This is a genomic window from Sphingorhabdus sp. EL138 (genome assembly GCF_945862485.1).
Classification (GTDB): Bacteria; Pseudomonadota; Alphaproteobacteria; order Sphingomonadales; family Sphingomonadaceae; genus Sphingorhabdus_B.
In genome coordinates this window covers 1-57,671 of sequence record NZ_CAMAYF010000012.1, presented here as the reverse complement: position 1 = coordinate 57,671, position 57,671 = coordinate 1, and the positions used below count along the sequence as shown (strand labels likewise).

Below are 57,671 nucleotides of genomic sequence, written 5' to 3'. Positions count from 1 at the left end.
TGCATCGGGGGAAAATCCGCCAAATACGATGGAATGGATGGCACCAATGCGGGTGCACGCAAGCATGGCCATCGCGGCTTCCGGGATCATCGGCATATAGATGGTAATACGGTCGCCCTTGCGTGCGCCCAATTCTTTTAAGGCGTTCGCCATCAGGCAAACTTCGGCATGCAATTCGCCAAAACTGATCCGCCGTTGCTGCGAAGGATCATCACCTTCCCAGATGATCGCGATATCGTCTTTGCGGTCTGGCAGATGGCGATCAATGCAGTTTACAGAGACATTCAACGCACCATCTTCAAACCATTTGATACCGAAATCGGTTTCGTTGAAGCTTGTGTTCTTCACTTTGGTGAAAGGCGTCATCCAGTCGAGGCGCTTGGCCTCCTCTCGCCAGAATGTATCCGGGTCACTGACCGATTGGGCATAAGCAGCGTCATAACGTTCGGACGTAATAAACGCCTTTTTCTTCCATTCAGCCGAAACAGGATAGATTTCCGCCATTTTGCCCTCCAAATCTTTCATGTTCTATTGCGATTATAAGGAGCTGAGGCAAATTATTTTGGTCAGCTATTGTGACCGAAATTAAGTCATCTTGCGCAGTCTTAACTTCCATAGAACCGAGATATTAGACATTCGCATTGCAGTGCTCTAGCGCGCCCGATGCACGCGCAATTTAACGAGTGCATTTACAAACGAGCCCTGCCATAGCTCTCAAATGCATTTATCAGATTGCCATAACGTGAATGACTTCAGGTTGTTAGCAAAGCGGCGGCTTCCGGCGCCGATATTCAATTATATCGACGGGGCAGCAGATGACGAGCGGACGAAGGACCGCAACACAAATGCTTTTGACAGTTGCGACCTCGTCCCGAACGTTCTTGCTGGCGTGTCTGAAATCGACATGGGTGCAACAGTCATGGGAAAACGCATTTCGATGCCGCTCATGTTGTCACCCACGGCATTGCAGCGCCTTTTTCATTGGCAGGGTGAGCGTGCCGTTGCTGCGACAGCGCAGGAATTGAATACATGGTTTGGGATATCTTCACTTGCGACCGTAAGCATTGAAGAAGTCGGCGAGACCATCACTTCACCGAAGTTATTCCAGCTCTACATCCACAAAGACAAAGGGCTGAACGCATCGATGATCGAACGCTGCAAGGCGGCGAAGTTCGATGCGATTGCGCTGACCGTTGATACCATCGTTTCGGGCAACCGCGAACGTTGCCTGCGTAGCGGGTTTACCTCTCCACCGCGTTTTACGCCCGCCTCGGTATTAAGCTATGCCATCCACCCGATGTGGGCGCTGAATTATATCTTTCGCGAGAAATTCGCGCTTCCCAATTTGCAGACTCATGTCGATGCCGGCACCAATGTCGCGGTGTCGGTCGCCGAATATTTCAACACAATGCTTGATACGTCAATGGACTGGAAAATGGCCGAAAAGGTCAGGTCGGATTGGGGCGGTCAGTTTTGCCTGAAAGGCATCATGTCCGTAGACGATGCGAAACGGGCCGTTGATATTGGCGCGACCGCGATCATGGTTTCCAACCATGGCGGTCGGCAATTGGATGGCTCGCGTTCGCCTTTTGACCAGATTGCCGAAATCGCCGACGCCGTTGGCGGCAAAATCGACATCATCTGCGATGGCGGTGTGCAACGCGGAAGCCATGTCCTGAAAGCGCTCGCCGCTGGCGCGACAGCTTGTTCCGGCGGGCGATTATATCTGTATGCGTTGGCCGCCGCAGGTGAACCTGGCGTGCGACGCATAGTGGGCAAACTGCGTGACGAAATCGAACGCGATATGAAGTTAATGGGCGTCCGGTCAGTTGCCTCGCTCAATCAATCAATGTTACGTTGGCGCTAAGTCAATACTGAGCAAGCCGGAAACTTCACTGGTCACGGCGATACCGTATCTCAGGTCTTCAGAATAACCGACCCGCCGTTCGCGCCCAAACCTAAAACTGCTGACATGCCTATCGTCGCATCGGGGACTTGATGCCCTTCTGCCTCTCCGCGAAGTTGCCACGTAAGTTCGCATATCTGAAGAACCGCCTGCGCAGTCGTTGCTTCGCCAAAAGACAAAAAGCCCCCACTAGGGTTCACCGATATCTGGCCACCGATTTCAAGCTTGCCATTGTCGAGCATCCAGTCGCCTTGGCCGGGTTCATAAAAACCAAAAAGCTCGGGCCAGGATAGCAAGTGCCAGACTGTATTGTCTGCCATTTCTAATACATCAACGTCCTCTGGCCCAATTCCTGCCATTTCACATGCGCTATTTACGGCATTTACAACCTCACTGGTGTGAGAGACATTAGGTAAAACGTTAGTCGATACCGTCGGAATACGACGCGCCGGGTCACCAAACTCGCCGGTAGCGATTGCACAGCCCGCAACCTCCACTGGCTTGCGCCCAGTTTTCCTAGTATATTCTTCTGTACCCAAAATGACTGCTGCGGCGCCGTCACTCACTGGACAAATTTCAAGAAGATGCAGCGGATCGGCAACCATTGGTGATGCCAGTACTTCTTCGATGCTAGTGGCTGCGCGAAAGCGCGCGAGACGGTTGCCACTTGCGTTCTTTCGCATCATGACCGCGGCCCGAGCTAAGGTCTCATCGCTGGTCCCAAAATCAAATTTACGTCTATTGGCTTCGATAGCCCAGTAGGCTGGGTTTGTTGCGCCCATAGCCACCCAACGCAGATAATCGCTGTCGCTAATGTCATCAGGACTACCGGGTGGCCGCGGGATAAAGCCCTTAGGCATTCGTTCAGCACCCAAAACCGCAACAACGTCATGCTGCCCGCTCGCAATCAACGCATATGCTGTTTGAAATGCCACTGCTCCGGCAGCACACGCACCGCCAACATTAATGCATGGAATACCTTGCTCAGCCACCGACTGAACAACTTCATTCGCGTGAAGCCCCCAGCCCATGCCTCCCTCAAACCGAGAACTCGCGGCAACAAGCCCTTGAATCTCGGGCCAAGCTAACGACGCATCTGCGAGCGCCAAATTCATGGCTTCATGTGCGAGTTGAAGCTGTGGCTTATCTGGCCATTTCCCCCACGGATGTGCCCCTGCGCCTAATACATAAACTGACCTTGTCATGCTGCCCCTGCCCTTTCCGCTGGCGCAAATTTATAGGTCAGTTTTTCACCAATTTCGGCATCAGAATACAGCGGCTCGACTACAAGTTTGAGTGTCATCCCGATGGCTATCTCGTCTAACTTTATGCCTGTCAGCATGCCCATTACTTGTAACCCATCACCCAGATCGACAAGGCCCAAAGCATACGGCGACCAGTGATCCATCCGAAACAAAGGTGGCGGCTGATATCTCTGCACGGTATAGCTATAAAGGGTGCCGCCATGGGGCAAGAATGTCTGCTCAACCGATTTGTCCCGGCATTTAGGGTTTCGACAACTTAGTGCTTGCGGGAAATAAATCGTGTTGCAGGCATGGCACTGCGAACCGATCAGTTTTGGAGTTCCCGCGACAATTTCGAACAAGCCTTCCACGATTGGAGTGCTCGCGTGTTGTTGCGCCATCATAGCGACAGAATATCCCGCGTTTCGCGAAAATAATGTGTTCCGTTTTCAACGTCAGTGACGTTCACTTCGTGCCGTACATACCGCCTTCCGCGCTTTTCATATTTATCCGTTGCCCGGGTCGCGATCCTCACGGTCGCGCCAACGGGAATGGGCGCTAGAATCTCGGAATCGTGAAATGTATGTATGGAACCTATCGCAAACGGTTTGTTATGGTCAAATTGCACAGACAAAACGAAATGCGAAACCAGAACCGGCGGTACAATAGCACCGCCGAACGGGGACTCACCTTTGATATGCCATGTGTTCATTTTCCATGCTTCATACCACGGATTGAAGTCCTCCACAGCGTCAGCATACAGGATGACCAACTCGGGCGTTATATGGAGTTCTCGGGATAGCTCATCACCAATCTCAACCATATCCCAATAGGTTTGAGACCCTTGCTCTAGGCTATCAATGAATTCGCGCGTCTGCTCTATTTGTATATCGCTCAACGGACGAAGGGCGTCAGTTCGGATTGTCTCGGCTTGCATCATTCGTTCCCTTGCTTAATTCAAACACCAACATCGACTTCCACCCAGCCGACTGTTTTCTTTTCGCCCGCTTCATTCTCGCTCCAAATATCGACCGTGAACCTGAACCCATTGCCTTTAGGCGTCTTTTCTCTGACTACGCCATGCGTAACGATGACTTCGTTAGCCAGCGTAGACGCCACATATTTGCAAACCATGCGGGCATTGCTGAACATCTGAGCACCGAAGTGATTCACACACATTTCGGCCAGATAGGCCGAGGACATTTCTCCCGTTTGGATCGGTGCAGAAAGACCCGTTGTGGCAGCGTAAACAGGATCCCAGTGGTTCGGATTAAATCGACCCCAAAGACGCGAACCCATCAACTGAATTACGGCCTTTTTCTTAATGCTCTGAAGCTTGTACCCGACTGGCGTGTCGCGCGTAACCAGTAAGGAATTCAGCACGTCGGTGCGACTCATCAGGTGCCTCCTATTCTGCATTTGTGCAGCAAGATTAGATTCGTTTCTGACTTAAAGATGTATCAAGCAATCACTTTCGTCAACACTATTGTTGAAAATGCTGCGATGTTAGTGCAAACACTGTAACCTGGTTGTCTGCGACAACTATATCGGCTGAATCGCTGATTGCGCAAGGCACCGGAATAATGGCAGTACGGTAAACGTCCTGACAAATTCGTGATGTTGGGGCCGCGCTTGCAGATGCGAGTATAAGATGGAAACTAGAGACGATTATGAAACCAGTGAGCAACATCGGGAAACGCCGCAAACTTGCAAAAGACGATTCCAGCGCTTCATATGAAGCGCGTCGAAAAGAAATAGCCGAAGCCTCTATACGCGTTTTCAACCGGTTAGGTTTTAAGGGCGCCAGCATCAGTGCGATAGCAGCGGAACTCGATATCGATAGAGCGTCACTCTATTACTATTTTTCATCAAAGGAGGAGCTGTTTGATGAGCTTGTGCGGACCGTGGTCGAACGCAACCTCGAACTCATCAAACAAATAGAATCAAGCGGCGTCAGCCCTCGCCGCAAATTGCGCGACTTGGTCAATACATTGATGACCTCCTACGGAGACAATTACCCCCTGTTTTACATATATATTCGCGAAAACCTCAGCCATGTGAGCGATGCACGCACTGAATGGTCAAAGTCTATGCGCAAAATCAATGCCGAGACCGTTGATGCGGTCATTTCAATCATAGAAGAGGGCTATGCCGATAACAGCCTACGTAAAGTGGGATCATCTCGTGTCGTTGCATATGGTATATTAGGCATCGTCGGGTGGACCCATCGCTGGTTCCGGCCCGATCGAAGCGATGTCAGTGCAGAAGAAATCGGCAAAACCTATGCCGAACTGTTGCTGGCTGGGCTCGAAAGTCCTTACGGACCTTAGCCAGTTAAGCGTTTGCCATTTTTGCAAAGTTCATAACCTTGGCCTGCGTAAATTCGAGCAAGCCATGCATCCCCATTTCGATACCGACGCCTGACATTTTCGCTCCGGCGAAGGGGGTATCAGGACCGATGTCTCCGTGTTTGTTGATCCACACGGTGCCGGAATCGAGCCGCGCAGCAACTGCGCCGGCTTTTTCGCTGTCCGACGACCAAACCGAATTGCCAAGGCCAAAACTACTATCGTTCGCGCGTGCGACAACGTCATCCACGTCTGAAAAGCGCATAACCGGCAAAACCGGGCCAAATTGTTCGTCGGTAACCAGGCGCGCATTGTCCGAAATATCACGCACGATTGTGGGATTAATGAAGTACCCCTGACCGTCGGGGCTGTCACCCCCTGCGATTATTGTTCCTTCGGCTCGTGTTTCCTCGATCAGGGCTTTCAGCTTGTCGAATTGAACACGGTTTTGCACAGGACCAAGCTGTGTGCCCTGTTGCGAGCCCGGTCCGACAATAGCTGCTTTTGCAATTTCAGCGAGTTTCGCGCAGATGGCGTCATACTTGCTGTCATGCACATACAAACGCTTTAGCGCGATACAAACTTGACCATTGTTCATGAAGGCCGAATCGAACAGTTGCTGTGAGACTGTATCTGGATCACAGTCGTCGAGAACGATGCCGGAATCATTCCCGCCAAGTTCCAATGTCATTCGCTTGAGCGTACCGGAGCCTGACGACATGACCTTCATGCCTGTACTGGTCGATCCCGTGAAGCTGACTTTACGTACCATCGGATGACTCGTGAGCACATCTCCAAGGTCATTCTTGTCGGTCACAATGTTCACTGTGCCTGCTGGAACGATATCCCTCCAAAGTGCTGCGATTTGCAATGTCGCCAGCGGCGTAGTAGCAGCTGGCTTTACTACCACGGTGTTCCCCGTAATTAACGCTGCGCCGACCTTATTTACTGCGGTAAGCACAGGAAAATTCCACGGCACGATCGCAGCAACCACACCAAGCGGGCGGCGGTGTAGTTCGATCCGCCGAGTTTCGCTGTCTTCAATCAACTCGACAGGAATTTCCAGCCCAGCATAATAGCGCAGAAAATAAGCGGCCCCGCCGACCTCGCCTTGCGCATCGGCCGTTGGTTTTCCTTGTTCACGAGTCAGCGTACGGGCAATGGATTCGATATTCGCCTCAATGGCTTCAGCCATTTTAATGAGCACAGCACGGCGCTCATCGATCGACGTCGCGGACCAGGCTGGGAACGCGGCCGCGGCAGCGGTTACGGCATCTTCAATTTCTTCACGCGATGCACAGGCACAGACCGCAAACACTTCTTCGGTCGCCGGATCAACAACATCAACCGTTCGGCTACCGCCCATCATTTTACCGTTCACCAGCATGTCGTAGCGCGCTTCCATCACAAACTCTCCTAATCCGGTATCTATCAGATGCCCTTGGTCGCCAGGACTTTCGCTCGACCAGCAACATAGGCGCGGGTAGCCTCCACATCTTCACGCGACAGCCATTTGCTGAAGCCAACCATACCATTGTCCTTCAGTATTCCATCATGGACCACTTCTTGCCACAATTTCTGGTCAGCCAGTACCGGCGAGCGACGCAGATCCGGCAAGACGCCGGAAGATCGTGCTGTGCCTCCATGGCATACAGAACAGGTGGTCTCGAAAATTTGTGCCCCCTTGGCGACGGTAGCAGTGGACCATTTGTCCTTCACGACAACCGCCGGACCGGGATCCATACGTTCTACCTTATATGGTGCCTTCCCGCCGATCGCGAATACCAGCAGTCGACCATTGGGCCGTGGTCCCATATTTTCTGTGAAGGGGCTAGCGACGCCATAGCCACCACCATAACCGACCATCACCGCAACATATTGCTTGCCGTTAACCGAGTAGCTAACCGGAGGTGCTACGATCCCAATCTTACTGTCAAATGACCACAGTTTCTTGCCGCTGGTTGCGTTAAATGCATTAAACTCGCCTTTGGCATTGCCTTGGAAAACTAAGCCGCCAGCAGTTGCCAGCACGCCACCGTTCCAAGGACCACCATGGTCGACCCGCCACATTTCCTTTTGCTTTATGGGATCCCAAGCAATCAAGACGCCTTTCAGAATCGCACGGATGGCTTTCAGTCCAGCCTCGTCGTCAGGTAGGGTATTAATTGCTAGGTTCACGCCAAGGTTCCAACCCCCTTCTCGACCGACAAATGGCGCATCAGATTGGTAAGCCATCGGCACTTCCTGTGCGGGAATATATACCAGATTGGTCTTCGGGCTGAACGCCATAGGCTGCCAGTTGTGGGCGCCGTGGCCTGAGGGATTAGCTACGAAAGGTCCATTTTCATAACGTGCACCTGGCATCTCTATAGGTCTGCCGGTTTTCATATCCACGCCCGAAGTCCAATTTTGCGGTACAAAATTCTTCGCCGAAACGAGTTTGCCGTTGCTTCGGTCTATAACGTAGAAAAAGCCATTTTTCGGTGCTTGCATCATGACCTTGCGATCAGCCCCACCAATTTTCAACGATGCGAGGATGATCGGCTGTGTCTGTGTGAAATCCCAAGTTTCGGCGGGTGTTCCTTGGTAATGCCATTTATATTTGCCCGTATCGGCATCAAGCGCAACCACAGACGACAGGAACAGATTGTCGCCCTTTCCATTCGAACGGACACGGTGATCCCATGGTGATCCATTGCCCACGCCGATAAGGACTTGATTGAAATCCTTGTCGTAAACAATTGCGTCCCATACGGTGCCGCCGCCACCAAATTTGGTGTAATCGCCATCCCAAGTGCCTTGCATTTTGGCGATAATATCATCGGACGCCGCTCCGTCAGGCTTGGCGCCTTTCGCCGGCGGAACCGTATAAAAGCGCCACGCCTGCTTACCCGTTTCTGCGTCGTATGCAGACACATAACCACGGACACCATATTCACCGCCGCCGTTGCCAATAAGCACGCGGCCTTTGACGATTCGAGGTGCGCCCGTGATCGTATAAGGCTTGCTCTGGTCAACGGTGACGACGGACCAAACAAGCTTGCCCGTCTTGGCATCAAGTGCAATCAGGCGCCCGTCCAACGTACCTGAATAAATTTTGCCATTATAAATTGCTGCGCCGCGATTGACGACATCACAGCAAGCCTTGAAACCTGTTTCCCCCGGTACTTTCGGATCATATTTCCACAGCAGCTTACCCGTGGTCGCATCAAGCGCATGAACCTTGGACCATGCAGTGGTTGTGTAGATTACCCCGTCTGCCACAAGCGGCGTGGCTTCTAACCCACGCGCCGTGTCAAACTCATGGGACCATTCAAGGCCGAGGCTGCTAGCCGTCTCAGCGTTTATTTCTTCCAGACCACTATAACGCTGTTCTTCGTAGGTACCGCCGTATGTCAGCCAGTTTTGGGTTTCGGAAGCCGCGCCGTCCAAGCGGGAAGTGTCTATCACGCCATCCTCATACCCGGACCCGCACGAAACCAAAAAAGCCATGGCTAAGACCACACAAAGCTTGCGCATAATTATCCGTCCTGTCTCAATTTACCTCGCCATAAGGAAAGACACCCGCGCAGAACTATCAGCGCGGGTGTCTCTTTAATCATCTAGAATTTTGCGGAGAGTTCCACTCCAAAGGTGCGCGGTGCTGCGCGAATTCGATAATCGCTACCATAGCTTCCTTCAACGTTGATCGCGTTTGGATAATAGAGTTTATCGGTCAGGTTTTTAACAAAGCCAGCAATAGTGAAGCTGTCGGTGGTATAGGAAATTCGCCCGTTAATCAGCCAATACGGGTCTTGCCCTTCACCTAGCGGCCCTCTACCGGAAAGCACAGAACTACCTTGAGGTCCCACATAGTCATAGGATCCAAAAACGTCGTAGTAGTAGCGTCCGGTGTAACTGGTGTCAGCATGAACCGTAAATGTTCCTGATTCCGTCTTGGCAACATCCCAGTCGATGCCAATATTTCCTGACGCTTTGCTGGCATAAGGAAACGGATTTCCGCCGACGTCAATTTTACCACCTGCTGTGGAAATGCAATTACCTACTTGAGGTGGCGTACCATTAATGGGCGCAGTCGGACACGAACCACTGTTGAAGCTGCTATCAAGATATCCAAAGCCAGCATTTAAGCGGATGTCATCTGTCACTGCAAAGATGAGTTCAGCGTCAAGACCCGTAAGTTTGCCGTCAAGGTTAATCAAGAATGTAACTGAGCTTGGATCGAGCAATTGCTGCTGTTGACCTGCATATTTATAATGAAACACTGAGGCGTTAAACTGGAGGCGGTTGTCAAAGAACCGGCTTTTCATGCCGACTTCAAAGGCGTCAACTTTTTCCGGTTCCACAAAGTAAACTTGCGCTGCGGACTGGAATGCAAGGCCATTATATGTTCCGCCACGATAGCCACGACTGTAGCTTGCGTAAAGAAGAACGTCGTCGTTGACCTTCCAGTCCAGGATTGCACGGCCTGTTAGCGCGTTTGAACCATCGCGGCGGTTAAGAGGCTTAATGCTTGCATCCAGCGCTGCGGAATCACCAATAAAGTATTTTTGGAAGACGCCGCCTGGAGCATAGTCTGATACAGTGTAAAGTCGTGGTGCACCGGTATCATCAAAAAATGTGGTGAGGGCGTCAAGATAAGCAAACTTATCTTTCGTGTAACGGAGCCCGGCGGTGAATTTTACACTCTCGGTAAGTTCGTAACTTGCTTCGCCATATATGGCTATCGATTTACGCTCTTGGGTATAGTCCTGCTTTGCCTTCAATGCAGTTGCTAAACCGGCTTCACGCCCAAGACCCGCTGGATTGAAGTAATTTTTGGGATTTCCAATAGCGGCGTTTACGTCGCTTAAGAAGCCGTAGAAGTCTGGCGTATTGTTTGTGACAATTTTATCCCAGCCGTAATAGACGCCGGCAATGGCTTTAAATCGATCCGCTGAAAAATCGAGGCGAAGATCTTGATTAAAGCTCTTGGACAATGAAGCGTACCCGATTGAGCACACATTATAAGGTGTGCCATCGCAATCAATACGTGGCAGCAATCCGTTTCGTGTCCTATCAAACCCAGTGATTGAAGTCAGGTTGACGCTGTCAGACAACTCAAATTTAGCATTCAGAACTGCGCCAAAGGTTTTTGTTTCGGCGGTACCAATTGAGTTACCCTCGATTTCCCTGGCAGAGAGACCCCGACCCTTCGCGCTATATGCAGGTGGCAGAAATCGGGTCAAATCGCGCCCATTGCCAAACAAAGTGCTGGCAAGTGGCGTGTAAAAAAAGCCAAAAGCAGAGTCTGCTAAGTTTATGGTGTCATCGGTCAGGGATGGCCCGTGATTTTGAGGCGAGTCTTGCCCGCCCACGGACTGAGCAACATAAGCTTTAAAATTGATGTCAATCGTTTCAGTGGGGACAAACCTGATTTGGCCACGAAGCCCCCAAGTTTCATGTCCGCCGGGCGAAATTCCAGCATTCTGGTCGCCGAATGCAACATTATCTGGGACATTAGGATTAGACTTGATCAAGCCTACCGGTTGGATATTTTTTACGTAAGGGTCGGAATTCACATAACTACCCGCAATGCGGATCCCCAGCTTATCCTCGACGGGCGTTACCTCAATCGCGCCAAGCGCGCTTATGCGATTGAATGAGCCGTATCCGATCGTCGCGTGCCCGTTGGAACCCGTTAAACGTGGCTTCCGTGTAATAAAGTTAATCGCACCACCGGTAGTGTTTCGGCCAAACAACGTTCCTTGCGGACCGCGAACAACTTCGACTTGCTCAAGGTCGTACAATTGTTGGCCATGACTTGCGCGAAATGACTGGTAAACTTCATCCACATACACCCCAACTGGCGAGGCCGCGTTAGAGTTGTATTCTGTGCCCACACCGATCCCGCGGACCGTGAAGTTGGGTTGCGTCTCGCCATAGGCAGAGCTGACCTGAAGGTTAGGAATAGAGTTGTTTAGGTCCGAGGTCGAAAAGACACCCTGCTTGGTTAGCTGCTCAGTCGTGATGGCAGTTATCGCGACCGGCACATCTTGAAGGTTTTCGTTGCGTTTGGTTGCCGTCACAATGATTTCGCCAAGGCCAGCTTGAGTGTCCGACGTGCTTTGTTCATTTTGTGCGTGTGCTGCGGTATTTATGGCCATCAGGCCAACCGCGGCAGCTGTGTACAATAACGTTCTGCTTTTCCTCATCTCGACTCCCTCTCCAACTAAGCTTGTTTTTCGGTGGCATATCGAGTCGCCACTCTTATCAACAGTAATGTAGCCAGATAAATTCTGGCTCGTCAACACCTCTGTTGCATAGGCTTAGAAAGCACGTGTCTTGGATAGGCACAACCGAATGCGTCAAGTCAAATTTCTATCAATTATAGCCTTTAAAGTATTGTTTATAAGTCATATTTTTAACATACTCGATTAGATCCAGACATTTCGATATTTCACTATGTCCAGTGACCAACTTATAAATATTATCAACGTATATGTTGACAATTTCATTTTTGCGGATAATTTTTTGCAATCGAAGCGCGCTTTGAGGCGGTGCAGGCAGAAAGCAGATGACAGCGCAATTATGGACGGACAGACAAAAAGTACGGGCGATCAGGAATGGCTCCTCGATGCGCTCACCGCGGCAAATTTGCCTACCTTGTGCTGTTTGCTCGTTCATCTGACGGGGGATCGCAGCTGGATCGAAGGCGAATTCGTTCCTTCGCGTACCCGTGGTCTGGATGATAATGACAGCGGCGGGTTCACCGAGAGCGTGAAGCAAAAAATTCGAGATGCTGCTTATGTCGCATTGAACGACTGGTTATCCGGGAAAAGGCCCGCCCTTCCAAATCCGACGGATGAATTACTTGTTGAGATGATGAGCGCGTCGCTGGGTGAAATCGTGCCGCAATCATATGCGCCAATGATCCGTAACGACTTGGCATTAAGCGATGAATCCGCTGTGTCCCCGATAAGCACGCCGGCGAATTCCGATTTCTGCGCCTTGATTATAGGGGCTGGAATTTCTGGCCTCTGCGCGGCGATAGAGTTTGAAGCGGCAGGCATCCCCTACACTATAGTTGAGCGTCACAACGACCTGGGCGGTGTTTGGTTTGAAAATCGTTATCCCGGCGCGGCATGTGATGTCCCGAGTTATCTATACTCATTTTCATTCGCCGCATACGACTGGTCGAGATTTTTTGCGGGCAGCAGCGAGATTCATAATTATCTAGAGGACGTAGCAGACAGGTACGACATTCGTCGCCACATTCGTTTTGGTCAAGAAGTTGTCGAAGCCCGATTTGACGAAGTATCCGGAAAATGGGAAGCCAGTCTAATCGATGCTGACGGCACACAGCAGCTTATGAACGCCAATCTTTTGATCAGCGGAGTTGGTGCATTTAACAAGCCTAGACTGCCCAACGTCCCGGGGTTGGCTGACTTCAAGGGACCAAGCTTCCACACTGCCTGTTACCCTCAGGAAGGCATAGATCTGGAGGGGCGGAACGTTATTTTAATCGGCAATGGCGCAAGCGCCATGCAAGTTGCGCCCGCAATCGTAGATAAAGTCGCTTCGCTCACCATTGTACAACGCACGCCACAATGGGCGGCGCCATTTCCAAAGTTCGGTCAGGACATACCTGACTCATTAAGACGCTTGCTAATGGAAGTACCGCTGTATCGGTTGTGGTACCGGCTGCGACTCAGCTGGGCCTTTAACGACAAGCTCTACGAAGCGTTGCAGCAGGATCCTTCGTGGGACGGCGGCGGTCGATCAATCAACGCCATTAACGACGCGCATCGTGTGGGTTTAGAGGCGTATATCAAGTCAGAACTTGGAAGTGCTATACACCTACTGCCCCAAGTATTGCCCGATTATCCGCCCTTTGGAAAACGCATGCTTTTAGACAATGGCTGGTTCCGCACTTTGGCGAAAAAAAACGTCAAACTGGTCACTGGCTCTGTCGTCGAAGCGCACGCCACTGGCGTCACGACAAATGACGGTCAGAAACACGACGCGGATGTTTTAATATGGGCGACCGGATTTGATGTCGTAAATCTTCTAGCTCCTATGAAGGTCGTAGGCCTTGGCGACCGCGAACTTCATGATGATTGGAACGGAGACGACGCGCGCGCCTATTTGGGGACAGTTGTGCCCGGTTATCCCAATTTCTTCTGCCTGTACGGGCCGAACACTCAGTTTGGGCATGGTGGCAGTCTTATAACAGTCCTGGAACGACAGATGCATTATGTCATGTCGCTGGTTCGACAAATGCTGGAAAAGGGCGCTACCCAGATCGAAGTCGATAAGCACGTTCATGATGCGTATAATGAGAAGGTGGACAGCACTCACGCGGGCATGGTCTGGACTTATCCCGGAGTTGAAACTTATTATAAGAATTCAAAAGGCCGCGTGGTGGTTAACAATCCTTTTCGGATCCTCGAATATTGGCAAATGACAGAGACGGCCGACCTCACCGAATTTAAAGTGGGGAGAGATGCGATCGACCCTACCGACAGTGTGGTAGCTTGAACGATGTCAGATGTTGTTGAAATCCAGCAGCTCGATGGAGTTTTGATTATTGCGATAAACCGGCCGCTTCAACGCAACGCCGTTAATAGAGCTGTATCGCTTGCCATCGCAACCGCTATCGACCGTCTAGAAACTGACCCCGAACTGCGTGTGGGTATTGTAACTGGTCATGGGGGGTATTTTTGCGCAGGCATGGACTTGAAAGCGTTTGCAGATGGGGAACGGCCGGAAATTGAAGGTAGAGGCTTTGCGGGCTTAACCGAGTCGCCGCCGGAAAAACCGCTAATTGCTGCAGTAGAAGGTTTCGCTCTAGCTGGTGGGTGTGAACTAGCACTTACATGTGATCTAATTGTGGCGGCAGAAACTGCTTGGTTCGGATTGCCAGAAGTTCAACGCGGACTGGTAGCAGGTTCTGGTGGCCTTGTCCGTTTACCGCGCCGGATTCCGGAAGCAATCGCACTTGAATATGCCCTGACCGGAGAGCGAATGGATGCCAATACTGCCCACAAATGGGGGTTAGTGAACCGGGTAACAAAGGAAGGCGCCGCACTAGACGGGGCAATAGCGATGGCCAAGGCAATCACGGCCAACGCGCCGCTAAGTGTTGCAATGACGAAGCGTATTGTTCGTAAAGCGCCAAATTGGCCAGACACCGATATTTGGACATTGCAGCGGCCGTTGGTAGATTTGGTTATCGGATCAGAAGATGCGCTTGAGGGCGCTCGGGCATTCTCGGAAAAGCGCGCTCCTCATTGGAAAGGCCGTTAATGAAACACGTCGCAGTAGTTGGAGGCGGCACAATGGGTGTCGGCATTGCGTATGTATCCGCCATGGCAGGGGCGACCGTGACGGTTGTGGAGCCCGATCAATCCCGCGCTTTGGCCTTCAACCGCACTGTCGATGAGACCGTTCTGTCCTCCATCGCGCGCGGCAAAATGGACGAGGCGGGCGGCGATGCGCTTCGTTCCCGAATCGAGCGAGTGACGACCGTTGAACAAATACCAATGGCCGTTGATGTGGCTATAGAAACGGTATCTGAAAAACTGGAACTCAAACTTGAAATATTGGCTGGCATCGCAGCACGTGCGCCAAAGTTAATCGGCAGCAATACGAGTGCCATGTCCATTGACCGGCTCGCACAGGCGTTGCCCGATCCAACGATATTTTTAGGAATGCACTTTTTCAATCCAGTCTGGTCGCTCCCTCTGGTCGAATTAGTGCGTGGCCAAAATACTTCTGAAGCGTCGCTCACCGATGCCCGGCAATTTGTCGAATGGCTTGGCAAGCAATCGCTTACGGTGCGCGACGTACCCGGGTTCGCAACCAGCCGGCTCGATCTCATATCCAGCCTTGAGGCGATGCGCATGGTCGAGTCAGGCGTTACAACTGCCGCTGATATCGACAAGGCAGCGGTCCTTGCATACCGGCATCCAGTAGGGCCGCTGCGCCTCAGTGATATCGTCGGATTAGATGTCCGGCTCGATATCGCCCGCACATTGGAGGCTGCGCATGGGTCCCGTTTTTCACCACCCCAAATCCTGATCGATATGGTCGCTGAGGGTAAGTTGGGTGTCAAATCCGGCGAGGGGTTTTTCTCTTGGCCTCAATAATTTCAACTTTGTTTTGGAGCAACCCACATGGCATCTGACTTATTTCAATCCTCTTTATGCGATACAGCGGAGCATCACCGCGATCTGCGCGATAGCGTAAGCAAACTCGTAAGCAAATTCGGGCGTAAATATTTTCAGGATGTCGTAAACAAAGGCGAGCAGCCTGACGCGCTGTGGAGAGAATTGGGGGATGCAGGGTTTCTGGGGGTCCACGTATCCGAAGAATATGGCGGCGGCGGCGGCGGCCTTGCTGAATTGAATATCTGCATCGAAGAAACGGCAGCACAAGGCTGTCCGATCCTTGCCATGGTCATTTCCTCGATCACCGCACCTATTATCGGGAGTGTGGGAACAGAGGCAATGAAGCGCGAGTGGCTGCCCGACATTGCGACTGGAAAACGCAAAATGTGCTTCGCGATTACCGAGCCAGATGCAGGATCAAACACGCATAAAGTTTCCACCCACGCGGTTAGGCGCGGCGACCGTTGGGTCATTAATGGCGCTAAATACTGGACGTCAGATATAGATCAATCTGCCGCCGTTATGGTCGTTGCACGCGATGGTGCCCCCGTCACTGACGGGTCGCGTCAAGGGCTGTCGTTGTTTGTTGTACCTACCAATACGCCGGGCATTTCCATGACCCGCATCGATGCAGCGTTGTGCACTTCCGAAAAGCAGTTCACCGTATTCTTTGACAACGTTGACGTTCCCGAAGATGCATTGATCGGAGAACCTGGAGCGGGTTTAAAGCAAGTATTCGCTGGGCTGAATCCGGAACGAATCGCTGCAGCGGCTATCAACAACGGCATTTCCAGATTTGCCATTGAACAGGGCGCGCAATACGCCAAAGACCGTTCCGTCTGGAATACGCCAATTGGCGCGCATCAGGGGGTGGCTCACCCACTTGCAGAGGCGTATATCAATGTGCAAGCAGCTCGCCTGCTTAACGCACGCGCGGCCCAATTATGTGACAATGGGGAAGACGCGGCCGAGACTGCGAATATGGCAAAATTTGCTGCGGCGGAAGCATCATTAAAAGCGCTCGATCAGGCAATTCAAGTCCACGGCGGCAATGGTCTTTCGAACGAATATGGTCTCTCCGATCTGTGGTTTATTGCGCGCCTACATCGAACTGCCCCGGTTAGTCGCGAAATGATCCTGAATTATGTGTCAACGCATAGCTTAGGGTTACCAAAGAGTTACTAACCGATGGAAACGAATTTAGTCACGTTGTTGCGAACCCACGCGACGCAAAAGCCCCAATCACCGTGCCTTACATTCGGCACGGAGACATTGAGCTTTGGCGATGTGGACGCGCGTGCAAGTCGGGTTGCACGTGCGCTGGCAGCTTCGGACATCCAATCAGGCGACCGGGTCGCCATCGTTGCCCGCAATACATCGGTTCATTTTGAGCTATTTTTCGGATGTGCGAAATCTGGTGTAATATTCGTGCCTATCAACTGGAGATTGTCGGCACGGGAAATTGCAGATATCGTCGCAGACGCGTCCCCGTCGCTCCTTTTCATAGAAGACGAATTTCAGACATTGCTGTCGCTTGACATGCCGCATCAGGCCCGAACTCTGCTGAGTCATTATCCGACGTGGCGAGACTCGGCGCCACCCGACGACGCCGACCATACACCATCGCCAAATTGTCCGCTGCTTTTGCTCTACACGTCTGGCACTACAGGGACCCCCAAGGGGGTTGTCCTCAGTCACGGCAACCTATCATATCTTGCCCGGATGGCCCACGAATTGTGGGACATGTCGAACCATAGTGTGAATCTTGTAGCCAGTCCGCTGTTTCATATTGGTGGCATTGGTTATGCCATGACCTGCATGAGCCAAGGTGGCCATACGGTGCTAATGCAGCAAGTTGTGCCGCGTGACATCGTAGCGGCCATTCGAGATCAAAAAGTTACGCACGGGTTTTTCGTACCAACAGTAATCCAAATGCTACTCGACTTGCCCGAAGTGGCTGAAATAGATCTGAGCAGCCTTAATCGCATTGCCTATGGCGCAGCTCCGATTGGCGAAGCAGTACTCAAAAGAGCAATCGAAATATTCGGTTGTGGATTTATGCATACGTACGGCATGACGGAAACAGCGGGGACCGTCGTGATGCTGGCGCCGGAAGAACATGAACCGGACGGCCCCTATGCTAATCGTTTGCGGTCATGCGGTCGGCCTATGCCCTGGAACGAGCTGATGCTGGTCAATCCAGCGACAGAAAATCCGGTAGCGGTTGGGGAAGTTGGCGAAATTCGTATCCGTTCCAAGGCCAACATGCTCGGGTATTGGAACAAGCCTGAAGAAACCGCAAGAGCGATCACAGCAGACGGTTGGCTGCGCACGGGTGATGCTGCTTACCGCGACGAAGACGGCTTTATCTACCTGCACGATCGCTACAAGGATATGATCGTTTCAGGTGCGGAGAATATCTACCCGACTGAGATCGAAAATGTGCTTTATCAACACCCCGACGTCACGCAGGTCGCCGTTATTGGTGTCCCCCACGAGCGCTGGGGCGAGACACCGAAAGCCTTTGTGGTCGTGCGTAACGGACGCCATCCGTCAGAATCCGAACTCATTGCTTTCACACGCGCGCAATTGGCTCATTATAAATGCCCGACTTCAGTGGCGTTCGTAACGCAATTGCCGATGAATGCATCTGGCAAAATTCTCAAAAAAGAAATGCGAAACCCTGAGTGGTTGAAGGAAAATGCATGTCCATAAGTCCATCCGCTCGGTTACTTCGCGGCTTCGCGGTCGATTTTCTCACCTGCCATAATCCGGCAGCGGTGGAGACGATTATGGAGCCCGATTACGCGCTCAGTATAAGCGGTGTTCTCCTTGCCGGACGCGATGACGCCTATCTGCCTGCAACCGCAGCACAGCTCGACCAATTTCCCGGCCTTTGTGTGACAGTACATGACACTGTCATTGGCCCCGATGCGGTCGCCATGCGTTTTACCGAACATGGGGTCTCTAACCGACACCACGGGCGGCGTTCGACATGGGGTGGTGTGACGTTATTCCGCATTAAAAATGGCCGACTGCATCAGGGTTGGGCCGAAGAAGATTATTTCGCCCGCAAAAGGCAGTTGGCACAAGCCACATGCGATGTGGTGCAATCCCCCCACCCTGCCCCGTGGGACGCCCCCTGCGACGTGCCTAATGTCGAGGTGGAGGCCATCGCGCGTGCGTTTCTTAACGACCCGGCCAGCTGGGCCGACTCCTCACGCATCGACGAAATCAGTGCAGAAGGTCCGCGTTTTGCCGATCTTGTTGCCATCGCAGATATCACGGTCGATCAACTTTTTTCGGCGGGCAATCGAGGTGCTTTCCACCTCTCCTGTACAGGGAAGTATAAAGGCGGCTTTCCCGATCTCGATACTGCGCTTGTTGGCCAAAGCGTGATCCTCAGGCTCGCCGGATTGTTCGACGTGGCCGATGGTGCAGTCTCTCGCGTTCAGGTTTGCGCCGACCGGCTCGGCCTAAGCCGTTCATTAATGGATCCCAAATGAGCAAGATCATAATCACCTGTGCCGTAACCGGCGGCGCGCACACACCGACTATGTCGGACGCGCTGCCCTGCACGCCCGCAGAGATTGCCGAACAAAGCGTAGCAGCCGCCGAAGCTGGCGCCGCGATACTTCACCTTCATGCTCGGATGCCGGAGGACGGCCGCCCCACGGGTGACCCTGATGTCTACAACCAGTTTCTCCCCGTCATCAAACAACGGACCGATGCTGTGGTCAACATCACCACCGGCGGTTCAGCGACGATGCCATTGGCCGAGCGCTTACGTGCCGCCGTTAGGTTCAAGCCCGAAATGTGTTCGCTCAACATGGGTACCATAAACTTTGCAATGTTTCCCGCTGCCAAGCGCGTCAGCAGTTGGAAGCATGATTGGGAAAAGGATTATATTCTCGGTTCCGACGATTTCATTTTTCGCAATACCTTCCGTGATATCGCGACAATATTGGAGACAATGGGTGAAGCTGGCACGCGTTTCGAGCATGAATGCTACGACGTCGGTCACCTTTATAACCTTGCCTACTTTGTCGATAGCGGCGCCGTAAAGCCGCCGTTCTTCATCCAGATGATCTTTGGAATAATGGGGGGCATTGGGCCTGACCTTGAAAATCTGATGTTCATGAAATCTACCGCAGACCGGCTGTTTGGCAAGGACAGTTTCCAGTGGTCTGTCCTCGCCGCTGGCAAGTATCAGATGCCATTTCTCACTCAAGCCGCACTCATGGGAGGGCACGTCCGCGTCGGGCTCGAGGATAGCCTATTCATCGAACGTGGCCAGCTTGCGGTATCGAACGCGCAGCAGGTCGAAAAAATCGTGCGCATAATTCGCGAAATGGGGCATGAACCAGCGACGCCGAGCGAGGCACGCATTATGCTGGGTCTCAAAGGCGGCGACAGAGTGGAGTTTTAATGCATGGCGCGGACAATCGTTGATCTTTCCATCTATCTCGAAAATGACGTAATCTCAGACCCGCCGCCATATCAGCCGAAGATCGAATATATCGACCACAATACGTCGATCCCTTCCCTGATTAACTTTTTCCCCGGCCTAAAGGCCCAAGATTTGCCGGACGGTGAGGCTTGGGCCATCGAGAAGGTTGAGTTGATAACGCATAACGGCACGCATCTGGATGCCCCCTATCACTTCGCTTCAACGATGAACAAGGGCGAGCGTGCGATAACGATTGACGAAGTGCCACTCGATTGGTGCTTTCAGCCTGGGGTGAAGCTTGATTTTACGAAATTCGCAGACGGCTATGTCGTGACCGCTGCTGATGTAGAGGCAGAACTCACGCGGATTGGTCACACGGTTTCCCCACTTGAAATTGTCGTCGTGAACACGGCTGCGGGTAAGCGTTACGGACAGGATAATTATGTCACATCTGGCTGCGGGATGGGTTACGAAGCGACTATGTACCTTCTTGAACGCGGCGTCCGGTTGACGGGAACCGACGGCTGGAGCTGGGACGCGCCGTTTGTCCATACGCGCGAAGCGTATGAATCAACTGGCAATGCGGATTTGATTTGGGAAGGTCATAAAGCTGGGCGCGATATAGGGTACTGTCATCTCGAAAAGCTACATAATCTAGAGGTATTGCCGCCCACAGGATTTACCATTGCCTGTTTTCCGATGAAGATACGGGCTGCGTCAGCAGGCTGGACGCGAGCGGTGGCAATATTTGAGGATTAACCCCCTCAAACAATCTTCTCGGCCAAATCAAACATAAATGGGGCAGTTTGCTTCACAGATGGCCGGTCGCGGTGATGTGCGTCGAACCGCTCTAAATTTGGATACAGCACATTCCAATCGTCCATGTCAGGTGCGAAGTTTTGCCAAGCGGTGATCATGCCGGTATTAATCACTATGTCTTGCATACCGAGCAGTGCAATCACGGCGATGTCGGCCAAACCAAATCGGTCATCAACAAAAAATACGCGGTCGCCAACGCGGCGGTTGAGGTCGGTGAGACCGCCTTTAACCTTCCTAAGTTGCCGTTGGGCCCATTCGGTGCTGATATGTTCGCGTTGCATTTCCCAGAACAGAAGTACCGTGGCGTCAGCGACTCCTTCTGCAATCGTGTGGATCAGCTTGGCCTCCAGCACGCGCTCTGGATCGGCTGGAAGCATCGATGGCTCCGGATATTTATGTTCAAGCCAGTCCATCAAGAAGGTCGACTCAAAGACGGGATCGCCGTCATCGGGGATCAATATCGGTAGCTGCTCCAGCGGATTATAGCGCGGAGTCTGGGTATCGGCATGCCAAGGCACTTCGTTCTGAAGAGTGAAGGCTATGCCCTTTTCAATCAATGCCATGCGTACTTTGCGCGCAAAGGGACTTGGCGTTGCACTGATCAATATCATTTGCGTAATCCTCAATTCATCCAGTGGCCACCCGTGATGTTTATCGCCTGGCCCGTCATATATGCGGCGCTGTCAGAAGCCAGAAAGGCCACAACTTCCGCTATTTCAGAAGGGTAGCCGGCACGGCGTAACGGGACGCTTTTCACGCGCGCAGCTACATCGGGCAAGTTTTGAACACGGTTCAATTCCTCCGCTTCAGCGCGCATGTTGGTATCAACAATGATACCAGGGCAGACAGCGTTAACACGGATGCCTGATACACCGAATTCACCAGCAAGGCTTTGGGTAAGATTAATGATCGCGGCCTTAGTCGCACCATAAGCAGCATGATTGGGCACACCTTTTTTGCCGGTCCATGAGGACATATTGATGATGCAACCCGCCCTGCGTTCTATCATTCCCGGCAACACAGCCTGACTGAAATGAAACACTCCGTCGAGATTTGTTGCAAAAGTCGAATGCCAGTCACTTTCGCTGACGTCCAGAAACGATGCGGTGCGCAATATTCCAGCGTTATTCACCATAACATCGATCCCACCAAGTTCAGCGGCGACCACAGCAACCGCGGCCCTTGCAGCTTCCCGCTGCGCGACGTCGCCGATAACAACACATGTCCTGCGCCCGAGGTCGCGCACAGCTTCAGCCACCTCCTCCGCAGCGTTAGCATCGACATCAAACACACCCACATCGGCCCCACCGCTTGCCAACCGCAGCGCAATTGCACGGCCAATGCCCGCTCCGGCACCAGTGACTAACGCAATCTTGCCTACAAATTCGACCATATTTTCGCAATCATACTCGTTAGTATTGCAAATATCTTTTCGGTATCATATGCTTTCAACATAAGTGTTGATTTGAGTGCTGTCGAGCGTAAATTTATAGCCCACGTGCGATGCTAAAAGATTGGAGAGCCTGCCGCTGATGTCACCTCATTCGCCTGCAAAGCCACAAACGGATTATGATGCAATTGTCGTCGGCGCTGGTTTCGCCGGACTCTATATGCTCCACAAACTGCGCGAGATTGGCTTGTCAGCCCGTGTTTTCGAGACAGGCAGCGATGTTGGCGGAACATGGTTTTGGAACCGCTATCCCGGCGCGCGCTGCGATGTATACAGCATGGAATATTCCTACTCGTTTGATGAGCAACTTCAGCAGGAATGGGTTTGGACCGAACGCTATCCTGCGCAGCCTGAGATACTGAAATATATCGAACATGTTGCAGACCGTTTCGATTTGCGGCGCGACATTCAATTCGATACCCGCGTGACCGCAGCGCATTTTGACGAAGAAACAGGTATCTGGCGGGTTAAAACCGAGGACGGTACTACAGTCACTGCATGTTACTGCATCATGGCGTCAGGCGCGCTGTCCGCATCTCGTAAGCCGGATTTCGAAGGCTTGGACGACTTTGGCGGCACCTGGTATCACACCGGTCAATGGCCGCACGATCCGGTTGATTTTACCGGACAACGTGTAGCAGTGATCGGTACCGGGTCGTCAGGCATTCAGGTTACTCCTATGGTTGCCCAACAAGCTGCACATCTTACGGTTTTTCAGCGGACGCCCAATTTCAGCATACCCGCTTGGAACTATCCGCTATCAAACGCAGAACAGGAAAACTGGAAACGACAGGCCGCGCATCATCGCGCAACCGCCAAAGCATCAAAATCCGGGGCATTATACCAGTACAGCCAGCGCAGCGCGTTAGAAGTGAGCAACGAAGAACGGCAAGGCGAATTTGATGCTCGATGGTCACACGGTGGCGCCAATTTCACGCATGCCTTTAATGACCTGTTCAAGAGCAAGGCAGCAAATGATCTGGCTGCCGATTATGTGCGGACGAAGATCGGGGAAATCGTTCAAGATCAGGATGTCGCAGCGAAACTGACGCCAACTGATCACGCGATAGGTACCAAGCGCATTTGCGTCGACACCGATTATTATGCGACGTTCAACCGCGCTAATGTTGCGCTAGTCGATGCGCGCGCGACGCCTATACAGCGAATAACCAAGGAAGGCATTGAAACGACCGACGACTTCTATCCGGTTGATAGCATTGTTTTCGCCACCGGCTATGACGCAGTCACCGGCGCGCTAACTCGGATCGACATCCGGGGACGCGCTGGCAAGTCGCTGAAGGACAAGTGGAGCGACGGGCCAAAGACATATCTGGGAATCATGGTGGCTGGCTTTCCCAATCTTTTTACGCTGACCGGTCCCGGCAGTCCGTCCATTTTGACCAATGTAGTCATGTCGATTGAACAACATGTAGAATGGGTGGGCAATTGCCTGATACACATGGCGCGCGAAGAATTGCAATTGATCGAAGCGGACCAGCAGGCTGAAGATGAGTGGGTCGAACATGTCCGCGAAGTCGCCAACGGGACACTCCATGTACACGCCGACAGTTGGTATATGGGTGCTAACATCCCGGGAAAGCCGCGAGTAATGCTTCCTTATGTTGGTGGGTTGGGGGTCTATACCCGAATTTGCGATGAGGTTGCCGCAGAGGGCTATCGGGGCTTCATCCAAAGCAAAACCGCCTGACATGGGCGCGCCGTTCAGCCGCACTCTGCCAGACCTCCTCTGTGAGCAAGCGCTGCGACATGGAGATTGTGCAGCTGTAATTTCGGACGGCCGAGTAACAAGCTACGCTGAACTGGCACGCCGTGCCGCAGAGCTTGCTTCGGGCCTGCGCGCGCGAGGTGTGAAGCGCGGCGACCGGGTCGGCTTGCTCGCCAGCAACCGAACCGAATGGATCGAAATCTGCTTTGGCGCACTGGCTGCGGGCGCGGTGCTGGTGCCTATCAGCACTTGGTCCACCCAAGCCGAATTGGAGTTCATCCTTGCCGATGCGGATGTTGAGATACTTTTTTCGGTCGCATCAGTGGGCAAGGAAAATTTCGTTACCAATCTGAGCGAACTCCGTCCTCGCCTTCCGAACTTGCGGATGCTCGTCATGGTCAATGGCACCGCTCCGGATGAAGAATGGCTGTGCTATGAATCAATATTCGCAAGTGCACAGATTGATCTGCCGCCAGGCGATGGACCAAGCGCTACCGACGATTGCCTTATTCTATATACCTCCGGTTCAACCAGCAAACCCAAGGCGGTTCGGCTTGCGCATTATGGACTAATTGAAAACGGTTTCAATATTGGGGAGCGGCAAGGCCTCGTCCCGAGCGACCGCGTCTTAGCGTCGGTTCCATTGTTCTGGGCCTACGGGGCCGCGAATGCCCTGCCGGCGACCTTTACCCATGGCGCGACGCTCGTATTGCAGGAACGGTTCGAACCAGGTGCGGCACTTTCGATCATTGAGACGCACCAATGCACGGCAATTTATACCCTGCCTGGCATGACGAGCGCACTGATTGGACATGATGATTTTAACTCGGAACGTACCCGTAGCCTGCGTACCGGGTTAACCATTGGCAATCCGCAAGACGTGATCAACGCCGCGAGCATCCTTGGGGCAGCGCAAATTTGCAACATTTACGGATCAAGTGAAACATATGGCAACTGCTGCGTTACGCCGCATGACTGGCCACTGGAACGGCGGTCTGCCAGTCAGGGACCACCTTTGCCGGGGGTGCATATCCGCTTTATTGATGTCGAATCTGGAAAGCCCGTGATGCGCGGCTCGGCCGGGCTCATAGAGGTTAGGGGTTATATAATGCGTGGCTATGGTGGACAAAGCGCCATCCACAATGCGCAAATTTTCACGAAAGACGGTTGGTATCGCACCGGCGATATCGGAACGCTGACCGCAGAAGGGGAGATCGTCTTTCTTGGCCGTAATTCGGAAATGATCAAGCGCGCTGGTATTAACGTTTCACCGACCGAGGTTGAAGATGTTCTGATGCAGCATGCGGACGTTGCCGAAGCCGCGGTCGTTGGTGTGCCGGACAGTAAACGGGGAGAGACGATCATTGCCTTTATCGTTCTGGCAACGGGCTCTTCGCTCTCAGAAGATGCGCTGATCGCGCACTGCCGAAAAATTGTATCAAGCTATAAACTACCCGATCGGATCGAGATTCGTGAAAGCCTGCCTTGCACCACGACCGGTAAGCTGATGCGCCAGTCGTTAAAGTCGGAAGCTGCCAAACTCGTAGGCGCAATGGAGACAAGCGATGGCGCATGAAGCTTGGGGACTTTGGGGTGACGCTGACGAGGTCGGAGCAGCAAACCTGATTACTGCAACCGAAGTCTTGAAAGCGACCGTGCTGGTTAAACAGGGGCGCGTGTTGTCACTCGCGCAACCGTTATCCAAGAAAACGCCGGTGCCGGGACACCGGGGTGGCTTGCAGCATTTCATGGACCGCGACGGCGGTGATTATGCTGGAGGGGCAAAGGCCAAGGGTGGGTTTCAATTCGCAGAAGATACCGTGGTGATGCCCGTCCATATTGGCACGCATATCGATGCTTTGTGCCATGCTTGGTGTGATGATGAGCTATATAATGGTTTTGCAAGCACAGAGATAAATAGCACTCATGGCGCGAAAAAATGTGGAATAGAGAAGCTACCGCCGATTGTAACGCGCGGTGTGCTTCTTGATGTAGCAAAGGGACGAGGCGGCCCTCTTGCCGACGGAGAGTCAATTGGTGCCGTCGAACTCGCGTCCCTGGCAGCAGCATCCGGTACGACCTTGCAAAAGGGAGATGCGATTTTGATCCGCACTGGTTGGCTCGAAAATCAAGCAGGCAAGCTCCCGCGCAACGTTGACTTCAATAATGAGCCGGGCATTGATGTGGAAGCAGCTCTCTGGCTCGCAACGTCCGGGGTCGCGTTGGTCGGAGCAGATAATTTCGCGATTGAGGCCATGCCATTTCCCGAAGCCACGATCTTTCCTGTCCATCAACGTCTCATCCGCGATTATGGTATTTCCCTTCTTGAGGGCGTCGTCCTGGCTGAGCTGGCAGCAAGCGGTGTTACTGAATTCCTGTTCGTAGCAGCTGCACTCCCGCTTGTCGGCGGCACGGGCAGTCCAATCACCCCCATGGCTATTTTCTGAAGATGGCAGTGATGAGCCCACCCGCCCAGCAGGTCGTTGAAGGATTGAAGGCGTTAATGTGTGACGCGGTTCCGTCCGCACGCGAGATCACCTTTGCCGGCCTGTCCCGTGCAGCCGGTGGCCTCTCGCGCGAGAACTGGTCGTTTGATGCCTCTTGGACAGACGTGCGCGGTACCCATGCATACCCATTGATGCTCATGCGAGATGCGGCCGGGACCTTACTTACTACGGAGCGATCCCGCGAGTTTCATGTTCTCAAAGCACTGAATGGCAGCGCGGTTGCTGCCCCCGTTGTTCATTGGATGGACCCCGACGGTCGCTTTCTGGGCGCGCCGTCGGTCGTAATGGAACGGGTTTCTGGCAGTTGCGATTACATGGTCCTAAATGGCAGTCGTCCACTGCCCGAACGGTTAAAATTGGCCCACGATTTCCTCGAACTTATGGCGAATATGCAGAAATTTGACTGGCAAACTCATGGCCTGGGGGAATGTCTGGGTGTGCCCCAAGAGTCACCAGCGAAAACCGAACTGCACCAGTGGGAGGCGGAATATCGGCGGGTCCAGATCGAACCGCATCCAGAGTTGGATTATGTGTTGAGCTGGTTGGATAATAACGCGCCGGATGCTGAAGCAATTGTGCTGGTGCACGGTGATTTCAAGCCCGGCAACGCTTTGATCGAGGGCAACGTTATCACTGCAAAGCTCGATTGGGAAACCGCGCATCTAGGGGACCCACTTGAAGATCTGGGGTGGATTACGAACCCCGTGCGTAAAAGCGAACACCAGATTGCTGGGCATTGGGAGCGCGCGCAAATTGTTGCGGCGTATAGCAAGCTGACCGGCCGTAAAGTCAGCGACGCTGCTCTCACTTGGTGGAATGTGTTCTCCTGCTGGAAACTGTCGGTAATTCAACTGACCGCCGTTCATGAATTTGTATCGGAACGTTACAACCGTGTTTTTCAAACCCCATCATGGTTATACCGGCCCATGTTTCATATGATGTCGGGGGCGCGATGAGACCAACGGTGGAAGAACAATTGCAAGGAACATGTCGCATATTGGAGACGGTGGTCGCTCCTTGCGTTTCGGACTCCTATGCTCGGACCATCCTTGACAATCTGATTGCAAACCTCCGTATGTTAAAGGTAGCCCTGCCCAAGGTTGCCGGATTTCTGCGAGATGACAATGTGGCGACGTTAAGTCTGCTCTTGGCGATGCAACCGGCGGTTAAGACGGATCTTGTCGGGCGTATTGACACAGCGGCACAAGCAGGTGAACCTGACGTTGCTGATGGCGCAGCCATCGAGGAACGCAACAGGTTGCTCCGCGCCTTGCTCGCAGAGGCTGTCTGCAGCCCGGATCTCACGCCTGAAATTCGCCGTTCTATCGAAATCCATATGATCAACCGGGCTGCTCGTGCGCCCATGCGTTATGTGCCGAACGCACCTGCCATCATCACATCAACTCCGGAAACGTGACCTTATGCTAACTGCTCTTGACGACACATTATGGCATCAGTTGCCGACGACGTTTGACCATGTTTGGACAAGCGATCCACGATTTTTCGACCGTTATTGGTTTGCCATCTATTCGGGCGATGGGCGTGTAGCGATCCAGATCACCATGGGCGCCTACCGCAATATGAATGTTCTTGATGCCGGCGCGGTCATGATCGTTGACGGCAAACAGCATAATCTTCGTGTTTCACGCTCACTGAACGGCAGTGTTGAAACAGTCTGCGGACCATTGCGAATCACACCAATAGAAGCGCTCAAATCTTTTGATATTATGGTCGAACCAAATGACGGCGCGCTGCATGGCCATATTCAATGGGAGTGCGTGGAACCGGCGCATGAGGAAGATCCACACTATACGCGATTACATGGCCGGACAGTGGAGGATTATCGCCGTTTTGACCAAATCGGCACTGCATCAGGCTTTTTAGAAGTTGATGGCAAGCGCATTGATATCGACAATTGGTGGTCTTGCCGCGACCATAGCTGGGGCGTCAGGCGTGGCATGGGCGTGCCCGAGCCGGTGACGGGTCCGAAGGTGCCCTTGTCGGAAAAGGGCCATGTTATGGCGTTCCTATTCTTTTCGACTTCAACGATGAGCGGAAGCCTCTTATTTTCCGGACGGGGCGATGATTTGCCTTATACAACCGGCGTCATAACAGAGCGTGAGACCCATATATCCCACCATGTAACCGATATTGCGCTTGAAGTTGAGCTACACGAGGGCACCAGACGTTTCCGTCGAGCCGGGGTGGTGGCGACTTTGCAAAATGGTCAGACACTGAATTTGGATGTGGTAGCGCTAGGTCCGTCCATCGCAATGCAAGGCCTAGGCTACAGTGGTGGCTATAATGATGGCCGCGGTCTCGGGGCATGGCGCGGCGATAATCACCTTGAATCGGACGTTTGGGATGTCTCGCACCCGGCTAAAGTAATTTTGCCGGATGGTACTGAAAAAGTGCACTGGCACCGCATCCAACCCGTTTCCATTACTGCCGATGTGGAAGGCAAAGGGAGTAGCGGCTCCGCCAGCATGACCCTGACCATTGCTGGCCAGCTGCCTGAACATCTAAAAGTAAAATCTGACTTGGAATAACTGAACATGACCGCCTCCGTTCTTTCCGAACATCTGCGGTCCGGCGATCGCATCATGATTGGCCAAGCGACTGGCGAGCCACAAGGGCTCGTCGCAGAGATGTTCGACGTAGCCCGTCAGCTTACCGAGATCGAGGTTTTTTGCGGCTATTCGCTTAACGCTGCATGGAAGGGCGACATTCCTGCCTCACTGCGTATCTCCACTTATTGCGGCTTGGGTACAATTGGGTCTCTTGTCGGACGTTCTCGAGCACAAGTCATTCCCTTCTCCATGTCGCAACTCAGCACCGCACTGACGTCGGGCAAAATGCCTATTGATGTGGTGCTACTGCAAGTCGCTCCAATGGACGCGGAGGGTTATCACAGTCTTGGACCGGCGGTAGATTATGTTTGGGAAGCAGCTCAAAATGCCAGGGTCGTGATCGTCGAGGTCAATGACAATATACCAGCAACGCGCAGTGACTGTCGCCTGCATAGCAGCGAGGTAGTTATGGCGCTAAATAGTGAGACTCCGCTGCCTGAATTGCCGGCTGAGCCTGCAGGAGAATTGCAGAGACGAGTAGCCCGCGAGGTCGCCAGACTCGTGCCTGATGGGGCCACCCTGCAACTGGGCATCGGTAAACTCTCTGCAGCTATTGCCCATGCTCTGATTGATCGCCGCGGTTTGCGCATTCGGTGCGGGATGGTTGGGGACTGGTTTCTAGAACTGGTTGCCGCAGGTGCTGTCGATGAGGCCACTCCCGACTCATGTCTCGCATCACTGGCCGTTGGCAGCAGCATTTACAGCAGCCTATCGCCAAAGGGCTTGCTTGGGTTTGCGCCTCCCGCGCGCCTTGTTCAACCCATTGCGGGGTCCCCATTTCTGGCGATAAATTCGGCCATTGAGGTGGACCTGCGTGGTCAGGCAAATGCGGAATATCTTGGTGACCGCTACGTCGGGGCTTCAAGCGGACAAACAGACTATTTCCGTGCGGCCCATGCATCCGCAAATGGCCTTGCTATTCTGGCTCTACCTTCTGTCAACGAACGCGGAACAATAAGCCGCATCGTCCCGTACCTCACCAGTGGTTATGTAACGTCGGCACAGAGTGATGTTGATATCATTATCACCGAACATGGCATCGCTGACATCCGTGCGACCAATTTTGATCAAAGAAGGAAATTGATAGCAAACATCGCCGATCCACAAATGGGTCACGGATTGCGCTAGAACACGGCGTATCCGTGCATGCTTAGTCACGCGCGTCACGTCGCCGTAGCGACGCATATCCTGTTGATACAACATCTCAGGATCATTCAACCCCATCGAAAATCAATGCGGTCCATCCAACTGACAGTTAGATTGGCGCATATTTTGTCAATACTAGTGTTGACAAAATATGCGCGACACGAGATACTGATGGGTAATTAATAGTTCCAAAAAGAATAACGGCGGTGTTTTGGCATAAATTTAAGGGAGAGCGTTGTGAGAAAAGTTCAAAAGGATAATGCAATTCTGTCAGGCGCAATTCTTTGTGCGGTGTTAGGATCTGCCAACCCCGCGCTTGCCCAAACGTCGGATGCACCTGAAACAACAACTACCCTCGCACCTTCCACCGATGACATCGTCGTTACTGCACGCCGACGCGAAGAGACACTCGTCAGCGTTCCGGTTGTTGTTTCGGTCTTGAGTGAAAAGGACCTTGAGCGCAACAATGCCTCTGATCTGACGCGCATCGGAGAATTGACCCCGACGGTTGTTATAGGAACCTATAAATCAAATGGCGGTGGATCGTTGGCAATCCGCGGTATTAGCTCCCCAGCCAACCAGACAGGCTTCGAACAAGCAGTATCGGTTGCGATCGATGGCGTCCAGACCAGCGATGGGCGAATTGCCCAACTCGGTTTTTTCGATATTCAGCAAGTTGAAGTGTTGAAAGGACCTCAGGCGCTCTTTTTCGGTAAAAATAGCCCGGCCGGCGTCATATCCATCAAGACAGCTGACCCTGGCAAGGATGCGGAGTATATTTTGCGCGCTGGCTATGAATTTGTCGGCGATGAATACTCGCTCGAGGGTGTTGCCTCAGTGCCGCTAAGTGATACGTTTGGCGTCAGATTAGCCGTCAAATATCGTAATCTTGACGGCTGGCTGCGGAATACGGCACAGCCACTTGCAAATCCATTTTATCGTCCATTAACGGGTGCCCCTATCGGCGCCAGCCAGTTGCCGGGCACAAGCGACACCCGCCCAGGCGACAAGGAACTTCTTGGCCGCTTAACGCTTAAGGGCGATCTTTCTCCAAATCTAACGGCGCGCTTAAAGCTATTCTACGCTAAATCGCACGATGACGGGCCTGGTGTGGCAACTCAGAATATCGGACCTTGCACTGGTCCAAATCCTCGGACATTCGGCGCGGTCGATCCCGCTGCAGATTGCGTCATTGACCGCCGCACCTCGGTTGGCGACCTCCCGCCGGTCATTTCTCAAACATTCGCGCTGGGGACTGCCGATGGAACCCCTTATGGCGACTTTACGGTGTATACTGGTTCGCTTGACCTTGATTGGAACCTTGGCAACGTTTCGCTGGCGTCTATTTCCGGCTACAATTCGACGAAGTATGTGTTCTTTAGCGGTCTCGACCAGACAAGCCTGTCGCAGGTGGCTTTTTCCGATATTCAGCGAAATGAGGCCTTCAGCCAGGAATTGCGTCTAACCTCGGACTTCGACGGATCCTTTAACTTCATGCTTGGTGGCTTTTACCAGAAGAGCGAGCTCAACGATGCAAACGATGTAAAGCTCTCAGACGCAAATTATGTTGCATCGGCAAATCGTTATGTCTCCTATGCCGACAAGAATTCTCAGAAAGGCAGCACGCTCTCGGTTTTCGGTCAGGCCTTGTTCGATATAACTGACGAGCTGGAATTGGCCGGCGGGCTTCGCTTCACGCGCGAAACAAAGAAATTCAGCAAACAAAACACCTATGGGATAGGTGCCTTTAATACCTTGACCACATTATATCCCGGCGAAACCATACCCGGCTTTTTGACCGGCACGTACAAGGACAATAATTTCTCACCCGAATTGACATTGTCCTATCGTCCCTCATCGACCAAAACGATCTTCGCGGCCTATAAAACCGGTTACAAATCCGGTGGCTTTGGCCTGACCAGCCCATTACTGCTAACAACGCGGATTGGTGACGCGGACTTTGAGGCAGAAAAGGCACGTGGCTTTGAAGTTGGTGCGAAAGGGGTGTTCTTAAACAACAGGCTCCGCCTCAACGCAGCTTTGTTCAACTTTAAGTTCAGCAACCTTCAGGTAAATACGTTCGATCCCGTCCGTTTTGCGTTCACCATCAATAATGCAAGTTCGGTCAAGCAGCGCGGCTTCGAAATTGATGGTAACTTTCAGGTCAACGACAACCTGAGCATTCGCGCTGCGATTGCTCATGTAAATGCGCGCTTTAATAAGTTTTTGGGTCAGTGTTTTGGTTATGCCTTCCCTGCTGGCACAGTTCGGGCAACGGCGACACCGCCTACACCGTGCACCTTTGTGAATGCTACGGCGCTGACGTTACAGCAGGATTTCACTGGTCGAGCACCGGCTCGTTCGCCCGACTGGGCAGGCAATACCGGCTTCACCCTCTCCGCTCCTGTCGGCAATCATATAGCGGAGCTGACAGGTGACGCATTTTATAGTGGCAGTTACTTCGCAGCGGAAACCATGGCGCCGTCGACATTCCAAAACGATTTCTGGCGTTTCAATGCGAGCCTTAGCCTTAGTGAAGCAGACGACCGCTATGCGATAAGGTTAGTTGGCCGCAATCTCACCAACAAATACTATCTGATTTACGCCGCCGACCGAACGGGTGGAACTGGCGTACCACTTACTATTGGCGAGCAACGTGGTGTGGTTTCGCGCGGCCGGGAGGTTGCCCTTCAGTTGCAAGTCAAATTCTAGGGTCGTGTATTTGGAGTAACGTCACGATCGAAAAGGAACCATGCGATAGAAGCGAAGTAAGCGATCTTGCGCCTGTCAATGCTCCTTCTATGCTGGCATTCGAGGGAATGTCCTTAGTCGGGAATGCAAATCGAATGTTAGAATTTTTGCGCATTTTAGGTTCGTTGCGGATGTCGAGATATGTGAGCTTCAACGAGAAGTCGACGGTCATAATTGGAATGATGCCCGTAATAGGAATGCCATTTGGAGACGTTAAATGAGTCCAACAGCGGCACCAATCTACGCAAGTGGGTGGAAAGAATTCTCAGGTCACAAATTACTCGTTTTAAGCGCCGTCCTTGGCCTAACCACCAGTATGAATGCGGTCATGATCTACAGTCTGGGATCGTTTATCGGACCATTGAACGTCGAATTTGGCTGGGACCGGGGAAGCATCTCACTTGCGGTCTCGGTCCTGACGTTCGGCGTTTTTCTGTTCGGGCCAATTGTAGGAAAACTCTGCGATAAATATGGTGCCGCCAGGGTCGGAGCTTTGAGCTTGCTAAGCTATGGCCTCGCAGTGATTGCCATGACGATGCTGGTCACTAACCTTTATAGCTTTTGGCTGGCCTATTTTTTCATCGCCATGCTTGGTGTAGGGTCGACGCCGATAGTACTTGTAAGGCCTATTACCGCCGCATTTGACAAGCGGCGCGGCCTCGCCCTAGGAATCGCTCTCACTGGCGCTGGACTTGCCGGCTTCTGGGTTCCCAACGTTGTAACCGAAGTCAGCGCCGCATTCGGTTGGCGCGCGGGGTATTGGACGATCGGGTCGTTTGCCATGCTGGCTGCTCCGATTGTCTGGTTCGGTTTTGGTCCGGCAGAACGACGCGCGACAGCCGCTGCATCGACGGCTGGACCCAAAACCGGGCTTTCATTGGCCGAAGCTCGCAAGACCAAAGCATTTTGGTTTGCAACTATATTATCCGTTTCGATGGCGCTCGGAGTAGGTGGAATGATTGTTCACCTTATACCCATGTTCCAGGATTTGGGCGCCGATGCCAAGGCCGCCGCTCAATTGGCATCGGTCATTGGCGTTGCCAGTTCCATTGGCCGACTAACGATCGGCTTGTGCCTTGATCGCTTTGCAGCACCCGCTGTGTCCGTAACTGTTCTGGCTTTGGGAATGGCGGGTATCGCAATTTTAGGTTTAGGTGATTTGAGTTATGGCATTTTCGCTGTGGCGTTGATCGGTTTGTTGCTAGGCGCAGAGCTTGATTTGCTGGCTTACATGACATCGCGGTTGTTCGGACAGAAAGCCTTTGGGGCGATTTATGGCTGGTTTTACAGCATGTATTCCCTGGGTTTTGGGCTTAGCCCGTTCCTGATCGGTCGATCGCGAGATATGTTTGGGTCATATGATTATGCCTTGGGTGGGAGTATCATTTGCCTGCTTTTCGCAATCATCTCGGTTTTCGGCCTGCGTTTCCGAAAAAGCGTGTTCGAGGTTAGCGCGTAACACCCACCATCGACAGGATGAGCGCGGATACCTCGTCGGCAATCGCATCAAGCGAGAGCCTGCCATGCGGGCGGTACCAGACGTAGGCCCAGCTCACCAATCCGCCAATGGATAGCGCCGCCACATAGGGGTCTTTCAATCTAAATTCCCCAGTGGCCACGCCCTCGCACAATAATGCGACCAGTTTGGCATCAAATTCACGCCGCAAGTTGCTCAACCGCAGGAATTCATCAGGCTCAAGATTCTTCTCTTCGCGGGTAAGTATAGCAATATTGCGCTGGTTATTCAGCACAGCGATCAAAAAATCCCGGCCCAAAAGTGACAGCTTGTTGGTCGGTGACAAATCCATTGCCGCTATCTTGTCAATCGCTGACAGGGATGCGCTAACCCCGCATGTGCAAATAACGCCGAGAAGTTCTGCCTTGGACTTGAAGTGGCCGTATATAAACGGTTTGGTTACACCCAGTGATCAGCAACAGCCTCAAGCGTTGTCCTGTCGTAACCGCGGTCATAGAAGAGCTGCGCTGCCGCTTCCACAATCCGTTCGCGCTTAAGCGCAATCACTTGGTCTTTAATGGTCATTTGGCTGTTCATGTCAGGCGGACCGTTTAGCGTTATTACGCGCATAGTCCAGCGCAAGGCGTTTTCGATAGCGGCGGGGGTCGAGTTCTAACCCGTAGCGCGGTGAATCCGGAAACTGCCGCGCCGCCCACACCCGTTCCTCCTCGATTGCGGACAGCATCTCGTTTTCGGATCGACGCTTCACTGCACCGGTAACAAGCGCTGCAATATATTCCGCTTGATCGTCCATCATCCGGATGTTGCTTCCTCCGGTCACATCGAAAAAGCCAATGAAGTAAAGACCGTCGATGCGTGGATGAGCGACGCGATTATAAAGCGCGACATGCGTAGTTTCACTTTCAACGGGAGAAATTTCATCCGGCAGGAATGGGATCGCGGTATTATATCCCGTCGCGGCAATTACCGCATCAAAGGTGTCTGCGCTGCCATCGGTAAACCGGATCACCTTACCCTCAATGGCAGCGATACCTGGTTTGACTGTCACCCGTCCCCAGGCAATTTGCGATATCAAAGTCGGATGGCTTATTGGGTGCGTTCGCGTTTTAGGGGTCCGAAAGCCCCATTGCTCCATTCGGCCATGGAAAAATCGCGTCAATGTTGTGCGGATCCAAACACGCACTCTCCAGGGCAAAAAAGATCGTTCGAGTTTTGACAATGTCCGCGAATTCGGAACACCGAACATCATTCGGGGCATTATCAGTACAGGCGAGCGCGCCGATAGGACTGTGTGTGCGGTAACAGTGCAAATGTCCGCAGCGATATCGACGCCGCTGTTGCCGGGTCCGATTACCAACACGCGCTTGTCCGCATAGGGTGTCGGAACACGATACGTGTGGGCATGGATATAGTCGCCGCCATAACCTTCAATTTGAGGAGGATGGCGCGGGACACTCTGGTGACCACTAGCCACAACGACCCCATCGAATATTTCGGTTGCGCCGTTTTCAAACGCGACACCGAATTTTCCATTGATAGGCGTCACTGACAAAATGCGGCTACTGAATCTGATCCTTCGCGTCAGATCAAAATGCGCAGCATAACGCTCAAAATAACGACACATTTCAGCATGGTCGGGATAAAGCGGCGCGTCATCCGGAAACGGAAAATCCTCGAAGCTGCTGACTTTTGCTTCCGAATTAATGTGCAGAGATTTATATGCGGGGCTCATTCCGCTATCATTGTTGTAGACCCAAAGCCCCCCGACCCTTGATCCGGCCTCGAAGATAGTCACATCAATACCTTGTGCAGTCAGATGTTTCGCGGCGCAAAGCCCACCTGCCCCGGCACCGATGATAGCAAAATGCAGAGTCATATCTTGGTTGCCAACCAGCCGCTTGCGGCAATCATCGCTTGGTCAGCGCGATCAACGACACCAACCATACCCATGAAACCGTGATTCATGTCATCATAATGAACCAACGCAGTATCGACGCCCGCTTGCAATAAGCGCGCAGCATAGGCTTTGCCTTCGTCCCGCAACAGATCATATTCTGCCGTAATTACATAAGCCGGCGGCAGACCACTTAAATCAGCTACGCGAAGCGGAGACGCATCGGGATGAAAGCGGTCCTCCTGATTACGGATATAAAGGTCCCAGCCCCAGCACATTGCGCTGGCGGTAAGCCCGCACCCTTGGCCGCGTTCTTGGTAAGATGCAGGCGCAGGGTCAGGATAATCAGTCACGGGATAGATCAGAAATTGCGCGGCAAGATTTGGACCGCCAGCATCACGCAGTCTACGCGCAACCACCGTCGCCATTGTTGCGCCCGCGCTGTCGCCAGCAACAATAAGCCGCGCCGGATCACCGCCTATGCTTGTTGCGTTTTCGGCCGTCCATATTGTCGCCGCTTCGCAGTCGTCTGGTCCGGCCGGGAACGGCGCTTCAGGTGCTAGGCCATAATCGACCGAAACCACAACTGCGTTCAAAACCAAACAAAGATGGCGACAAATAACATCATGCGTGTCGATGCTGCAAATGACAAATGCGCTGCCATGGAAGTACGTAACGACTGCGTGCCCGTCTTGCATATCGGGCCGATAGATGCGGATTCGAACATCGCCGCGCGGGCCGGGAATCATCCGATCTTCGACATGGCCAACATCAGGTCGGGCAAGCCGCGCGGTCTGGGCCTCATAACCAGCGCGCAGCGTCGCGGGTAGAACAGTTTCCATGGGCGGCAATGCTGCGGCTGCATCGACAATCGCCTGTAATTGGGGATGTAGTGGCATTTCAATGCTCCTTCAAAGTTTCAAATCCGGGATAAGCGTCGTCAGCAACTTGATCACAAATAGCACGATATCGGCCGATGCCTCCCACGAAAGGCATGAACACGCGCGGCTTTCCAGGAATGTTCGCGCCTAAATACCAAGAGTCGGCTTGCGTAAATAATGTCGATGCAGCTTCGTCATTTACGCGCTGAACCCATTTATCTTCAGCATCAACCCGCGGTACAATGCCCGCCGAACCGGTCGCCTTAAGATGCAAGATGCAATCGGCGATCCAATCGACATGCTGCTCGATCCCGACAACCATATTTACCAGAACTGAGGGGCTCCCGGGACCTGTAATGATGAACATGTTGGGGAATTCAGCACTCATGAGCCCGAGATAGTTGCGCGGCCCTTCAGACCATTTTTCCGCCAACGATACTCCTCCCTGCCCCCGGATATCGATGCGCATCAATGCCCCAGTCAGGGCATCATAACCCGTCGCACAAATTAGAATGTCGATTGCATGGTTCGCGGCGGATGTCCGAATTGACTGCCCATTTACGCTAACAATCGGCGTCTCGCGCAAATCCACCAGAGTCACGTTGTCACGATTATAGGTTTCATAATATTCGGATCCAACGCAAATTCGCTTAGCCCCCAAAGGATAATTTTTGGGGCAGAGCCGCTCTGCAATAACAGGATCATTTACCGCCTGACGAATACGCTCGTGCACAAAGTCTGCAGCAGTCTGGTTCGCCGCGATATCGGTCATGATATCCTTGAAGGCATGGACGAAATTGACGCCGCCTTTTTCCCATCGCCGCTGATATTCGGCTTCGCGCGTCTCCGGGCTTACCGACAACGCTGGCGTATCACTGAAGTCATATAAGGTACCCACCTGCCTGGCTTGGGCCCGCATTTCTGGATATTCAGACTTCCATCGCGCTTGCCATTCTTCGGCGAGCGGGTGATTGCGGGCGGGAACGACGAAATTCGGTGTACGCTGAAATACGACCAGATGCTTGGCCCGCTGAGCAATCTGGGGAATGGTCTGAACCCCCGACGATCCCGTTCCAATGACCGCGACATGTTGTCCTTCGAAATCTGGCACATTGTCGGGCCAGTTTCCGGTATGCAACACTGGCCCTGCAAAATTTTCGATGCCCGGTAAATCTGGTAAACGCGATACCGACAATGAGCCACTTGCCATGATGCAATAGCGTGCAGCGATATTGTCACCTTTATCGGTACCGACCCGCCAGCATTGGTCAGCATCGTCGAATGTAGCGGAGACCACCGTCGTTCCAAACGAAATTGATCGTCGAAGGTCAAAACGGTCCGCTACATGACGCAGGTACGCATAAATCTCCGGCTGGCGCGCATAACGTTCGGTCCATTGCCACTCCTGCTGCAAATCATCCGAGAAGGAATAGCTATATTGCATACTTTCGACATCGCAGCGCGCACCCGGATATTTGTTCCAGTACCAGACGCCGCCAACATCGTCGGCCATCTCGATAACCGATGCACTAACGCCAATTTCCCGCATTTTGTGGAGCGCATAAAGACCGGCAAACCCCGCGCCTACAATCAAGACATCCACGTTAGGTATCATGCGGGATCAAGCCTATGCAGTGGGGGACGCGCCGTGGTCGTCTTTCCATCGAAATAAGCTGGGAAGAGCGCCTGCAGTCTCCCCCCGTCCGATTTCACCAAACCGCGCGCCAATGTTTGCGGCGACTGAAGCGCCTCTCCCAAATCAAGAACGGGTGAAAGACAGCATTCTATACCCTCAAAACGACGACAAATGGCCACCGCTTCATGCTGTTCAAAGAAGTTTGAAAGTTCAGAAATCAACCGATGCTGCGGTAGCTGGTCATCATGCCGCTTAACCCAATCCGGACGACCAGCCGCTTCACAGAAATTTAGCCAGAACTTAGGCTCAACTGCCCCCAACATAACATGCTTTGCATCTGCGGTTGCGTACACCTGATAATATGCAGCAGCGCCATTCAAATAGGTTGATTGCCGCGTAGGCACCGTAGCATTCGCACCCCATTCAGCGATCTGCATTAGTTGAAGAGGCATCAACGCATCGGCAAGGCCAAGTTCGATATGCGCACCTTTGCCCGTCCGGCTTCGTGCATTAAGCGCACCTAAAATCGCAATCACAGCGAACAGAGCGCCCGACATATCGGCTATCGGCGGATCGAAAAAATGTGGCGAAGTCGTGCCGTTCCTATGCAGAATACCACTTGTGGCGAGGTAATTAGCGTCATGCCCGGCGGCAGCCGAAAGTGGAGCGTCCACGCCATATCCACTTATCGAACAATATATAAGCGACGGGTGCAATACGCTTAGCCGTGCATAATCAAGTCCAAGACGTGTCATCACGCCGGGACGAAAGCCTTCGATCAAAATATCCGTGTCAACCAAAAGTTCTTGCATCCGGGCAGAGCCCTCATCAGATTTAAGATCAAGGTGAAGCACTGATTTGCCTGCACTAAGAGCGCCGTAAAACAGCGGATCGCCCTTGGCATCACCGGGCCCCAAATGCCGCATTGGGTCACCTGCTGGCGGCTCAATCTTGATGACATCTGCACCCATGTCAGCGAGCAAAAGGCTAGCAAACGGCCCTGAAACATAATGCGACAAGTCGAGAATCTTAACGCCCGAAAGATAATGTGAAACGCTAACCACGATGCTGCCTCGAATTATTGATCGTCATCGGAATCAGCACCTCGCCTTATAATCTGGTCAGTATATTCAACATACGTGTTGATAACAAGAGATACCTTTCGGTATCAGTTTGACCAACCACCGTCGATGACATGACTTTGGCCAGTTACGAACGATGATGAATCGCTCGCCAGATAGAGGGCAAGTTCGGCAATTTCATTGGGTAGCCCAAACCTTTGGACAGGTTGGCGCGCGATAAATGCGGCGCGCGTTGCTTCATAATCGCCCGTAGCGCGCATCCGCGCCTCGAGCGAAGGAGTGTCAATGGTTCCCGGGCATATCGCGTTACAACGGACGCCTTGCGAACTGTGATCAGCTGCCAGTGCTTTTGTCATGCCGATAATTGCTGCTTTTGTAGACGCATAAGCAAGACGGTTCGGGACGCCCCGCACTGAACTTGCAACCGACGACATGGTAATGATTGATCCACTTTTGCGGGCAATCATTCCCGGGATGAATGCACGTATCATCTGGAACATGGCAGTGACATTCAGGTCAAAAGAGAAATCCCACTCGTCGTCAGTGCACGTCTCGATAGTACCATAGGCAACATAGCCCGCGCACAGAAACAGGATATCGGCAGCGACAGTTCGATTGGCGAATTCAGCGATCGCTTTTCGGTCAGTGAGATTTAGCACCACGGCCTCGCAGCCATGCTCGGCCTGGAGTTGAGTCAGAGCGGCGCTGTTGACATCTACCGCAATCACACGTGCACCTTCTTGTGCAAACAAAGTGGCGGTCGCGCGGCCAATACCCTGCGCAGCACCGGTTACAATTGCCGTCTTGCCGCTGAGCTTGCCGACCACCGTCAATATACCGCTTCAACCGGAAGGACGACGATTACTCCCTCATGAGATCCGTCATTTGTTACCGGCGAAGCACATCGTCGGTTTTTCGTAAATTGGCCGTCGGTATGTAATCCAGCCGCCATACTCATCCGCGCGGTGCTCCGGCTACGTATAGAATTTGTCCAGTGACAAAGCCCGAACGCTCATCTGCGAAAAACGATACCGCGTTTGCAATGTCTTCGGGTTGCCCGACGCGGCCAACAACCGTTGCACGGACAGCTTGCTGCTTCATTTCATCGAATGATATGCCCACTCGCTCCGCTACTTCCGCAGTCATCGCCGTTTCCACAAAACCGGGCGCGACGGCATTTGCAGTGATACCATATCGCCCCAACTCGATTGCGAGCGTTTTCGTCAGTCCCTGAACGCCGGCCTTGGCCGCGGCATAATTGCTTTCGCCCAAATTGCCGAGGGCAGCCGTGCTCGATAAGTTGATGATCCGGCCCCAGCCGGCTGCACGCATGTGAAATTGTGTTTCGCGGCTTACTAAGAATGTGCCGCGTAAATTGACATTGATGACGCTATCCCAGTCATCGATACTCATTTTACCAATGGTTCGATCACGCAAAATGCCAGCATTGTTAACGACAATTGTGGGAGGTCCTAGGGCCGAAACGATATTGGAGATTGCCTCCTGCACCGCAGCTTCATCTGCAACATTCGCGCCGACAGCGAAAGCGCGGCGACCTAGTCCCTCGATGTCTCGGACGGTCTCGGCGCAAGCTGTGGCATCTAGGTCAATTACCGCAATATCATGCCCATCCTGTGCCAGACGCAGCGCAATTCCAGCCCCGATGCCCCGCGCGCCGCCCGTAACGACCGCAACGCGTGGCGGTTGGTTTGAGCTACCTGTCATATCGCATTCAACATGCTGATCGCCTTTGCGGATAATTGAAATTTCTTTGCTCGTCCCGAAGCGGTGGTGGGAATCTCCGCCGCATCCACAAGAAACAGATATTTGGGTACCTTGAACCGGGCCATGCGCGACTGAACCAGCGCGAGAAGCTCTTCAACGGTCACCGCCGCGCCTTGTGCGGGAACAACAAAAGCGACACCGATTTCGCCCATCCGAACATCCGGCACCGGTACAACATGGGCTTGCAAAACCGACGGATGCGACGTTAGCAGGTCCTCCACCTCCGTAGGCAATACCTGTTCACCGCCACAACGATAAGATTCTTTCAACCGACCGACGAGATAGATGTAACCATCGCCATCAATTTTCCCAAGATCCCCGGTGTGGAGCCAGCCTTCACTATCGAACAATGCTGCTGTCTCTTCGGGCTTGTTGTAATAGCCCTGTGTGACCCCAAGTCCCTTTGCCCGCAATTCTCCGACACAACCGGGCAACAAAACGTGACCACTTTCGGGGTCAACCACTCGGTAATTAACAAGGCGACGGTAGTTCTCCGGATCGCCCGCAACGCCCACATCGCGCATCCGGCCATTTGTGTTTAGGAGCCGTTCAATCGGATCGTTTGGCTGCGTGACAGTTGAAGACGCCGTAACTTCAGTCATGCCGTATCCGGTCGAAATTTGGGAAACGCCAAAAACTGCAAAAATGTCATTCCACACGCGCTCCGGTGCACGGGCTCCCGACGAAATGACCGCAAAAAACGACGAAAGATCATAATCCCCGGCTTTCGCAGTATCAAGCATAGCTATGGTCATCGTAGGTACAAGCAATGCATCGGTCGCACGGTGTTGCTCAATGGCGGTGAGCATCGCCGCTGCGTCAAATTTCAGTTGCGGGATTATCGCGCCGCCGACAAACATCACCGGAAGCATCCCTTCGCCGTAACCGTAAACATGGTACATGGGCAACGAAAAGACGATCCGTCTGCCATCTTCAAATGCGCGGGCGTAAGCGCTGCCATAAGCCGTTCGAAGGACCTGATCATGGGTCAGCATAACCCCCTTCGGCGCACCTGTAGTGCCAGATGTATAGATGATGTCGGCGACATCATCCGGCCTCGCGCCGCTCACTTCAAACTTAGTTGCCGGACCCGATTCAAGAACGTCAAAATATGCAGCAGACGCCCGCTTAGGCTGACCATCGGTCGAGAAAACAATCACGTTGCGAAGGAGAGGCAACTTTGTACTGCTGCCATTTTTCTCCCATCCTGGTATTAACTCATCTAACATCGAGAGATAATCAAGGTCGCGAAATGTATTCATCGTGATCAGCAGCACGGCATCCGACTGTGCCAGCACATACCCAAGCTCGTCGCGACGGTTAAGTATGTTAATTGGTACGGCAACCGCCCCTACGCGGGCGATAGCAAGCTTTAGGGCAACAAATTCAGGATAGTTTGCAAATACAAGTGCGACATGATCTCCGCGCTTTACGCCTATTGCGCTTAATCCACTTGCAAGACGGTGTGACCACTCCTGCATATCTCGGTAAGTCCATATCCGATCATCTGTGATGACGTAAGGACGATCGGGAAATTCGGTGGCCGCGGCATCAAACATCTCATCAATCGTCCGCGGGATCCACTCGGGAAAACGAGCTGATATTGCCGCTTGGCGGGCTTCAGGAGTCACGAGTTCGCTAATGGTTACTCCAGCAGCCTTGTCATCCAAAAAGGCATTGGGCTCCATCATGCACATTCCCTCTCAATCGCCAACTATTAATTCCAAATACCGACGCCCAATGATGCCGTCAACAATGTTGTTGATTTTATCGAACCGCCTGATAATTATTGGGCTACCGATCGGTAAACCGTGATCAACATGGGCATCGATTACGAGTTACTTGGTCAACAGTATTACGCACTTTAACAAGCCGGTGATAGAAATGAAAAAATGTGATGTCGTTATCGTAGGTGCTGGCCTGGGTGGGTTGCGTGCGCTTTATGCCCTTCGACAATTAGGTTTATCCGCAACCGTTATCGAGGCGAGCGACGATGTCGGCGGTGTTTGGCACCACAACCGCTATCCAGGTGCACGATGCGATGTAGAAAGCTACGATTACTCCTACATGTTCTCGCCCGAGCTTGAACAGGAATGGCGATGGAGCGAACGTTACGCAACCCAACCCGAGGTGCTATCTTATATTCATCATGTAGCCGAGCGCTTCAACCTTCGTCGCGACATAGAATTTAACACAAGAATGGAACGCGCCAAATTCGATGAAGCCAGCAACCGCTGGTGCGTTACCGCGCAAGACGGACAGGAATGGGATTCCCAATATCTCATCATGGCTGTGGGCCAATTGTCGACCACCAAACAACCCAATTATCCCGGACAAGAGACATTTAAAGGAAATATCTATCACAGCGCGGCGTGGCCACGCGAGCCCATTAGCTTTGGAGGAAAACGAGTTGGAATTATCGGTACTGGCTCATCAGGCGTTCAAATGACGCCCGTTATTGCCGCTCAGGCCGAACATTTAACCGTTTTTCAACGATCGGCAAATTTCAGTATCCCGGCAGCAAATGCGCCGGTCTCTGACGAGGAAGACAACGCCGTGAAGGCGGACTATGCCGCGCGGCGGCAGCGTGCCCTGAATTCGCCGAGCGGCCTTGGTTTTGTGCCCAATGGCGTTTCAGCTTTAGAGGCAACACCGCAAGAAAGGGAGGCCGTCTACGAGGCGGCTTGGAACCGCCTTGGCTTTGGTTTTGCGCTTGCCTACAAAGATATTCTGCTCGACGATGCATCGAACGCTACCGCGGCCGACTTCATCCGACAAAAGATTGCTCAACAGGTTGATGATCCTGTTACGCGCAAGTTGCTAACACCTGAAGGTTTTCCGTTCGGTGCCAAGCGGCCGTCGGTTGACAGTAATTATTTTAAGACGTTCAACCGTGAAAATGTCACGCTAGTGGATATTAAGTCGTCGCCTATAAAGGACATTAGTCCGGATGGATTACGCACCACAGAGCGGGAATATCCGCTCGACGTCATCATCTACGCAACAGGCTTTGATGCGTTTACGGGTTCATTACTCCGCCCAGAAATAAAAGGGCGAAACGGTGAGACCCTCCGCGAGAAATGGGCATCTGGTCCCGTGAACTATCTTGGGCTTGGGGTGTCCGGTTTTCCGAATATGTTCGTTCTTGTCGGTCCCGGTAGCCCATCGCTGCTCAGCAATGTAATCTTGTCAATCGAACAGCAAGTTGATTGGCTCAGCGACTTGATAGGATTTGCAAGTACAAAAGGCAGTGCCGCTATTGAAACCACCCAAGAGGCAGAGCTGGAATGGGTTGAACATGTGAACGCCCGTGCCCACGAAACACTCTATCCCAAGGCAGCATCCTACTACACCGGTGCTGAAGTTGAAGGAAAGCCTCGGGTATTCATGCCTTATTCCGGAGGCGTTCGCGGTTACCGACGTATTTTAGAGCGTGTCGCCAATGAAGAATATAACGGGTTTCGGTTTTTCTAAGCATAACCTTGCTTGATCCCAGCATGGCCACCTGCATGCTTTTGGATGCTTTCAATTTCGCACTTTAGGCTCTCATGCGTCTCTTAGATGAGGCTATGCGGCCAAGCCATTGCTTCTGTTGGTGTGGCTTTAGCGCCGCCAAATTCATGCCAATTTTTTTATAATGGCCGAGAAATCGACTGCGCCTTCGCCTGCCTTGTCGAAGGCATCGTAGAGCTCCGCCGCCCGCGCGCCCATTGGGACATCGGCGTTCACGGATTGGGCAGCCTCCATGGCGAGCTTCAGATCCTTCAGCATCAGCGCTGTCGCAAAGCCGCCCTCGTAATCATTGTCGGCAGGTGAAGTCGGCCCAACGCCGGGAACCGGGCAATAGCTGGTCATCGACCAATTCTGGCCCGAGGCTTTGGACGAAATGTCGTAAAAGGTTTGGAGGTCTAATCCCAGCTTCTCCGCCATGGCAAAAGTTTCGCAGGTTGCAATCATGGACGCGCCAAGCAGCATATTGTTGCAAATCTTGGCCGCTTGTCCGGCACCTGACCCGCCGGCATAAATGACCGCCTTGCCCATCGCCGACAAGATCGGCTCCGCACGCGCAAATGCCGTATCAGTACCGCCCACCATGAATGTCAGCGTGCCCCCATTGGCAGCGGCAATACCACCCGATACCGGCGCATCAACCATATCATAGCCCGCAACGACAGCATCCGCCGTAACCTTGCGGGCGGTATCGACATCGATCGTCGAACAATCGAGCAAGATCGCACCCTTGGGTGCATGGCCCAAGACATCGGTTTCAAACACGTTGGCGACGATTTTACCGTTGGGCAGCATCGATACGACCGCATCAACGCTATCGACAGCCTCACGCACAGACGTAAATGTCGCACACCCATTTTCCTGCGCGCGTACCAAAGCTTCGGCCGACAGGTCAAAGGCATTCACCGCATGCCCCGCCTTAACCAGATTGGCAGCCATGCCGCCGCCCATATTGCCAAGCCCGATAAACGCAATTTTCATGATCATTTTCCTATCCAATTCCCCGGCCGTTTCTCAACGAACGCCGCCATGCCTTCTTTCTGATCTTCAGTGCCAAACAGTCCATGGAACAACCGGCGTTCGAACACGATGCCTTGCTGCAATGTGGTTTCAAACGCGGCGTTCACCATTTCCTTGCACGCGATTGCGGCCAAGGGCGCCATAGCGGCGATGGCAGTCGCGGTTTTAATCGCTTCTTCCACCAGATCCGCCGCCGGAACGACCTTGGCGACCAAGCCAGAACGCTCCGCCTCTGCGGCATCCATCATCCGGCCCGTCAGGCACATTTCCATCGCTTTGGCCTTGCCAATGGCGCGCGTGAGGCGCTGCGATCCGCCCATGCCGGGGGTAACCGCCAGCTTGATTTCGGGCTGGCCGAATTTGGCATTGTCGCCCGCGATAATGAAATCCGCCATCATGGCCAATTCGCATCCGCCGCCAAGCGCAAAGCCATTCACGGCCGCAATCCAAGGCTTGCGTGTCGCGGTCACGCGGTCATAGCCTGCAAAGAAATTCGAACCGTACATGTCGGCAAAGGACTGCGATGACATTTCCTTAATGTCCGCGCCTGCCGCAAATGCCTTTTCGCTGCCCGTCAGGACGGCACATCTTTGGCTATCATCGGCATCAAACGCCGCAAAGGCCGCGATAAGGTCAGCCAAAACCTGGCTGTTCAACGCATTCAGCGCCTGTGGCCGGTTCAGCGTCATCAACGTCACTGCGCCGCGTTGTTCAACCAGGATTGTTTCATATGTCATAGGGGCTTCCATTCTTCTTGCGGCGGCAAGGCTGCGAATATGGCGTCAATCAGGTCTTCGGTCACACCCTCGGGCGTTGCGGGGTCCCATTTGGGCGCATTGTCCTTATCGACGATAACCGCGCGCACGCCCTCGGCAAAATCGGGGCGCACGATGACGCGGCTCGCGATCCGATATTCCATCGCCATATTATCGGCAAAGTCGGTGAGCATCAGGCTCTGCGACAATTGGCGCAGCGCAACCTTGCAGGTTTGCGGGCTTTTCGACCGCAGCGTCGCCAGCTCACGCATCGCCCACTCGCTCTCATCGCCCTCAAGGCTGGCGAGAATATCTTCCAACTGGTCAGAGGCAAAATGGCGGTTAATCTGAAACAATGTCTCGACAATCTTGGACGGCGCCGGCGTTTCCGACAATGTCCCTAAAATGCCGTCGATCCGCTCGACATCTTCGCTGGCAATCCGTGCCTTGGCGTCGGCCAGCGCGCTGCTGGGCAGATAATGCGTGGCAAGGCCAAGCGCGAGGCATCCGGCCCCTGCAATGCGCGAACCCGTCAGCGCCAGAAACTGGCCAACACGTCCTTCCAGCCGCGACAGGTACCAGCCGCCACCGACATCAGGGAACAGGCCAATGCCCGTTTCTGGCATCGCAAATTTCGTGTTTTCGGTCGCGACGCGAAAACGCGCAGGCTGGCTTATGCCAACGCCGCCGCCCATGGTGATGCCGTCCATAAACGCCACGATTGGCTTTGGAAACGTGAACAGCAAATGGTTGAGTTGATATTCGTCATGGAAGAATTTCCGGCCAGACTCGCCTCCATCATGAATCGCTGAGTTGCGCAGGAAGGCGATATCGCCGCCTGCACAAAAGCCGCGTCCTTCGGCATGATCGATCACCACGCATTTGACCGCGTCGGATTCCCGCCAAGTCAGCAGCGCCTCGGTCATTGCATGCACCATGGGCAAGGTCAGCGCGTGAAGCGCCGATGGCCGGTTCAGGCTGATGAAACCGGCATGGCCGTGTACTTTGAGCAGAATGTCGTCGGTCACTGGCCCTGTCCCACCCGATGCTGGAGACGCAGCTCATCGGAATCCCTAATCAATTTGGCAAAAAGACTGATCGCGGACCGAGCACCGGCGAAGACGCGATCTTCCTCAACTTCAGAAAGAGAGAGATTATCCAATGTTTCGGTCAATAGTAGCCATCGATATGAATTATCTGCACGCGGTGGCACATGGAAGTCTGACACGATTTCGGTGAATTCCAACTCTCTCGCCATTTTCCACCAGATAGGGCCCACCTGAGCTAACGACTCTGAAATATAGAGCCAGCCGAGACGGTTTATAAAACCATGGGGCAAGCAATTTAAGACAGCAAGTTTATCAGCTCGGATTAGCCCAAGTCCCGCAAGATCAAGAATGTTTTGATCGAGATTGACTGTTCGCGTCAGCTGAGGAAATTGCCTTTGTATCAACGGATCATCATAAAGGGGACGAACCGATGAACGCATCACCATTTGCGCCGCAAGTAGGCGCTGGCAACTCTCTGGGTTCTTAAATGAGCGATGCCTTTCCACCAATTTTGCAAATACCAGGGGGACATTGCCCACTTCGTCTTCGATCCGTTCGGACAACTTCATTCGCAACGAATTCGAATAACATGAATTTTCTAACGAATAATCGGCACCGAGCACATCGCGTCGTATTGCGTTTATCCGCGCCGAAGCTCCAGCTAGCGAAGGACTAACGGTCATTGGCGTAACAAGTCTCGGCCAATGATCATACGCATGACCTGATTGGTGCCTTCGAGGATCGAATGGACGCGCAGATCACGCCAGAAACGCTCAATGGGATAATCGCGTAGGTAACCATAGCCGCCGAACAACTGAAGCGCCTGATTAACGATTTCGCTGCCGCTGTCGGTCGACAGCCGCTTGGCCATCGCCGAAAAGCGCGATTTGTCGGGTGCGTTGGCCGTGACCTTAGCCGCCGCGATATAGAGCAACGCGCGCGCGGCCTCCAGATCGGTTGCCATGTCGGCGAGCATGAACTGCGTATTCTGAAATTCGGACACGGGCTGGCCAAACTGCTGACGATCCTTGGTATAGGCAATCGCCTCATCCAGGCAACGCTGCGCGCCGCCAAGCGAACAGGCGCCAATGTTCAGCCGTCCGCCGTCCAGACCCATCATGGCAAAGCGGAAGCCATCGCCCTCTGCGCCGACACGGTTGGCAACCGGCACCCGGCAATCTTCGAAGATGACTTGCGCGGTGGGCGAGGCGTTCCAGCCAAGCTTCTTCTCCGGCGCGCCAAAGCTCAGGCCCGGCGTGTCCTTGTCAACGACAAGGCAGGTGACGCCCTTGGTCTTTTCTTCGCTGGTGCGGACAATCACGACATAGACATCATTATAGCCAGCACCGGAGATAAACTGCTTCGCGCCGTTAATCACATAATGATCGCCATCAAGCCGCGCGCTGGTTTTCAGCGCCGAAGCATCGGACCCGCTGCCGGGTTCGGTGAGGCAATAGCTGGCGATTTTCTGCATCGACACAAGGTCAGGCAAACAGCGCGCCTTCAACTCCGCATTGCCAAAGCAGTCGATCATCCACGCGGCCATATTGTGAATCGAGATAAACGCGCTGGTCGTGGGGCAACCATACGCCATCGCCTCCATAATCAGCGCCGCTTCCAACCGGCCAAGGCCCGTGCCGCCTGATTCTTCGGACACATAAATCGCGCCGAAGCCGAGTTCGCCAGCGGCTTTCCACACATCTATCGGATAATGCGACTTTTCGTCCCATTCCGCAGCGAAGGGCGTGATGGCGTCCGCGGTGAATTTGCGCGCCATATCCTGGATGACGACTTGATCGTCGGTGAGTTCAAACTGGTTTTGCATAGCATCCTATCCCTTAGGAATTCGATGTGCGTTCAAAAGGCGGAGCAATACGTATATTGCTCCGCCTCGCTGATCGGCTGAGGGGCAACGCCCTTGTTACGAGTAAAGAGGAGAGAGGAGATCACTCGCATCAGCCATTCAACATTTTGTCCTCATCCCATTGTTGGAATGACGAACGCGTTGCCGCCGTCAGGTGATCCATCCGGCCAGCGCTGAGTCACTGTCTTGACCTTGGTCCAGAACTTCACGCCTTCCATGCCATGCTGGTTGGTGTCGCCAAAGGCGCTGCGCTTCCACCCGCCAAAGCTGTGATACGCGACAGGAACCGGAATTGGCACGTTGATGCCGACCATGCCCACATTGACGCGGGCAGCAAATTCCCGGGCGGCGTGGCCGTTGCGGGTGAAGATCGCTACGCCATTGCCATATTGATGGTTGCTCGCAAGCGACAAGGCTTCTTCAAAATTGGCAGCGCGCACCATCTGCAGGACGGGTCCGAAGATCTCTTCCTTGTAGCTTTCCATGTCGGTCGTGACATGATCGAACAAGGTCGGCCCAATGAAGTAGCCTTTCTCATGCCCCTGAAGCGTAAAGCCACGGCCATCGATCACCAGTTCTGCTCCTTCATCAGCGCAGGTCTGGATCCATCCTTCGACCTTTTCCTTATGCGTTTGCGTGACCACCGGGCCGTAATGCGCTTCTGCATCGGTAGAGATGCCAATGCGCAGTGCCGCGATGGCTGGGATCAGCTTGGCCTTTAGCCGCTCTGCAGTCTCATCGCCAACCGGGACGACGACCGGAAGCGCCATGCAGCGTTCACCTGCCGAGCCAAAGGCCGCGCCCGCCAGATCATTAACCACCTGGTCAAGGTCCGCATCAGGCATGACGATGCCATGGTTCTTCGCGCCGCCCATCGCCTGCACCCGCTTGCCGTTGGCGACGCCGCGATTGTAGACATAATGCGCAATGTCGGAGGAGCCGACAAAGCTGATCGCGCCAATCGCCGGGTGATCCAAAATGGCATCGACCATTTCCTTGTCGCCATGCACAACCTGGCAGATACCTGCGGGCAAGCCAGCCTCGATAAACAGTTCGGCAAAGCGCACAGGAACGCTTGGGTCGCGCTCGCTTGGCTTGATGATGAAGGCATTGCCCGTCGCAATCGCAACACCGCTCATCCACAAGGGGATCATCGCAGGAAAGTTGAACGGCGTGATACCAGCGCCAATGCCGATGGGCTGGCGCATTGAATACACATCAATGCCGGGGCCGGCGCCTTGGGTATGTTCGCCCTTGAGGACATGCGGAATGCCGCAGCAGAATTCGATGACCTCAAGGCCGCGTTGAATGTCGCCCTTGCTGTCGGCAATGACCTTGCCATGCTCACTGCTCAGCATATGCGCCAGTTCGTCCATATTGGCCTCAACCAGGCGTTTAAACTCGAACATAACGCGCGCGCGGCGTTGCGGGTTGGTCATTGCCCACGCCGGTTGTGCCGCCAATGCCGCTTGCACCGCCCGCTCAAGCACCGCTGCATTGCCCAAGGCCACACGCGCCTGCACCACGCCATTGTTGGGGTCCATGATGTCGCCAAAACGCGCCGAGCTGGCACCCGCACCGCCGCTGATGAAATGATCGATTTGACGCATGTTGGTGCTCTTTCTTTAAAGGAATAGCGTTCAACTGCGCCAATCATTAATTGCAGGCAACATGTATTAATGCTAGCCACGCCTGCAATTATGCAGGTATCTGACTGGAACGATTATCAGGCATTCATTGTCGTTGCACAGACTGGGCAAATTGCTCGGGCTGCCAAGAAACTACACGTGGATGCTACTACCGTAGGTCGCAGAATCCGACGCCTTGAAAGTCAAATCGGTTACACCTTGTTTGAGCAAACCCGCGAAGGTCAGTCGCTCACTGAAGAAGGCGAAAAGCTGTTTGCCTCTATCGAAGTAATGGCAGCAGCAGCAGAGTCCGCCCAACCACAATCTCAAGGTGGCCGAAGCCTTAGCGGAACTCTTCGCATTAGCGTTTCGGAAGGATTTGGATCGTGGTTTCTGACGCGACATGTACCGGCCTTCGTAGAACGTCATCCCGACCTCCGGCTTGATATTGTTGCGAGCAGCGGCTTCCTAAGCCCTTCCAAACGTGAAGCTGATATTGCCGTGGTGCTTTCAAGGCCAAAGGCTGGGCACGTAATCGCGCAAAAGCTGGCAAGCTATAAGCTGGGCTTATATGCCAGCCGTGCATATATAAATCAGCACGGCGTTCCCACGGCGCTAGATAAATTGGGCGCAGAGCACCATCTCATCGGCTATATACCAGATTTGCTTTATGCGCCGGAGCTTAACTATCTCGATGATTTGGTAGCCGGGTTGAAGCCTGACATCCGGTCTTCAAGCATCATTGCTCAGCACAGGTTAGTGGCAGTGGGAGCTGGAATAGGCGTACTTCCCTGCTTTATTGGTGATATCGATCCAACCTTGGAACCAATATTTCCAGAGAGCACAATTAGCCGTAACTTTTGGCTGGTGACGCATAAAGATAACCGAACGCTCGAACGCATAAAAGCCGGCAAGGCTTGGCTTATGGAGATTGTTCGCCAAGATTCTGAACTTCTAAATCCGGCGCGAATGTCTGAAGATTTGCAGTGAGTCTTCTACGCTCACATTGTTCATTGAAGTGCCTTCACGATTAACTATGCCACATTCAGGCCTAAGGCATCATTTGCATACCCACTATCCGAACAGATCGTCTTTATGCCGATTATTATCGGGGAATTCATTGGAACAATGCATGCGGAACCAGCGTCGACTAGATCCCAACAATGGCTTGGCTGGCGACCGGATGGATTACTCAGTCATCACCACCAGCAGTCACGAAGTTGTATTTGCAAGTGCCCGACATTGGCCGCAAAGCCGCGATCGCGTTATGCCGATGCTGATATCTGATATCTGATTACATCGCATGTGTGCATCGGCATCACCGCCTAGCGATATCTGCGAAATGCAATAGTCTTCCCGTATCGACCGCCGCCAAAAATTGCACGACGCTGTCGACTTGATCGTCGTGTTTGACATGCGGAAAACTGATCAGTTCTTCCTCGAATGTTTTCAACCATGGCGCTTCATTGGGTACGAAGACCTCGCCGCGTTCAAATTTCGGCGACCGCTGTGAAGCGCGGTCCTGCTTGGACCCTAATGGGGCAATAGGCTGGATCCAAAGTCTGAGAGTGTGACGCTGGATATTCTGGCAGAGACTGATGCCCGACCCGGCTTTTTCAACGATGACAAGATTGGCGTCCCACTTTTCACGCTGATGGTACCCAGCCCGCTCGAGGTCAGGAAACTGGAGCCGTTCGCGGAGAATATCGAGCAGAAAATAGCGCTTGCCACAAAGCGCTCAGGTCGAACAGACGCTGTAGTCGCCACACATTGTCTTAACCTCATCAACCGACGCTTTCTTCGTATCAATGTGCACATTGGGGAACACGGAGCGATACCACCGGGTCTACAAGGCCACCTGAACTCATTTAGCGCTCAAGTGCGGGCGAAGCGGTCATCGACCGACGCCCACCAAAAATTTTCGAGGATCGGCTAAAATCATATAAAATCGTTTAATTACCTATTGTTGACTTGACTTTGGTTGGCAACAGAGTGAACGATCGTCACATGGTAAGACGCTATCCAACATCATTTAGCGGTAGTTATTGGTGCAAGATTTACCCATTCTTGGGCGCGGTGGAATGACCATAATCGAGATCCGCCTTAAACCCGAGATTTTGGCCGATTACGAATTGCCTGACATTTTCTATCCAATGTCTCTTAATACCTTTGAAGGCACGATCAGCGGCGATGGAGGCTGGCCCTTCGCATCCATGCTATTCCACCTTCAGCAGCGCAGCGGTAAGGGCAACACCAACTGGACGGAACTTGAGCCGGCAATGGATCGTCTTGTGCAGATCCTATCGCCTGACGATCCGCGCCCTGTCCTATCTGCCACAGGCGACGATTGGTGGATAGAGTTAGGCCCGGTGGACTTGCGCAGCAAGATTGTTACCATTCAACGCGGCGAAAGTCTCATTGCCGCAATCAGTCCAACAACTAACGGGCGGTTGCGGGTCGCAACATTCCGGCCATTGGACGCCAAGAGCGCGCGGTACATTATAAATATGGCACATAAGTCGGACCCCGAACACGGCCTGTACATGCGCGAAAACAACTGGGAGTATGCGCTGGATTGTTCAGCAGGTAACGGCAACTTCTATGCATATGATCGGGGGGAGGCATATCTTTCCTATTGGGAGCATGGCGTTGGCCTGATGGCCGACCGAACCATTGACCATCATTGGTTTGCTATGCGGCAACTTCAGGGCCGGGTTCCCTCAGTCGCCGTTTATGAACTCGGCGTGCATTATACGTATTCTGATTGAACGTGTGCGTGCACCAAGCCCTTCGCGCTACGGCGCTTTCACAGCGTGCCCTCATCGAAGCTCCCGTCCTCTTCTCCGTTTATGAAGTCTTCCATAAATTTAATGTAACGTCTTTCAGTCTCCGAAAACGGAGGTATGAAATCATCGTCATAATTTTCAAATGATGTATTTTGAATGTCAAAAACGCCTAATGCCATAAGCAGTTTAATAGCTTCGCCTTGCTGCTTGAGCGGAGCTTTGAGGGCACTGTGAATATACGATCGAACTAGCGCTCTCGCTGTTGGTGCCGTTTTGGACTTGCCGTTCTCGGAAAAATTAATGCCGCGGGCAAGCTCTTCTGCAAACATTTCGGGTAGCGGCAGACATGTTTTGGCAGCCGCCTTTTTCTTTCCCGATGGATTACCGCTTTGCCCTGGCTGCCATTGATGTACCTTGGGCGGTTTTCCGTACCCACCATTCTTTTCCGTGCTCATGATAAATGCCCCCAATTATCCGTTTTACGCTGCGTGCTGCTGTGATTGTGTCGCCCGTTCTTTTGCCATTTGCGCGAATGTTTTGCCTGACCCTGCGTGGATAGCTTCCTTGCCGGTCATCTCTTCCCATCGCCGGATTGCGACATCTACATAGGCAGGATCAAGCTCGATGCAGTGGGCGCGTCGCCCGCTGCGTTCCGCAGCGAGCAGCGTCGTGCCAGACCCCAAAAACACATCGAGCACCAATGCGCCGCGCTTGCTGACATCCTTGAGCGCGTCTTCGACCATCTCTATTGGCTTTGGCGTCGGATGGTGTTCCAGCGCCTTTGCGGCGGAGGATCCCCGTTGGTTGGCGCCAGGGTAGGACCAGACATTGGTTCGGTCACGGCCATGCTTGCCCATCTCGACATTGTTGACAGCAAGCTTGCTGCCTTTGACAAACATCACGATAAGTTCGTGCGCTGGCCGGTATGGAGACCCGTTAGATCCGGATCCCTTGTTCCATATGATCGTGTTGGTGTGCCGAAGTCCGGCTAGCTTGCCAGCAGCCATGATCAGGTCAACAGACCGCCAATCAATGCAGGAGTAAAAAGCAGCACCCTCGCCCAAGTGGTTCGCGCACAGCTGATGAAACTGATTACAGAACGAAGCAAAATCCTCTGCGGAAAGTTCCCCTGCCCCCATTTTGAAGTCTTTGTGCTTTGTCTTGCCATGCCCGCTTACAAAGCCTTCAATGGGGATATTCCACGGACAATCGGTAAACACAATGTCCGCACGTTCGCCGCCCAGAACAATCGTGTAGCTTACGGGATCGGTAGAGTCCGCGCACAGAATACGGTGGTCGTCTAAATGCCACAGATCATTTGGTAGTGTCACCGGTATCTTTGGCAGTGGCGGTATGACGTTGTCATCGCTCTCGCCTGCCTGCCCGCCTGTGGTCATGATGATATCAAGCTCGGGCAGGCTAAATCCTGTGGTGCCTACATCAAAACCACAATCGTCAAACTCAATAAGCAATGGGCCAAGCGCTTCGATATCCCAGTCACCGGTTTCACCCAGGCGATTGAGCGTCACGTGAAGAAGTTCAAGCTCGCGCTCGTCAAGGTCGTCTACGACAACGCACCAAACTTCTGTCGCACCTAACTTCCCTAATGCCATGGCTACGATATGGCCGTTGATGATCTTGCCCGATGCGCTGATCAGGATAGGAACCTTTTGTCCGTGGGTGCGAAGACTGTTAGTCACCCGTTCAAACTGGTCCGCCTCGGTTTTACGGACCCGCCTTTTCAAGCCCTCCAGGGATTTGATGGGCAGCCGTTCAAGTTTCATCTCACCTATGAGGTTCTCCGGGGCTGATGCCGCCATCGCTGCGAGCGAAACTTTATGGCCCATGAGCTTTTTATGGGCCTTTGACTTCGCATTCAGGGCTGCCTTGGTTTTGTCTATCGTAAAAGCCAATTCATAAACTCCCATTTTTGTTCGCGAAAATCGCGAAGGTTAAAACAGGCGCATTGATCCTCCAGGAGATCATAGCGCAAATCATCCGACCTAGGGGAAACCCCATAGGTCAGTAATCAACACGCTTATCCTTCCAAGGTGCATGCATCGGAGCGCATTTCGCGATTGCCTCAAGGTCAGTGGACCGCAGTCCTTAATCTCTTGGGCGCCGAGCCATGTGGCGATGTCATTATTAAGCCTGCAATCAATTTTGAATGCAACAGCCAATTCTAAAAATATTTTCTGAGGGGCATTTCCGCCGAGCTCCAGAAAAGCTGATTAGCCCTAATGTTGGAAACGAGGCCATCAAGGCGTGGTGTAGATGATACACGTATCGTCCCCTTTTTCGGAGCCGAATTCTCTCGCGTCGTGATTGCTGCACGGTCCCTGCTACTGGAGCAGATTATCCCTGATCGCTCCGTCACATTTCCCTACAACTTGCAAAAAAATTCCCTGCGCCTTTTTCTGGAGCTATCCGCCAAATCTTTGATTTTGGCCCGCTTAAACATATTCCACACCCAAAATCGTCGTTTAAATGTTGATTAAATCCCTGCAATTTCCCTGCTACCAGGGAATTTACCGCCGAGACCGTATCGAGCAGGACTGCGTGCTGCGCCAATTGCGAACACAGTCGCTAACGAAAGTCGTTTTCCAAAAATGCCCCAATTTAAAGGACGGATCGTTCCGCCCAGTGCGCATGTGTACCGCTGCTGATTTTATGCGGGAGGGCAATCCGGCAAACAGGGCCTTCCTCAAAACGCTTGCAATCAATCAATATGCATTCGGATGTCCCACGATTTTCGTCGGTGACAAAGCTGACGAGATAGCCGTCATCTTCGTCCACCGCGCCAACACGTGAAGCAAAGGGTGCCTCACTGCCATAAACGCCCTCAGGAAGCTGTAGGGACCATGAATCGCCCGTCAGCATGCGTGCTTTGCAAAGCCGTTGAACAGGAACCAGCCGGGCTTAGAAGTCGTGCTATAGGCATATCGATAAGGCTGCCCCAGATAGCTTTGGTTCATCATTCCGAATTCGAGGATCCGGTCATCCAACCGCTCTTCGCGCGTCGTTCCATCGGCAAGGTTAAACCGCCAGCGGTGCAGCTTGGGCTTGAAGCTATGTTCGTCGACATAGGCCATCATATGGCCATAGCCATCGGCGTTATCGAGTGGCGGTGGATAGGGGTCTTCTTCGAAATAGCCGTCGAGTACGACTTCATCGCC

At 53.0% G+C, this 57,671-nt stretch carries 51 protein-coding genes and 1 pseudogene (1 of these 52 running past the window's edge); 23 read left to right on the top strand and 29 right to left on the bottom strand.

Annotated elements, in window-relative coordinates; all coding sequences use genetic code 11:
* Window positions 1-504 carry the 5' portion of an acetate--CoA ligase gene (acs, locus tag Q0O33_RS06810; RefSeq protein WP_295497594.1) on the bottom strand. It extends 1,434 nt beyond the left edge of the window, so the window shows 504 of its 1,938 coding nt (coding positions 1-504); the start codon lies at window positions 502-504; its stop codon lies off the left edge, out of view.
* Window positions 505-718: 214 nt separating this feature from the next.
* On the opposite strand from acs, the gene Q0O33_RS06805 reads away from it, so the two are divergent.
* Window positions 719-1,867, top strand: a complete 1,149-nt coding sequence (locus Q0O33_RS06805; protein ID WP_295497586.1) for an alpha-hydroxy acid oxidase — start codon at window positions 719-721, stop codon at window positions 1,865-1,867.
* A gap of 50 nt (window positions 1,868-1,917) precedes the next feature.
* Here the strand turns inward: Q0O33_RS06805 and Q0O33_RS06800 are convergent, their stop codons facing one another.
* The 4 genes from Q0O33_RS06800 to Q0O33_RS06785 are packed head-to-tail and all read right to left on the bottom strand — an operon-like array spanning window position 1,918 to window position 4,548.
* A complete protein-coding gene (locus Q0O33_RS06800) occupies window positions 1,918-3,111 on the bottom strand; it encodes a lipid-transfer protein (RefSeq protein WP_295497584.1) in 1,194 nt (397 codons plus the stop codon).
* On the bottom strand, window positions 3,108-3,554 hold the full coding sequence (locus Q0O33_RS06795) for an OB-fold domain-containing protein (RefSeq protein ID WP_295497582.1): 447 nt from the start codon (window positions 3,552-3,554) through the stop codon (window positions 3,108-3,110). The genes Q0O33_RS06800 and Q0O33_RS06795 overlap by 4 nt, the downstream gene beginning before the upstream one ends.
* A complete protein-coding gene (locus tag Q0O33_RS06790) occupies window positions 3,551-4,090 on the bottom strand; it encodes a MaoC family dehydratase (protein WP_295497580.1) in 540 nt (179 codons plus the stop codon). Before Q0O33_RS06790 ends, Q0O33_RS06795 begins: the two co-directional genes overlap by 4 nt.
* A gap of 17 nt (window positions 4,091-4,107) precedes the next feature.
* Entirely contained in the window at window positions 4,108-4,548 is a 441-nt protein-coding gene (locus tag Q0O33_RS06785) for a MaoC family dehydratase (RefSeq protein ID WP_295497578.1), read from the bottom strand.
* A 272-nt stretch (window positions 4,549-4,820) separates the two neighbouring features.
* On the opposite strand from Q0O33_RS06785, the gene Q0O33_RS06780 reads away from it, so the two are divergent.
* A complete protein-coding gene (locus Q0O33_RS06780) occupies window positions 4,821-5,480 on the top strand; it encodes a TetR/AcrR family transcriptional regulator (protein WP_295497576.1) in 660 nt (219 codons plus the stop codon).
* 4 nt (window positions 5,481-5,484) lie between these two features.
* Here the strand turns inward: Q0O33_RS06780 and Q0O33_RS06775 are convergent, their stop codons facing one another.
* From Q0O33_RS06775 to Q0O33_RS06765, 3 genes are all read right to left on the bottom strand, one after another.
* On the bottom strand, window positions 5,485-6,903 hold the full coding sequence (locus Q0O33_RS06775; protein ID WP_295497592.1) for an aldehyde dehydrogenase family protein: 1,419 nt from the start codon (window positions 6,901-6,903) through the stop codon (window positions 5,485-5,487).
* Window positions 6,904-6,929: 26 nt separating this feature from the next.
* On the bottom strand, window positions 6,930-8,948 hold the full coding sequence (locus tag Q0O33_RS06770; protein WP_295497574.1) for a PQQ-dependent dehydrogenase, methanol/ethanol family: 2,019 nt from the start codon (window positions 8,946-8,948) through the stop codon (window positions 6,930-6,932).
* Between the two features lie 152 nt (window positions 8,949-9,100).
* The gene (locus Q0O33_RS06765; RefSeq protein ID WP_295497572.1) at window positions 9,101-11,671 is read right to left on the bottom strand and encodes a TonB-dependent receptor; all 2,571 of its coding nucleotides are present in this window, start codon (window positions 11,669-11,671) and stop codon (window positions 9,101-9,103) included.
* A gap of 271 nt (window positions 11,672-11,942) precedes the next feature.
* On the opposite strand from Q0O33_RS06765, the gene Q0O33_RS06760 reads away from it, so the two are divergent.
* From Q0O33_RS06760 to Q0O33_RS06725, 8 genes are read left to right on the top strand one after another with little or no spacing between them, the layout of a single operon-like run.
* A complete protein-coding gene (locus Q0O33_RS06760; protein ID WP_295497570.1) occupies window positions 11,943-14,018 on the top strand; it encodes an NAD(P)/FAD-dependent oxidoreductase in 2,076 nt (691 codons plus the stop codon).
* Window positions 14,019-14,021: 3 nt separating this feature from the next.
* The gene (locus tag Q0O33_RS06755; protein ID WP_295497568.1) at window positions 14,022-14,786 is read left to right on the top strand and encodes a crotonase/enoyl-CoA hydratase family protein; all 765 of its coding nucleotides are present in this window, start codon (window positions 14,022-14,024) and stop codon (window positions 14,784-14,786) included.
* Window positions 14,786-15,628 carry a 3-hydroxyacyl-CoA dehydrogenase NAD-binding domain-containing protein gene (locus Q0O33_RS06750; protein WP_295497566.1) on the top strand — a complete coding sequence of 281 codons (843 nt, stop codon included), beginning with the start codon at window positions 14,786-14,788 and terminating at the stop codon, window positions 15,626-15,628. Before Q0O33_RS06755 ends, Q0O33_RS06750 begins: the two co-directional genes overlap by 1 nt.
* 27 nt (window positions 15,629-15,655) lie before the next feature.
* Entirely contained in the window at window positions 15,656-16,834 is a 1,179-nt protein-coding gene (locus tag Q0O33_RS06745; RefSeq protein WP_295497564.1) for an acyl-CoA dehydrogenase family protein, read from the top strand.
* Window positions 16,835-16,837: 3 nt separating this feature from the next.
* The gene (locus Q0O33_RS06740; RefSeq protein ID WP_295497562.1) at window positions 16,838-18,364 is read left to right on the top strand and encodes a long-chain-fatty-acid--CoA ligase; all 1,527 of its coding nucleotides are present in this window, start codon (window positions 16,838-16,840) and stop codon (window positions 18,362-18,364) included.
* Window positions 18,355-19,155 carry an ester cyclase gene (locus Q0O33_RS06735; RefSeq protein ID WP_295497560.1) on the top strand — a complete coding sequence of 267 codons (801 nt, stop codon included), beginning with the start codon at window positions 18,355-18,357 and terminating at the stop codon, window positions 19,153-19,155. Before Q0O33_RS06740 ends, Q0O33_RS06735 begins: the two co-directional genes overlap by 10 nt.
* The gene (locus Q0O33_RS06730) at window positions 19,152-20,078 is read left to right on the top strand and encodes a 3-keto-5-aminohexanoate cleavage protein (RefSeq protein WP_295497558.1); all 927 of its coding nucleotides are present in this window, start codon (window positions 19,152-19,154) and stop codon (window positions 20,076-20,078) included. The genes Q0O33_RS06735 and Q0O33_RS06730 overlap by 4 nt, the downstream gene beginning before the upstream one ends.
* 3 nt (window positions 20,079-20,081) lie before the next feature.
* Complete coding sequence (locus tag Q0O33_RS06725) at window positions 20,082-20,858, top strand: cyclase family protein (protein WP_295497556.1); 777 nt, start codon at window positions 20,082-20,084, stop codon at window positions 20,856-20,858.
* A 5-nt stretch (window positions 20,859-20,863) separates the two neighbouring features.
* Here Q0O33_RS06725 and Q0O33_RS06720 read toward each other — a convergent pair whose 3' ends face one another.
* Both Q0O33_RS06720 and Q0O33_RS06715 read right to left on the bottom strand, forming a co-directional pair.
* On the bottom strand, window positions 20,864-21,529 hold the full coding sequence (locus Q0O33_RS06720) for a glutathione S-transferase N-terminal domain-containing protein (protein WP_295497554.1): 666 nt from the start codon (window positions 21,527-21,529) through the stop codon (window positions 20,864-20,866).
* Window positions 21,530-21,540: 11 nt separating this feature from the next.
* Window positions 21,541-22,311, bottom strand: coding sequence for an SDR family NAD(P)-dependent oxidoreductase (locus Q0O33_RS06715; RefSeq protein ID WP_295497552.1), 771 nt, complete (start codon window positions 22,309-22,311; stop codon window positions 21,541-21,543).
* A 139-nt stretch (window positions 22,312-22,450) separates the two neighbouring features.
* Between Q0O33_RS06715 and Q0O33_RS06710 the strand changes: the two genes are divergently transcribed.
* The 9 genes from Q0O33_RS06710 (at window position 22,451) to Q0O33_RS06670 (ending at window position 34,587) form a co-directional block, all read left to right on the top strand.
* Window positions 22,451-24,076: an NAD(P)/FAD-dependent oxidoreductase gene (locus tag Q0O33_RS06710; protein WP_295497550.1), complete on the top strand. Its 1,626-nt coding sequence runs from the start codon at window positions 22,451-22,453 to the stop codon at window positions 24,074-24,076.
* Between the two features lies 1 nt (window position 24,077).
* Window positions 24,078-25,670 (top strand): class I adenylate-forming enzyme family protein, encoded by a 1,593-nt coding sequence (locus Q0O33_RS06705; RefSeq protein WP_295497548.1) that lies wholly within the window; start codon window positions 24,078-24,080, stop codon window positions 25,668-25,670.
* Entirely contained in the window at window positions 25,660-26,541 is an 882-nt protein-coding gene (locus Q0O33_RS06700) for a cyclase family protein (RefSeq protein WP_295497545.1), read from the top strand. Before Q0O33_RS06705 ends, Q0O33_RS06700 begins: the two co-directional genes overlap by 11 nt.
* Before the next feature lie 11 nt (window positions 26,542-26,552).
* A complete protein-coding gene (locus Q0O33_RS06695) occupies window positions 26,553-27,557 on the top strand; it encodes a phosphotransferase family protein (RefSeq protein WP_295497543.1) in 1,005 nt (334 codons plus the stop codon).
* A 119-nt stretch (window positions 27,558-27,676) separates the two neighbouring features.
* Window positions 27,677-28,018 (top strand): hypothetical protein, encoded by a 342-nt coding sequence (locus Q0O33_RS06690; RefSeq protein WP_295497541.1) that lies wholly within the window; start codon window positions 27,677-27,679, stop codon window positions 28,016-28,018.
* A 4-nt stretch (window positions 28,019-28,022) separates the two neighbouring features.
* Window positions 28,023-29,150, top strand: a complete 1,128-nt coding sequence (locus Q0O33_RS06685; RefSeq protein ID WP_295497539.1) for a hypothetical protein — start codon at window positions 28,023-28,025, stop codon at window positions 29,148-29,150.
* Window positions 29,151-29,156: 6 nt separating this feature from the next.
* Window positions 29,157-30,359, top strand: coding sequence for an acetyl-CoA hydrolase/transferase C-terminal domain-containing protein (locus tag Q0O33_RS06680; RefSeq protein ID WP_295497537.1), 1,203 nt, complete (start codon window positions 29,157-29,159; stop codon window positions 30,357-30,359).
* Between the two features lie 255 nt (window positions 30,360-30,614).
* The gene (locus Q0O33_RS06675) at window positions 30,615-33,089 is read left to right on the top strand and encodes a TonB-dependent receptor (RefSeq protein WP_295497535.1); all 2,475 of its coding nucleotides are present in this window, start codon (window positions 30,615-30,617) and stop codon (window positions 33,087-33,089) included.
* A 256-nt stretch (window positions 33,090-33,345) separates the two neighbouring features.
* On the top strand, window positions 33,346-34,587 hold the full coding sequence (locus Q0O33_RS06670; protein ID WP_295497533.1) for an MFS transporter: 1,242 nt from the start codon (window positions 33,346-33,348) through the stop codon (window positions 34,585-34,587).
* Here Q0O33_RS06670 and Q0O33_RS06665 read toward each other — a convergent pair.
* The 9 genes from Q0O33_RS06665 to Q0O33_RS06625 all read right to left on the bottom strand — a co-directional run bounded on the left by Q0O33_RS06665 (window position 34,577) and on the right by Q0O33_RS06625 (window position 43,574).
* Entirely contained in the window at window positions 34,577-34,936 is a 360-nt protein-coding gene (locus Q0O33_RS06665; RefSeq protein ID WP_295497531.1) for a hypothetical protein, read from the bottom strand. The two genes, Q0O33_RS06670 and Q0O33_RS06665, sit on opposite strands and share 11 nt — an antisense overlap.
* 107 nt (window positions 34,937-35,043) lie before the next feature.
* A complete protein-coding gene (locus Q0O33_RS06660) occupies window positions 35,044-35,169 on the bottom strand; it encodes a TetR family transcriptional regulator (RefSeq protein WP_295497529.1) in 126 nt (41 codons plus the stop codon).
* Window positions 35,170-35,182: 13 nt separating this feature from the next.
* Window positions 35,183-36,481 (bottom strand): NAD(P)-binding domain-containing protein, encoded by a 1,299-nt coding sequence (locus Q0O33_RS06655; protein WP_295497527.1) that lies wholly within the window; start codon window positions 36,479-36,481, stop codon window positions 35,183-35,185.
* On the bottom strand, window positions 36,478-37,398 hold the full coding sequence (locus tag Q0O33_RS06650) for an alpha/beta hydrolase (RefSeq protein WP_295497525.1): 921 nt from the start codon (window positions 37,396-37,398) through the stop codon (window positions 36,478-36,480). Before Q0O33_RS06650 ends, Q0O33_RS06655 begins: the two co-directional genes overlap by 4 nt.
* A gap of 1 nt (window position 37,399) precedes the next feature.
* Window positions 37,400-38,995: an NAD(P)/FAD-dependent oxidoreductase gene (locus tag Q0O33_RS06645; RefSeq protein ID WP_295497523.1), complete on the bottom strand. Its 1,596-nt coding sequence runs from the start codon at window positions 38,993-38,995 to the stop codon at window positions 37,400-37,402.
* Window positions 38,992-40,080, bottom strand: a complete 1,089-nt coding sequence (locus tag Q0O33_RS06640; protein ID WP_295497521.1) for a CoA transferase — start codon at window positions 40,078-40,080, stop codon at window positions 38,992-38,994. The genes Q0O33_RS06645 and Q0O33_RS06640 overlap by 4 nt, the downstream gene beginning before the upstream one ends.
* A gap of 104 nt (window positions 40,081-40,184) precedes the next feature.
* Complete coding sequence (locus tag Q0O33_RS06635; RefSeq protein WP_295497590.1) at window positions 40,185-40,925, bottom strand: SDR family oxidoreductase; 741 nt, start codon at window positions 40,923-40,925, stop codon at window positions 40,185-40,187.
* A gap of 127 nt (window positions 40,926-41,052) precedes the next feature.
* The gene (locus Q0O33_RS06630) at window positions 41,053-41,823 is read right to left on the bottom strand and encodes an SDR family oxidoreductase (protein WP_295497519.1); all 771 of its coding nucleotides are present in this window, start codon (window positions 41,821-41,823) and stop codon (window positions 41,053-41,055) included.
* Entirely contained in the window at window positions 41,820-43,574 is a 1,755-nt protein-coding gene (locus tag Q0O33_RS06625) for an AMP-binding protein (RefSeq protein ID WP_295497517.1), read from the bottom strand. The genes Q0O33_RS06630 and Q0O33_RS06625 overlap by 4 nt, the downstream gene beginning before the upstream one ends.
* A 193-nt stretch (window positions 43,575-43,767) precedes the next feature.
* On the opposite strand from Q0O33_RS06625, the gene Q0O33_RS06620 reads away from it, so the two are divergent.
* Window positions 43,768-45,357 carry an NAD(P)/FAD-dependent oxidoreductase gene (locus Q0O33_RS06620; RefSeq protein WP_295497515.1) on the top strand — a complete coding sequence of 530 codons (1,590 nt, stop codon included), beginning with the start codon at window positions 43,768-43,770 and terminating at the stop codon, window positions 45,355-45,357.
* Between the two features lie 144 nt (window positions 45,358-45,501).
* On the opposite strand, the gene mmsB is transcribed toward Q0O33_RS06620, so the two are convergent.
* The 6 genes from mmsB to Q0O33_RS06590 all read right to left on the bottom strand — a co-directional run bounded on the left by mmsB (window position 45,502) and on the right by Q0O33_RS06590 (window position 51,691).
* Entirely contained in the window at window positions 45,502-46,374 is an 873-nt protein-coding gene (mmsB, locus tag Q0O33_RS06615; protein ID WP_295497513.1) for a 3-hydroxyisobutyrate dehydrogenase, read from the bottom strand.
* 2 nt (window positions 46,375-46,376) lie between these two features.
* Entirely contained in the window at window positions 46,377-47,150 is a 774-nt protein-coding gene (locus tag Q0O33_RS06610) for an enoyl-CoA hydratase (RefSeq protein WP_295497511.1), read from the bottom strand.
* Complete coding sequence (locus tag Q0O33_RS06605; RefSeq protein ID WP_295497509.1) at window positions 47,147-48,196, bottom strand: enoyl-CoA hydratase/isomerase family protein; 1,050 nt, start codon at window positions 48,194-48,196, stop codon at window positions 47,147-47,149. Before Q0O33_RS06605 ends, Q0O33_RS06610 begins: the two co-directional genes overlap by 4 nt.
* Entirely contained in the window at window positions 48,193-48,780 is a 588-nt protein-coding gene (locus Q0O33_RS06600) for a hypothetical protein (protein ID WP_295497507.1), read from the bottom strand. Before Q0O33_RS06600 ends, Q0O33_RS06605 begins: the two co-directional genes overlap by 4 nt.
* Before the next feature lie 116 nt (window positions 48,781-48,896).
* Window positions 48,897-50,042 carry an acyl-CoA dehydrogenase family protein gene (locus tag Q0O33_RS06595; RefSeq protein WP_295497505.1) on the bottom strand — a complete coding sequence of 382 codons (1,146 nt, stop codon included), beginning with the start codon at window positions 50,040-50,042 and terminating at the stop codon, window positions 48,897-48,899.
* Between the two features lie 152 nt (window positions 50,043-50,194).
* A complete protein-coding gene (locus tag Q0O33_RS06590) occupies window positions 50,195-51,691 on the bottom strand; it encodes a CoA-acylating methylmalonate-semialdehyde dehydrogenase (protein WP_295497503.1) in 1,497 nt (498 codons plus the stop codon).
* Between the two features lie 69 nt (window positions 51,692-51,760).
* On the opposite strand from Q0O33_RS06590, the gene Q0O33_RS06585 reads away from it, so the two are divergent.
* Window positions 51,761-52,699 (top strand): LysR family transcriptional regulator, encoded by a 939-nt coding sequence (locus Q0O33_RS06585; RefSeq protein ID WP_295497501.1) that lies wholly within the window; start codon window positions 51,761-51,763, stop codon window positions 52,697-52,699.
* 142 nt (window positions 52,700-52,841) lie between these two features.
* The gene (locus tag Q0O33_RS06580) at window positions 52,842-53,003 is read left to right on the top strand and encodes a hypothetical protein (RefSeq protein ID WP_295497499.1); all 162 of its coding nucleotides are present in this window, start codon (window positions 52,842-52,844) and stop codon (window positions 53,001-53,003) included.
* Between the two features lie 24 nt (window positions 53,004-53,027).
* On the opposite strand, the gene terL is transcribed toward Q0O33_RS06580, so the two are convergent.
* Window positions 53,028-53,423 carry a phage terminase large subunit gene (terL, locus tag Q0O33_RS10715; RefSeq protein WP_366048387.1) on the bottom strand — a complete coding sequence of 132 codons (396 nt, stop codon included), beginning with the start codon at window positions 53,421-53,423 and terminating at the stop codon, window positions 53,028-53,030.
* Between the two features lie 367 nt (window positions 53,424-53,790).
* On the opposite strand from terL, the gene Q0O33_RS06575 reads away from it, so the two are divergent.
* Window positions 53,791-54,477 carry a hypothetical protein gene (locus Q0O33_RS06575; protein WP_295497497.1) on the top strand — a complete coding sequence of 229 codons (687 nt, stop codon included), beginning with the start codon at window positions 53,791-53,793 and terminating at the stop codon, window positions 54,475-54,477.
* Window positions 54,478-54,515: 38 nt separating this feature from the next.
* Here the strand turns inward: Q0O33_RS06575 and Q0O33_RS06570 are convergent, their stop codons facing one another.
* The 3 genes and pseudogenes from Q0O33_RS06570 to Q0O33_RS06560 form a co-directional block, all read right to left on the bottom strand.
* Window positions 54,516-54,950 (bottom strand): DUF5681 domain-containing protein, encoded by a 435-nt coding sequence (locus Q0O33_RS06570; protein ID WP_295497495.1) that lies wholly within the window; start codon window positions 54,948-54,950, stop codon window positions 54,516-54,518.
* Between the two features lie 24 nt (window positions 54,951-54,974).
* A complete protein-coding gene (locus tag Q0O33_RS06565; RefSeq protein WP_295497493.1) occupies window positions 54,975-56,408 on the bottom strand; it encodes a DNA methyltransferase in 1,434 nt (477 codons plus the stop codon).
* A 706-nt stretch (window positions 56,409-57,114) separates the two neighbouring features.
* Window positions 57,115-57,587 (bottom strand): annotated as a pseudogene (locus tag Q0O33_RS06560) (carotenoid oxygenase family protein).
* Window positions 57,588-57,671 lie beyond the last annotated feature (84 nt).

Excerpts from the sequence above, each read along its gene's own strand:
- Q0O33_RS06805 (WP_295497586.1), top strand. The coding sequence starts at position 719 with ATGCATTTATCAGATTGCCATAACGTGAATGACTTCAGGTTGTTAGCA.
- Q0O33_RS06800 (WP_295497584.1), bottom strand. The coding sequence starts at position 3,111 with ATGACAAGGTCAGTTTATGTATTAGGCGCAGGGGCACATCCGTGGGGG.
- Q0O33_RS06795 (WP_295497582.1), bottom strand. The coding sequence starts at position 3,554 with ATGATGGCGCAACAACACGCGAGCACTCCAATCGTGGAAGGCTTGTTC.
- Q0O33_RS06790 (WP_295497580.1), bottom strand. The coding sequence starts at position 4,090 with ATGATGCAAGCCGAGACAATCCGAACTGACGCCCTTCGTCCGTTGAGC.
- Q0O33_RS06785 (WP_295497578.1), bottom strand. The coding sequence starts at position 4,548 with ATGAGTCGCACCGACGTGCTGAATTCCTTACTGGTTACGCGCGACACG.
- Q0O33_RS06780 (WP_295497576.1), top strand. The coding sequence starts at position 4,821 with ATGAAACCAGTGAGCAACATCGGGAAACGCCGCAAACTTGCAAAAGAC.
- Q0O33_RS06775 (WP_295497592.1), bottom strand. The coding sequence starts at position 6,903 with ATGGAAGCGCGCTACGACATGCTGGTGAACGGTAAAATGATGGGCGGT.
- Q0O33_RS06760 (WP_295497570.1), top strand. The coding sequence starts at position 11,943 with ATGTCCAGTGACCAACTTATAAATATTATCAACGTATATGTTGACAAT.
- Q0O33_RS06755 (WP_295497568.1), top strand. The coding sequence starts at position 14,022 with ATGTCAGATGTTGTTGAAATCCAGCAGCTCGATGGAGTTTTGATTATT.
- Q0O33_RS06750 (WP_295497566.1), top strand. The coding sequence starts at position 14,786 with ATGAAACACGTCGCAGTAGTTGGAGGCGGCACAATGGGTGTCGGCATT.
- Q0O33_RS06745 (WP_295497564.1), top strand. The coding sequence starts at position 15,656 with ATGGCATCTGACTTATTTCAATCCTCTTTATGCGATACAGCGGAGCAT.
- Q0O33_RS06740 (WP_295497562.1), top strand. The coding sequence starts at position 16,838 with ATGGAAACGAATTTAGTCACGTTGTTGCGAACCCACGCGACGCAAAAG.
- Q0O33_RS06735 (WP_295497560.1), top strand. The coding sequence starts at position 18,355 with ATGTCCATAAGTCCATCCGCTCGGTTACTTCGCGGCTTCGCGGTCGAT.
- Q0O33_RS06730 (WP_295497558.1), top strand. The coding sequence starts at position 19,152 with ATGAGCAAGATCATAATCACCTGTGCCGTAACCGGCGGCGCGCACACA.
- Q0O33_RS06725 (WP_295497556.1), top strand. The coding sequence starts at position 20,082 with ATGGCGCGGACAATCGTTGATCTTTCCATCTATCTCGAAAATGACGTA.
- Q0O33_RS06720 (WP_295497554.1), bottom strand. The coding sequence starts at position 21,529 with ATGATATTGATCAGTGCAACGCCAAGTCCCTTTGCGCGCAAAGTACGC.
- Q0O33_RS06715 (WP_295497552.1), bottom strand. The coding sequence starts at position 22,311 with ATGGTCGAATTTGTAGGCAAGATTGCGTTAGTCACTGGTGCCGGAGCG.
- Q0O33_RS06710 (WP_295497550.1), top strand. The coding sequence starts at position 22,451 with ATGTCACCTCATTCGCCTGCAAAGCCACAAACGGATTATGATGCAATT.
- Q0O33_RS06705 (WP_295497548.1), top strand. The coding sequence starts at position 24,078 with ATGGGCGCGCCGTTCAGCCGCACTCTGCCAGACCTCCTCTGTGAGCAA.
- Q0O33_RS06700 (WP_295497545.1), top strand. The coding sequence starts at position 25,660 with ATGGCGCATGAAGCTTGGGGACTTTGGGGTGACGCTGACGAGGTCGGA.
- Q0O33_RS06695 (WP_295497543.1), top strand. The coding sequence starts at position 26,553 with ATGAGCCCACCCGCCCAGCAGGTCGTTGAAGGATTGAAGGCGTTAATG.
- Q0O33_RS06690 (WP_295497541.1), top strand. The coding sequence starts at position 27,677 with ATGTTAAAGGTAGCCCTGCCCAAGGTTGCCGGATTTCTGCGAGATGAC.
- Q0O33_RS06685 (WP_295497539.1), top strand. The coding sequence starts at position 28,023 with ATGCTAACTGCTCTTGACGACACATTATGGCATCAGTTGCCGACGACG.
- Q0O33_RS06680 (WP_295497537.1), top strand. The coding sequence starts at position 29,157 with ATGACCGCCTCCGTTCTTTCCGAACATCTGCGGTCCGGCGATCGCATC.
- Q0O33_RS06670 (WP_295497533.1), top strand. The coding sequence starts at position 33,346 with ATGAGTCCAACAGCGGCACCAATCTACGCAAGTGGGTGGAAAGAATTC.
- Q0O33_RS06665 (WP_295497531.1), bottom strand. The coding sequence starts at position 34,936 with ATGGATTTGTCACCGACCAACAAGCTGTCACTTTTGGGCCGGGATTTT.
- Q0O33_RS06660 (WP_295497529.1), bottom strand. The coding sequence starts at position 35,169 with ATGACCATTAAAGACCAAGTGATTGCGCTTAAGCGCGAACGGATTGTG.
- Q0O33_RS06655 (WP_295497527.1), bottom strand. The coding sequence starts at position 36,481 with ATGACTCTGCATTTTGCTATCATCGGTGCCGGGGCAGGTGGGCTTTGC.
- Q0O33_RS06650 (WP_295497525.1), bottom strand. The coding sequence starts at position 37,398 with ATGCCACTACATCCCCAATTACAGGCGATTGTCGATGCAGCCGCAGCA.
- Q0O33_RS06645 (WP_295497523.1), bottom strand. The coding sequence starts at position 38,995 with ATGATACCTAACGTGGATGTCTTGATTGTAGGCGCGGGGTTTGCCGGT.
- Q0O33_RS06630 (WP_295497519.1), bottom strand. The coding sequence starts at position 41,823 with ATGACAGGTAGCTCAAACCAACCGCCACGCGTTGCGGTCGTTACGGGC.
- Q0O33_RS06625 (WP_295497517.1), bottom strand. The coding sequence starts at position 43,574 with ATGATGGAGCCCAATGCCTTTTTGGATGACAAGGCTGCTGGAGTAACC.
- Q0O33_RS06620 (WP_295497515.1), top strand. The coding sequence starts at position 43,768 with ATGAAAAAATGTGATGTCGTTATCGTAGGTGCTGGCCTGGGTGGGTTG.
- mmsB (WP_295497513.1), bottom strand. The coding sequence starts at position 46,374 with ATGAAAATTGCGTTTATCGGGCTTGGCAATATGGGCGGCGGCATGGCT.
- Q0O33_RS06610 (WP_295497511.1), bottom strand. The coding sequence starts at position 47,150 with ATGACATATGAAACAATCCTGGTTGAACAACGCGGCGCAGTGACGTTG.
- Q0O33_RS06595 (WP_295497505.1), bottom strand. The coding sequence starts at position 50,042 with ATGCAAAACCAGTTTGAACTCACCGACGATCAAGTCGTCATCCAGGAT.
- Q0O33_RS06590 (WP_295497503.1), bottom strand. The coding sequence starts at position 51,691 with ATGCGTCAAATCGATCATTTCATCAGCGGCGGTGCGGGTGCCAGCTCG.
- Q0O33_RS06585 (WP_295497501.1), top strand. The coding sequence starts at position 51,761 with ATGCTAGCCACGCCTGCAATTATGCAGGTATCTGACTGGAACGATTAT.
- Q0O33_RS06580 (WP_295497499.1), top strand. The coding sequence starts at position 52,842 with ATGCGGAACCAGCGTCGACTAGATCCCAACAATGGCTTGGCTGGCGAC.
- Q0O33_RS06575 (WP_295497497.1), top strand. The coding sequence starts at position 53,791 with ATGACCATAATCGAGATCCGCCTTAAACCCGAGATTTTGGCCGATTAC.
- Q0O33_RS06570 (WP_295497495.1), bottom strand. The coding sequence starts at position 54,950 with ATGAGCACGGAAAAGAATGGTGGGTACGGAAAACCGCCCAAGGTACAT.